The sequence below is a fragment of the Nocardia pseudovaccinii NBRC 100343 genome (assembly GCF_001613225.1).
Classification (GTDB): Bacteria; Actinomycetota; Actinomycetes; order Mycobacteriales; family Mycobacteriaceae; genus Nocardia; species Nocardia pseudovaccinii.
Genome location: NZ_BDBY01000378.1, coordinates 1 through 40997, shown reverse-complemented (window position 1 = coordinate 40997; position 40997 = coordinate 1). Strand labels below are relative to the sequence as shown.

At 64.3% G+C, this 40997-nt stretch carries 1 protein-coding gene; it reads right to left on the bottom strand.

Annotated elements, in window-relative coordinates:
- Positions 1-40997 (bottom strand): MFS transporter (locus tag NP3_RS41110; RefSeq protein ID WP_157124891.1); only part of this gene is annotated, 40997 nt, incomplete at both ends.

The following is a 40997-nucleotide window of genomic DNA, read 5'->3' as shown; positions in this document are numbered from 1 at the left end:
GTGGCGTCGTCGTAGCCGATGGCCCAGGCGGCGCGCACGGTTTGGGCGAGGCATTTGCGGAGGTATTCGGGGACGGAACTCCCTGCTGCCGAATCGGCTTCAAGATCATGGATAGCGGCCGACACCAGCTCGGCCGCGGTGTCGCGCCGCTGTCCGCCCAGGATGCCGTTTTCCTCCGACACGTATGCCGCCAGCTTCCGGCAGTTCTCGCAGTCGTCGAGGTGGGCCGAGACCTTGGCGTCCGCCCGTTTCCGCAGACCGTTGCGCGCCCAGGCGCCAAGGTTTTCCACGGTCGTGCGGCACGTCTCGGTGGTGGTCTGCTTCAGATGCGCCTGCAGATACAGCTGGCGCAAGCGCTCACGCGCCCGGAAGGCAGCCACCGCCGTCGCATTCGCATTCGATTCCAGCAGGTCGGCTGTCTCGGTTGTGGGCAGACCCTGAACCTCGATGTGCCACAACACGGTTTGCATCGTTTCCGGTAAAGCGTTGAATGCCCGTGCCGCCATGGACTTCTCGAGGCCAGTCAAAGCGGCGTCGGTGTTTGGCTCGGCTACGTCGTGCTCGCGCATGTCGCCGCTGAGCACCAGACGGGTGTTGGGGCGGAACTGTCCCCTGTTCACGGAATGGTAGATCGTGGTGAGCAGGTACTGACGGAAGTCCCACACGGGTCCGCGGCCGCCGCGCAGCGCCTCCCACACCTTCAGGAATGCCTCGGACACAATATCGTCCACGCTGTCGGCTGGGGCTTGCAGACGTTCGGCTGCCCTGCGCGCGGTTTCGGCGTGCCGTTCGTACAGTTCGCCATAAGCCTGCGCGTCCCCGACCCGTGCGGAAGCTACCAGTTCCTTGGTGCTTCGACGCTCGGACGGGCCGGATCGGGCTGATTCTTCGGTCCCGGTGGGTTCGGCCGGTTGTGCGGTCTCGATGGGGTCGGGTGTGGCACGGACCTCCTCGACCGCGAGTAGCTCGTGCCGCAGCACGATTGCTGTGGCAACGATGTTTTCGTCGACGTTGAAGCGTCCGGAGAACGCGAGCGGAGCGGGTTCGGATGGCGCTGTGTCATCCAGGAGCCTTGCCTCGAACGTGCCGGTATCGGCATCGGTAGCACCGGGGTGGATCGTGACCACCAACTGGTTGTGCCTCAGCTGGTGTCCGGTGAGTCGCGCGTACAGGTCCAGGATGTTGGCTTTGGCGGAGGCGAGCACTTGATCCCAATGCGTCCCGGGGTGGGCCGCACTGAGTTCCCGTAGGTGGGTGCGTTCCTCGCGTTGCGTCATACCGATGATCACGTTGGTCCGAAGTCCGACATGGTCCTTGGCGTCGACGTTGAAGGCCAGGAATTCCCCGGCGTCGGCGAGGGCTACGGCCGTGAGACGCTCCGTTCGGACGACTACCCCGATCAGCCCATGGGGCCACTGCGGCTCGCCGTCGGGCCGCATCGGTATCGGCGCACCGCCCAGACCGAGCTCTTCGAGCGCTCGCTCGGCGCACAACCGCACGTTCAGCGCGGAACTGCGCTCATTCCCGACGATCTCGGCAACGTGCATCGCGGCTGGCAATACGCGCCCGATCACGCCAGTGTTGTGATGTGTTTCGGGAGTGGTCGCGTGGTTCGGTGCTGCGCTGTGCGTGGGATCGGCCGCTGGCCGAGGGCCGATCATCCGTGGCTCGTCGGGCTGATCGGAGAAGTTGGGGCCATGGTCGTAGAACTCGTTGACCGTTATTGCCTCATCTGGACAATGCTCCAGCAGTGCGTCGTCGATCATGCGACGGATGTTGTCGAATTCCGGGTTGTCGATCGCGGGTTCGTGGTAAGCGATGTAGGCGATGAGTCCGTTGTCCGCCCGGCGATACAGCATGATCGCGCACCGTACGGTGAGATCGTTGCTCTGGATTTCGAGATCGGGCGGGGCGGGTAATTCCAGCGCTTCCCGTATCTGCGGGTGTGTGACTCCTTGCGCCTGAACCAAATACAGGGTCAGAGATCGGGCGTTCGTGTCCGTTCCGGACTCGTTTGTTGTGGTCCGACTATCGGTTCGGGCGGCGGTGACCAGACCCGACGTCACCTCGCTACGCGTGTCGCTGATCTGCTGGAGTGCGGGAGGTGCGTCGAGCACGACAATTGTGCCGGACACATCGGGTGCGGTTTCGAAGACCGCATCGCGAGAGAAGACCGGAATTGTTTTGCCGGAGTAGTTGATCGCGACGACTTCGACCAGACCGGGGATTACCGGTTGCTGTCGTAATCTCGCGCCGAGGTCGGCGGGCGTAAAGGAATTGTAGAACAGATCGACCACGACACGGCCGGACGCCTGCTCACGCACCATGTTCGCGAGGCCGGTGACGAACTCCTCGATGTCATCGGTGTCCAGTGCAAAACGGGCAGCCGATTCGCCTCGGCCGTCTCCGACCCCCGACTGCGCCACCGGTTCCGTACCTGCCCGTGCTGCGTCCGAGCCGGGGCGCGGTGTCTGGGGCGCTTCGGCGGGCGGCAGATTTGTCGAGTTGTCCCTCGGCTGGCCAGGTGTGCCGAGGATTTTGTGTTGGCGTTGTTGCTGGGTCGGGCCGTCGGTATCGGGTTTGTGGATGGGTTCGAGTTGGCCGGTGGGGTTCTCGGTGAATTCGAGGATGAAGACGTCTTTGATTTCGCCGAAGGCGTTGTGGATTTCCGGGAGGGCTTGTTCCCATTCGGTGCGGGTGCGGACTCGTGGTGTGTAGTGGTCGGGTTGTTCTTCGTTGGGTGCTGTGGTGGGTTGCGGGATGAGGGTGTCGAATATCAGGGCCGTGCCGTTGACGTTGGATACGGTGTAGCTGTGGGCGTTGGTGCCGTTGTCTATGACGACGATGATGGTGTCGATGTTGTTGCCGGGGTTTTCGACGGTGTCGATGGCATGGGTGATGGCGTCGGTGACGGGGGTGGTGGCTGCTCTGGGGATTTTGGTGAGTTCGGCGTGGAGGTTGTTTTCGAGTTCGTCCCAGGTGTCGGCGTTGTTATTGGGGCTGGTGGCTCGGTCGTAGCCGAGGGCCCAGGTGGCGCGGATGGTTTGGACGAGGCATTTTCGGACGTGCTCGGGTACATCCGTGTCGGAATCTGTTGTGGCAGTGGCTGATTCGGGTGACTGGCGCGCTTCATCGTCTGATCGGCGGGCGGTATGGTTGCCTGCGGCGATCGACGTACCGTCAGCGCGTGTGCTGCGCGACGCGCGGTGTATGCCGGTCGCGCGCTTCTGCGCAATGTCGGTCCCCGCGACGCCGTTGGGCTCAGGAGTCTTCGCCGACGCGGAAGTGCTCTCCGGGGATTCGATCAAGTGCATGAGTCGGTGGTAGACTTGGCTGTTTTCGACAGGTGCGGCGGGGTGGCCGGAAACCTGGATGGGATCGCCAGAATCTGTTGCGGTGTGCGCTGATTCGGTGTGCTCGGTATTGGAGTCGGTGTCTTCGGCTCGGCTGCTGCCCCCGGCCTCCGAGCGAGGCTGTTCCCAGGGCGTTGGCACGGGAGTTCGGGCTCGATCGGTCGGGCGACCGGAACTCTCGGTTGTGAGCGGGCTCGCCGGCCACAGGTCCGGGCTCGCTACCGACGTGCCTACCCCGTGACTACTGACCAGGTACCCCTCGCTGCCTGCCTGTCGATAAGCGCGTCGCACCGAGCTTTCCGAAATGCGAAGCTGATTCGCGAGTTCGCGGGCCGGGGGGAGCAACCGTCCTTCGGTCAACCGGCCCGAGGTGATCGCCTCGCGCAGGGCCGACACGATCGGCTGCCACAGCCCGCCGGCGCATGCACGCACCAGGTCATCGGCCGGGGAAACTTCCGTGAAGATCGTGAGCAGTTGTCCCGCGGTTGCCGGCCGATCGGGTGCGGGTGTGCTCGGCCAGTGCTCCTGGCCGGTCACCCGCGTGCCAGCTCCGTGATTGCTCGCCACGTAGCCTTCCTCGGAAAGCTGCTGGTAGGCACGCGCGATGTGGATTTCCGGTATCGCCAGATGCTCGGCGAATTCGTGGGCCGATGGAAGCACAGTGTCCGGGGGGACGGCGCCGGTCCGGATCGCTCTGCGGACCGTGTCCGACACGGCCCGTCGCCAACCGATCTGCGCGGCATCGGCCGCAAGCTCGTGCCGCGTTTGCTTGCCGATGAGGGCGTTTCTCGCGTCGAGAATCGTGTGCAGTGCGTGCGCGGCGCGGTGATGCAGCTTCTTGGCCGCGTTGGCCGTGCGTTCTCCGACCATGTCGACGGCAATCTCGGCATATGTCCGGCCGCGCTCATGCCGAAGTTCCAGGCACAGTGCCCATTCGGGGTTGTCGAGCCGCCGGGCGGCGCTGCGCAGCGTGTCGAGCAGTGCGGTGTCTCCTAGATCGGCCGCGCGCAGGGCCGTCCGGAAGGCCTCGGTAATTTCATCGACAGCGCCGCCTTCCAAGGTCGGCCTCGGCGGGCTGGCCGATTGCTCATCCGGTTCCTCATCGAACTCGATGTTGTCCTCGGGGGGTATCCCGGCAACGGCGTGCGCGGCGTAGTACTCCATGGCTCGGATCGTCGTGACCCCGTACCTCATCACCTCCGAGGTCCGCTCCCGCGACAATCCCTCGACATGTCGGAGTATGAGGCAGCGATACTGCGTCGGGTTGTTCCTTTGAAGGGCGTCGAGGCGGTTCTGTAGATCCTGGCGGGTGGCCAGGGCGAGAGCGCGGCCGAGTCGTCCGGCGCGCGCGTATTGCGGCAGGACCGACCAGATGCTGTGCCGATATCGTGCCGATTCGAGGTGGTCGCGGGCGACGTTTCCAAAGATTGTGCCCAGCGTTCGACCGGCATCCGAGGCGCCGGGGGTGATCTGGTCGCGCGCGAGTAGGAATGTCTCGTCGGTGATGTCACGCGCCAGCTGTTTCTGCTGTACCGCGTCGAGTTCGAGAGAACCTCGCTGAACCCGGCTCGCCACGGCGGCCAGCGCCCGCTGGAAAACCCGGGGTTCGAACTCGTCGCGCAGCCGATCGGAAGGTACGTCCGAGGGGTGCTGCGTGGGCGAGGCGGCCCGGTCGTCGCTGGTTGGCCACTGGTCACGAGCCGCAACCGTGGTGCGCACCCCGCGGCCGCCACTGACGACATATCCTTCGTTTCCCAACTGGCGATATGCCTTGCCGATCGACGTGTCCGATGACAGCCCTAGTTGCTTTGCAAGGTCACGCGCTTTGGGGAGCACGCCTCCCTCCGGTATGCGACCTGACCTGATCGCCTCTCGCAGTTCGGACGCCACCGTTTCCCGCCAACCTCGGCGCGCGCCGGCCTCCGCCAACTCCGTGCTCGAGGTTGATTCCGCGAAGATCTCCAGGAGTCGTTCCGCGGTGATCGGATGATTCGAGTCCGGGTCGCTCGGCCAGCGGTCTGGGCTGTTCACCCGAGTCCCGGCAGCACCGTTGCTCGCGACGTAGCCTTCGGCGGACAGTTGCTGGTATGCGCGCGCCACCGGGGTCGGCTCCGCTATTCCCAGCTGCTCGGCGAGTGCGCGGGCCGAGGGAAGCACCGCTCCCGGAGCTATCGCGCCAGATCGAATCATGGTGCGGACCGCTTCGGTGACGGTCGTCCGCCAACCGGTCTGCGCGGCCGTTGCCGCCAGATCCTGAGTTGACAGGTCGAAGGTGGGAGTGGCCTGCGGCGATGCTTGCGTCGGCTGGGCGGCAGTGTGGGGCTGCGGGTTCGACTCGGCCTGCCGACCTTTCCCTCCGGACCACGGTGTACGCGAACCGGGCTTTGTCCGTGACTCTCGTTCCTGCCAGTCTGCCTGCTGAGATACGAAGGGCCGGTCGTCGTCCACGGGCCGCGCGGAGTCCAGCCGGTTGACCTCGTCGGCGTTGTCTACCAGGGTTTCGAGCCGCCGTGCACCTTTGTCGGGCTGTGCGGGGTCCACTTCCAACGTTGCGGTATCGATGTCGTCTCGCATGTCGGCTGCGGCGTCGGGCATTTCGCGCGCCTGCTCGCGCTGGCGAACCAACCGCGCCCGCGAATCCTCGACCTCGCCGGTGCGTACTTCCGACTGGGGGTTGGCGGGCTCGTCGTCAACCGATGCCTCGGGTGAGTGCACCACACCACCGGACCGAGGTGTGTTCCATGGTGTCTTCGGTGCCGAATCCGCTGACTCCGTTCCGCCGGAACGGTTTCCATCCCAAAGCGTCGCGCCCTTGTCCGACGGACTCTGCATCGGCCCCAGGACTTTGCCGTCCTTGCGCGGGGCTTTTAACGCCGGGTCGTGAGGGTAGCGGTTGGTGAGGTTGTCTTCCTCGTCGGTGGTAAGGAAGGCGACGAAGGCTTCTTTGATGTCAGGGTAGGACGCCGTCCATTCGTCAAGGGTGCGGACGCGGCGGATACGGGGGATGCGCTCGGGGTCATTGGGGTCGGTGTGGGGGTCGTCCGGGTTGGTGATGTTGGTGTCGAAGATGACGACGTTGCCGCCGGGTTTGTTGTCGGTATTGGTGATGGTCAAGGAGTGCATCTTCTTGCCGTCATCGAGGAGGATGACGGCTGTGTCGGCTCCGTCCTCGAGGTTTCGGACGGCATCGATGGTCTTGGCGACCGGGTGCTCGGTGGCGGGGGCGGACTCGATTTTGACGAGTTGGGTTGCGATGGCCCTCCGGAGGTGTTCCGGGCTCTTTTGCCATCTCTTCGGTTTGATTCCCGTGTTGAGGCCGAGGGCCCAGGTCGCTTGGGATGTTTGGTTGATGCAGTCCAGCAGCCTCCGGCCTTTGAACAGCCGCTGATAAAGGGACCAGCCCGCGATAGTGCCGAATGTTGCGGCGATGGACACGCCGGTAGTTTGGTGCCCGAATAGTGCTATTGCGCCGCCGGCGACCGCTGGACCCAGCGCGAACGTTCCTCGGCTCGTCACCGTGTATACGGCTCCAACTCGTCCGCGCATTTCGGACGGGGTTGTCTTGTTCAAGTAGGTGTAGACAGGTATCCCAGCCGAACCGAGGACTGTCCATGTGGCGGCGATTCCTGCCGAGGCTATCCAGGGGTTGGTGGTGGTTGCCTGGAGTATCGCGGGCCCGGCCAGGCTGGCCAATCTGGCCGTGAGCAGCGTGTCGATGCTGGTTTTCTCCAACCAGCTCTTGGGTATCAGGTTCCCGATCACGCCCCCGAGCGGGGTGATCAATAGTGCTGCTCCCTGTTGCCACGCCGGAAGACCGGAGTCGGCGATCAGCGACGTGAACTGGAGTGTCTGCATTCCCAAGTAGAAATTGGTGAAACCTAGGTTGATGTTGGTACGCCGCCTCGCGGGGAGATCCTGGACGGCATGCCAGCCCTCGGCGATCGACTTGCGCACATCGCCCCAAGTGCTCGCTGATGTATCCGTTTTCGGCGCGGTCGGGAATGTCGGCATCCGCGACAATGTCGCCAGATTCACAAGGCTCGTACCGAGGTCGATGACGGGAGCCGTCCATGCGCCGGCTTTCAGCGCTATGGGCCCGAGTGCGTTTCCCAGCACACGGGTGACATTCATATTGAGGTTGTTGAAGCGGGTCAGTCCGTCCTGCGCGTTCCCGGCCATTTCGACAAGCACCTTGCCAGCGGCGCTGTTGTAGAGGACGGAGGCACCCGCTCCGACGAGTGTTGTTCCGACGAGTATGGGGACGGAGTACGAAGTTCCGGATGCAAGGGCGGCGGTCGCTGCCACTCCTGTTGCCGCTGCCACGGCTTGACTGCCCATCAGCAATTTCTTGGGTGGGGTGTGGTCGGTCAGATGTCCCGCGATCAGTGCGCCGCCGATGTACGGCAACTGGACGGCCCATCCGACGGCGCCCGCCACTCCTGGTCCACCGTGTTCCATAAAATACAGCGACGTCACCGTTTGCATGATCGCGAAGCCGGCATCGTTGACGAACTCGGCCCCGAGGCGTACGCCGAGATAGGGGTCGCTGCGAACCAGGTGCATCAGTGATTCGCTACCGATAGGTTGCTTTTGCGCGGCGGGCTGGCTTTCAGGGGAAGCGGGGTCGGAACTGACCGTGCCCGTGGAGTTTTCGTTGTCTGCGCCAGCTGCGGGGTTGGGCGGGTTGTCGGGTGCCGATGCTTTGTCGGGGTTTTCAGGCGTGTTGTTGCCGGGCTTGCCCAGGATTTTGTGTTCGCGTTGTTCTTGGTTGGGTCCGTCGGTGTCTGGTTGGGTGCGGGGTGTGATGGTGCCGTCGGGTTTGCCGGTGGTTTCGTCGGTTTTTGGGGTGAGTTCGAGGCTGAAGGCGTCGCGTATTTCGCCGAAGGTCGCGAGCATTTCGGGGAGGGCTCGTTCCCATTCGGCGCGGGTGCGGACCCGTGGTATTCGGCGGGGTTCGGCGGTGGAGGTTGAAGGGATGAGGGTGTCGAAGATGTAGGTTGTGCCTTCGACTTTGGTGACCGTATAGCCGTGGGCGTCGGTGCCGTTGTCGATGACGACGACGAGGGTGTCGATGTTGTCATCGTTTTCGATGGTGTCGAGGGTGTGGGCAAGCGGGTCCGGGGTGGTGGCTGATATCGGAATTCTGGTGAGGCGGGCGTGGAGGCTGTCTTCGAGTTCCTTCCAGGTGTCGGCGTTTTCGTCGGGGATGGTCGCCTCGTCGTAGCCGACGGCCCAGGTGGTGCGCACGGTTTGGACGAGGCATTTGCGGACGTGTTCGGGCACCTCGTTGGCGTCGGAATCGGTTGTGGTGGGCGCTGATTCGAGGTGGGTGGCGTTGCCGGTCGAAGTACTGGCTTGCGCTTCGGAATTCTGTGTGGCCGACGGAGCAGACAACGTGACGTCCGACGCGGCCAGCCACGGGGCGGTGAGATGGGTGTGCAGGATGTCGAATGCGGTCGTGAGTTCTGCTGCGTGTGGTCCCTGTGCCAGATCCGAATCCGAAACCTGGGCTGTGGTTTCGGTGATGTTCAGCGTGAACGTTCCGGTTCCGCCGTCCAAGAGGTTGATTGTCAACGGGATTGATAGCCCGGTCGAAGTCGACTCCACGGTGCCGACGGTCACCCAGAATCCATTGCCGCTGCTGGCGAATACTGTCGAGGCATCTAACCCACCTCGATCGAGCAATTCGCGGACAGACGGTACGGCCCCGACACCCACGGGCCGCCACAGCTCGCCTTCCAGGGTTCCATTTTCGATCTTGATCGACGACGGATCGATCTGGTGCGTAACCAGCCATTTCCGATACTGCGTGGTGAATTTGAGCAGAACACCAAGATCCTGCTCACCTCTCAGGAAGGTCCCGCTGAAAGCTAGACTCGACTCCTCCAGCACGCCGTTATTGATCAGCCAGTAGCCGAACATGATCGGCCCATCATCAGGATTCGAATATGTGCTATGCAGCACCGCGTGCGCCGGAACCAGCTCCGGCATGGTATTGCGGATCTCGGAGTAGCTAACCGTACGGATATCTTCCGGATCGATGCCGATCAGGAAATATTCCATTCCTTTGGTGGTGTACTTCGCGCCGTCCTGGCCGTAGAACAGCCCTCCCCTGACGGACGGTCGTCGGATCGCGCGCCTCATATCATCCCCGACCGCCTGCGGCTGATAGAGCGTCGGGTCATTCGGCGGCCGAACTTCGTATTCGACATGGGGAGGCGGCGTCCAGTCCGGCATATTCGTTCTCGCCGGAGGCAGGGTGAGGCCGCGCTGTCCGGCTGCGGCGGCGGCAAGTGCGGCGAGGTGGTCGCGTATCACCGTCTCGCCCTCGGTCGGCGTCAGGGTGGCGACTTCGGCGGCCACCATCGACTCCGGTTCGATCGCCTCCGCATCGAGATTCCGGCCACCGTCGTAGAAGGCGAATTGCCGCGCCATCCATGCCCTGAGGCGCCCGATGTCGTCCGAGCCGTAGGTCGTTTCAAAATGGCTTTGCAGCACGGAGAACGCATCTGTCATGGTGGTCGAAACCAGTCGGCGCAGCCGATGCGTCAATTCGTGGACGGCGAGGCAAAAGTACGCGAGATCGGGGTCCCAGTGCAGCCGTCCGGCCGCCATTTGCTTTATTATTTGGGCGCGCATTTGTGTCGGCGCGGTAAGCCACAATTCGTTGAATTCGATACCGTTACGGGACTCGTGGGCGTATTTGCCCGTGTCGCCGGGAGCGCTATTGAACTCCCACAATTCGGTGAGCACCAGGAACTCGGTGCGCATGTGCTGTAAGGCATCGGCAACCTGACCGGCGGTATCCAAGCTGATGCCCGGATTGTCGAAATCGATCATGCGGAAATCATTATTGGCCCGCATTTCCGCGATCTTGGCCAGCTTGGCTTGCTGTTCCGCCGGTGACACCGGATGGTATTCCGCCGCCAGTTCCCGCAGTGCGCGATACTGGGCGGCATTCTTCATGGCGGCGCTGGTCAACAGGTCGTGCAGGACCTGCTCTCCGACCGAGCCGCTGGCTGGGTCGTGCTCCATGGCCGCGAACGCTCCGCCCAACGCCGCGGTCGCGCTGAATCGCCCGTCACGATCTTTTCCGTAGGCGCGGAACTCGCCTTTCCGCCAGGTATACATCGCGTCCGGAGACCAGCGCCTTGGCCCCTCATGACTGCTCTTGTGATGATTGGCGAGCCCTGTGGCGTAATGCGCCGCATCCGCACCGCCCGTGTTGCTCAGTGAGTAGCCGAACTCGGCCAGAACCAAGCCATAGATCGCCTGATCGACAGGTCCCACGGCGGTTCCGGCATGGACCGTCTCGGTCCACGTCTGCGCGAAGGACTCCGGGTCGGCGGCGACGGCGTCGGATAGCGTGAGCGTCCGTGTGAACGGGTAGGCCGTATCGGTTCCTTCGGCATAGTCGCTCGCGATGAATCGGTCGCCGGAGACGGGCCCGATCCCTATCTGGTGCAGTTGGACGTACGGGTACTTCGTCAACAGCACGTGAATCGTCCGGGCGAACTCACGAACGACTTCCACCGCGACGCCGTCGATTCCGAACATGCGGACCGCATGTCTGCGCTGCATCTGCGCGGCGACCTCCGCGCCCGTCGCACACGATGCGAACGGATCCGGTGCGGAACGGTCGATGGCACTGGCCGACATGACGGAATCGCGGACGGCGCGCGCGAAATGCCGATGCTGTTCGCGCAGCACCTCGGAGTAGCCGGGATCGTCATACGGCAGCCGCTGCTCCGGGGTGGCGGCACGCCAATGTTTTTGGAGCCGCCCGTCGTGGATCCTGCTGCTGAGGTGCTCGATAAATTCGTCACTCGAGATATCGGTACCCGAACTCAACGCGTCGAGGACGACCGGCAATGCGACCTCGGCCAGGCGCAGGTACTCCGAAAGCACGTCGTCCGGAAGTGCGTGGAAGTCCGTGGTGGCCAAGGGGACTCGATCGCTACCGGCATGGGCGGCCTGCCATGCCGGATCGGTGGTGGTATCGAGGACGGTGTCGTATCCAGCGGTTGCACTGGGCTGCTCGGCAGCTCGAACGCTGTACAGCTGAGCCGCCAGCCCGACGACAAGTGAACGCGGGCGTCGCGCGAGAGTGTCGTTCTCTGACTCGGCGGGATCGACCGCTCGGACTTCGGAATCGTTGCCGCCCTCAGAACGATGCGCTCCGCTGCTCTCCTGCGCGCTGTCCGGATCGCCGACGGCGCCTTCGGACGCGCGCACCTCGCCCAGCACCTCGGCGATCTTGTCGACCATGTCGATCGGGCCACTCGTTCCGGGCCCACTCGTTCCGGGCCCACTCGAGCCGGATCCACCCCCATTGCCTCCGCCTCCGCCGGCCACATCGCCCGCGGCCAACGGCATTGCGGCCCAAGTGATTGTGGATTGCCCCAGTGGCATCGTCCCTGCTCGGCTCACGCGTCCCGACCGCACAAGATGCTGCGCTTGCCATCCGCCCGGTTCGTCCGCGGCGCTCGTCCGGTTCCGAACGGCCACCGCGACACGGAATTCCAGGCCTTGCGCTCCCATGACGATGGCCCCGGTCAGCAATGTCGGTGCGTCCGCACCAAGCACGAGACCGTGCACCAGTTCGATGGTCTGGGTCAGAGCTTGCTGCCGGGTCTCGGGTGTGACGGACTCGGCGGGGACCTTCGCGAATACCCTCGTGACCAGCTGGGCAGCCTGCTCGACCGCCTCCGTCCCAGTTACTCCGGCGGCGAACAGATATCCCGCGCGCTCGAACATATCGGTCGCGCTGAAATGCAGGTCGGCGGTGTTCGCGGTGGCCTCGTTACCTGCCGTCCAATGCAGATCGACCAACCACTGGTTGCCGTAGAAGTCCATGGCCGTCGCGTCATCCGGGTTCGACGACGCCGCGCGCTCGAGGAGTTCGACCAGTGGGAATGCGGAGCTGTCGTCGAGGTCGTGTGGGTGATGTGCCGTGACGGCCAAGACCCTGCTGCCCGGTGTGCCGGATACCTGCACATCTACCCGCCAGCTGCGGTTGTCACGCAGCCCGGCCGCGAACTCGGACATCAGTCGCCGCACCACGACCTCGGCGGCGGCGAGGTGATCGGCATCGGTCCAACCGTTGCGGACCATCTGCCCGCGAACCGCGCGCCAGGTGTTCGTCGCGACCGTTTCCGGGTCATCTTGCTCGCTGACGCGCAGGTGGATTTCCTGCGGTTCCGACGGCCGGTAGACGCCGCCCCACTGGGCTCCGGTGGCGGCGTGGACGAACTCCAGGGTCAGCAGCCCCGACGGCGATATCTCGGCGGTGAGCACGGTCTGCTCAAACCGATACATCACCATCCGTAGCGCCAGGAGGCGCGTCATGGCTCTTGCTCGTTGCACGTCGGCAGCTGCCACATGATCGGTCAGCAGTAGGTCACTGACAAGTTGGCAGGCGTCGGTCACATAGGCCTCGTACGGCATAAGTTCGATTTGGGAACTCAGCACCGCGTCGTCGACCGCTTCCCCGGCCGTGTCGCGGCCGACCACTCGTATCGCGCCGTCGACGAGCTGGAAGAGGCACACGATGCGCTGCTCGCCCGGCCACAACTCGGCTCGCCATCCGGTGGCGTTGTGATCCAGGGTCCGCATCAGCTCCGGCGGCAATTCGGGGCTACCGGATCGGTCGATCGTCACCTGCAGACGCTCCTGCTGTGCTTCGATCAGCACACTGGCGTCCGCTCCGCTGGAACCCGGTGTGATGGCGGCAATCACCGCGGCGGCGGTGTCGGCCGCCGCAGCCCGCGCCGCGACCGACCAGGTGGACACCACTTCGTCGATCGCGGCGCGGATCTGGGCGTCCGCATCGGGATCTCCCGCGAACAGCATCAGGCTCAGCTGCGCTGGCTGGACGCTCGCGCGCGTGGCCGCGAGCTGTTCGACGACGGCTTCGTCTGCGATGTTTTCCGGTTGGCCGTCGACCGCCGCATCGGAACGCGGCACCGCCCGCGGGATGTTGGGGGCGGCTGTGGGTATTCCGGCTGTGTGGTCGTGCTGGGCGTCGGTTACCGATGCTTCGTCGGCGACAGTGGTACGCGGTGCCGCGGTAGTCGTTTCGGAGAGTTCCTCGCCGACGGTGTTTCCCGGTCGTGCTGCGTCGGTGATGACAATCAGCCGGACGTGGCCGGATGTGACCTCAGTCGCGGTCAGCCCCAGCTGATCGGACGACCGGCCGAGCGCGATCGCGGCCAGCTGGTTCGCGCCGCGTCGCGTCGCCGAATGCAGGTCCCCGGACAGCTCCTCGGGTATCGGTTCGGCGGCGATTCGCTCATTGGGCTCGGGCACCTGATCAGCGCGATCGGCAAGTGCGGCAGCAATTTCCTCCGCGGCATCGGTTCGGTCGCCGAGCACCGCCCACACGGTATAGCCACCCGAGACGTATTCGATCCCGGAGTGTTCGGCATAGACCTCAGCGAGATTCAACGCCACGGCGTCCGCGTTGCCGCGAACGCGCAACTCGAGACAGAGCGCCGAACCCTCGTCCGTCGCCATCTTGGTGAGGACCAAGGAGGCATCGACCTCTGCATCGTCCGGAACGGCGCCTACCAGCTCGTCGGCCAAAAGCGTTGCCGTGCCGGACTGCTCGGCGGGCCAGGCGTCCCGGCTCGTAAGCATTTTTCGGACCAGGTCGGCCGCTTCGGCCCGGGCCTGGTTCCGGTTCGCCGCACCACCTGTGATCATCATCGATCGCAGCTCCGCACCGGCCACGGGGGTGGGCGCATCCTCGGTTGTCCCCGACGCCAGCTCCTCGCGGATCTCGTTCGACGAGAGCACTGTCTGGCCGTCGACCACCTGGAATGTGAAGAGCCGATCGCCCGGTTCGCCCGAGATGTCGATCTGGAACCGGCCCGTGAGATCCGAATCGTCGGCAGGGCGGGCGTCCAGGAGCAATCCCGAGGCCCTGCCCACTGCCAGCATTCTTTGCACCCGCCGCCAACCGGTCGTCAAATGACGAAGCACCGATCGCACTCTGGTGTCATTCCCTTGCCCCGGACCGATCGTAAATGCGATCCGCACCGACCCACCCGACGACACCGGCGCAGCGCCGAGGTCGGGCAGGACCCCGGTCTCGTGTTGATCGCGATTACGTCCCTGCACGACTGTCAACGTGCCGAGGGCGTCTTCGGTTTGGACGAATTCGACGACGCACCAATCATCCTCGCCCGCAGCCAGAGTCAGCTCATCGAGTACACCCCAGACAGCCCTGGCCAGCTCGTCGTCGTGCCAGCGCCACAGCATGTTTTCGACCAGCGTCGGCAGCTCACCGTCAGTGCGCTCTACCTCGAGGCTTCGCACCAACCGGATATCCGCACCCGTGAGCTGCTCGACCAATGCCACATACCCGGCCACCCGCCGACCCTGGTTGTCCACCATCGCGACCTCGAGCTCACGGCCACCGGGGCGATCGACCAGCCGCGCCGTGAGCCGGGCGTTCTCGACCACACCATCGTCGTAGATGGCATCGACCATCCGGCCGGCCATCCGCCGCCCCTCCGCGACCGCCTCGGCAGGCTGGCCCACCATCACCCGGTCGACCAACGCCTCCAGCTGTCGCTGCGCATCGTCGGCATTGTCGCCTGCGCGGTATTCGACTCCGGGCACCGGATCGTGTGTTGGGCCAACGGAATCCGGCTGCTCGGCGGTGGCTGGCTCGGTCGGGGTGAGGCCACGTCGTTCGGCCTCGGCGTCGGCCAGCGCCACGAAGTTGCGGTGGACGACCGACTCGCCCTCGGTCGGCGTGAGGGTGTCGACCTCGGCGGCCACCACCGATTCTGCCTCGGCCTCGTCCGGCTCGAGAGCCCCGTCTTTCTGGCGGATGCCGTACGAGCTGAATTGCTCGGCCATCCATGTCCGCAGCGCTCGGATGTCTTTGGAGCCGTACGTTTCCTCGAAGTGCGAACTGACCGCGCCATAGGCACTCGGCGCGTCGACGGGCAGGAGCCTGCGCAGCTGATGGGCCAATTCGTGGATGGCCAGGCAGAAGTACACGCGATCGAGATCGAGGCGCAGCCGTGTGGCAGCCAATTGCGTTACCGCATCGGCGTGCATTTGTACCGGTGCGGTCAACCACAATTCGTTGAATTCGATCTCGGTTTGGGACTGGTGGCCGAACTCCCCAGCGTCACCGGGGACGATCCTGATCTCCGACAAGTCCTGGAGTATCGGGAACCGGGCGAACATGTGCCGTATGGCCGCAATGAGCTGACCGGCGGTGTCCGCGGTGATGCCGGGGTTGTCGATACCGACGAGATCGATACCGAGGTCGGCTCGCAGCGCCGCGACCATCGCCATCTTGGCCTGTTGTTCCGCCGGTGTCACTGGACGGTATTCGGCCGCGAGTTTCCTTCGCGCGCGGTGCTTTTCGGACTGCCGCTGTGGCGCGATCTTGGTCAACAGGTCGTGCAGGACCTGTTCCCCTTCCGAGGCGTCGGTCGGGTTGTGCTCAACGGCTGCGAAGGCCCCGGCCAGCGCGCGGGCCGGGGCGAATTGTCCGTCGCTGTCGCGGTGATAGTCGCGGAACTCGCCGTCCCGCCATGCGTACGCCTGATCCGGAGCCCACTGAGTCGGTCCCCGATGGTTGTCGCTATGGTGGGAGACAAGCATCGACTTGGCGTCTCGCTGCGCATCCAGCCAACTCGCGTTATTGAGTGCGTAGCCGAATTCACGTCGGACCAACCCGAGTATCGGCCGGTCGACTGCGCCTACGGCGAGGCCGTTCTGCACCATCGAGGCCCAACTCGGAGCGAAGAACTCCGGAGACCTGGCGTAGACATCGGCCAAAGTGATCGACCGCGTGAACGGGTAGCTCGTACCGGTTCCCTCGACATGGTCGCTCATGGCGAACGGTCGCCCACCCGAGACAGGCCCGATCCCGATCTGAAGCAGTTGGACGTGCGGGTATTTTGTCAACAGTTGGTGTATCGCTCGAGCGAACTCACGAACGAATTCCACCGCCACACCAGGCAAATCGAATCCGAACATGCGGACCGCGTGCCTGCGCCACATCTCGGCGGCGACCTCGGCGCCCGTCGCGCAGGATTCGAACGGATCGGCCACCGACCGATCGACAGCATTGGCCGACACCACCGAATCACGCGCCGCACGAGCGAGCCGCCGATGCTGTTCACGCAGTTCCTCGGGGTAGCCGGGATCGTCGAACGGCAGTCGCTGTTCCGGAGTGGCGGTGCGCCAATGGTGTTGGAGTCGCCCGTTGTGGATTCGGCTGCTGAGGTATTCGAGGAAGTCGTCAGTCGAGATATCTGTCCCCGAATCCAATGCCCCCAGGACGATCGGCAGTGCGATCTCGGCCATGCGCAGATGCTCGGACAGCACGTCGTTCGGAAGATCGTGGAATTCGGTGGTGGCCAGCGGAACTCGGTTGCTACCGCCATGGGCCTTGATCCAGGCCCGATCGGTCGTGGTATCCAGTGCGGCGTCATATCCAGCGGTTTCGCCTGACTGTCCGGCGGCTAGCACCCCATGCAGTTGGGTTGCCAACCCGACGACCAGTGAACGCGGCGGGTCCGCGGGAGTGTCACTCCTTGTCTCCGCCACCTGGGTTTCGGAATCGGTTGCGCTCGAATCGCTCTCGTTTACCTCGACGATCTCCTCCGATGCTGTCGCATCGTGTGCCGGTCCCGCGTTTGTAGGGGTGGCGTTACTCGTCGCGTTCGCCGGTGTCTCGGTGGAATCGGCGGCTGTGGGGTCGGGTCGGCCGTTGCTCCGCCTTCCGACGCCCGGTACATCACCGGGCGGTGTGTGGAATGTGAGGAAGCCTTCGGAGCTCATCCCCTTGCTCCGGGCATCCGGAGAGTCCCGCCAAGCCGACCGACCGAGGATATCGTCGCTGTTGCCGCTGTACTCCTTCGGTGCCACCGACGATTGCTGTGTTGCCGACGCGGGCGTGGGGTGTGCGGATTCGCGTGCGGGAACCTTTATCAACGCAATGGTCATGTTGTCATCTGCTCCGGCGGCGAGGGCGCGTTGCCGGAGTGCGTGCGACGCGGCGAGCAGGTTCCCATTGGATTGGGCCAGGGCCTGTTTGATGATTTCGGTGAGTTTCTCGGGCGATGATTCGCCGGTAATCGCCTCCAGCGCACCGTCGGAAAACAGGCCGACAATACCGTCACCGGCAAGGTCGTCGATGACCGTGGCATGTGATTCGCCGGGCTTCGAGCCCGCTCCGAGGTAACGCTCCAGTCCGCTGTACATCGACGATCTCTTGGCCTGCTCTTCGGTCCAGTCGTCGAACATGCTCCGAATCTGCGCGATATTCGTATCGTCCGCGGTCAGCCACTTGGACGGGCCGTCGTCCAGGGCGAGCCAGGCCGCTCGGCTGTCACCCTTCCAGTCCAGGATTAGTCGCCGTCCCACCACCATTGCGCCGACGATCGTGCAAGCCGGAGGTTTTCCGACACCGGCGTACGCGGGCAGGTTCGCCAGATCGCGAACTGCCTTATCGGCGGCCGCCGTCGCCTGCTGCACGATCGACAATGGATCCCAAGGGCGGCCGGGTTCGAGTTCGGCCAACGCTGCGATCGCGTGATCATGAAAAGCGTCTGCCGCGACCCGCGCGGCATGATCGCCACGCGGCCGCTTCGAAATGCCGTCATCCACCACCGCGAGGTAGATGGGTTGCCCGTCGGGACCGGTCGCCACCGCAATTCTGAAAGCATCCTCATTGGTGTCATGCCCGCCGTTTTCCGGCCCAACGCCGATGTCGCTCACCGCGGCAACAGGACCCAGATTCAGTTCGACCCGAGGTTGCGGCAGCGGCCACGGGCCTGCCTCATGTTCGGATCGCGCCGCAGCACTGCCATCGTGCTGCGATGCCTGTTCCGCTCCGCGCAGCTCGTGTACTGCTTGCTGCAGCAACTCGCGGAACGGCGTACCGGCCGCGAGATGCTTGAACGCGAGTGTTCGCATCGCGAGTGGGTGACCGTAACCCGGCAACTTCGCCGTGCGTTCAGCGATGGCAACGAGTAGATCGCGCACTATTCGCGCCGCAGCATGCAACGGCTGCAGATCACGCGCGTGGGCTGCGACCGCGGCAAACGCCCGTTCCATTCTTTGGGCGATGTCCAATGCGAGGTCGGGCTGCAGGGTTCGGGCCAGGAAGTATTCGGCAGCCGTTGCAATAACGGGCAGGACGGATGCCGCGGTTGCGGCGACGGTTTGGCTCGAACCGGTTTGCGCGCGGTCGAATTCCGCCAATGCCGTCTGCAATGACTGGAAAGCTTGGTCTACATCGGCATCGAATCCGTCGACCGATCTGGCCAGAAGATACCTGTCGATGAAGTCGGCCCAATCGGTACCGTCGGCCCTTTGTGCGTCGAGGTGTCTGCCGAGTCCGATTGCTTTCTCGGTCGAGTCCTCGGTGTCTTTGCGGTGGCCTGATGCCGGTCGGACATTGTCTGGAAGGGAAGATTCTTCGGCCCAGGGTACGGACTCTACAGTCTTCTCCATAAGCTCGACCATGTGCCCGATATGCGATGGAACACTGTCCAGAAAATTCAGCTCGTTATCTGGAGCCGGAAAGAGATCGGGTATCAGCGGCGCGCCGAGGGGAAACACACCAGCGAGGTTGAACAGTGCGTTCGCCGCGGCATATAACGCCCGGGCTTCCGGCAGCCGAGCCGCGAGGTCGCGGGCGACGGCGAACAGGGTCGGGTAGTCGGGGATGTCGCCGGAATGAGTCTTCGTCTTGAATCGGCGAAGTTGCTCCCACAACACGACATTGAGCAACCGCCCGGCGCCGACCGCGGTTCGGACCGATGGTGACTCGCCGCGGCGGAAGGCATCGAGAATCGCTGCGATTTCGGCTGTTGTATCGGCGAGCAGTCGCTGTGCGTCATCGTCGGAAAGCGTTGCGGCCCAGTTGTGCAACTCCTGGTCGGTGGAATCGAGCGGATCCGGGGCACGGGTTGCTTCGATGCTTGCCCTTTGCGTCGTTGCCTCGCCCCCTACCTCCGGTCCCGCGGTTGACTGGGCGGCCGCCGCACCGTCGCGCCTGCTCGAGTTCAGCGCATTCGCCAGCGTGCGGACTCGGTCGACGGCGGCGCGATAGCGCTCGGCCGCTGCCAGTGCCCGCGTCGCCGTCTGCCGTTCGGTTTCGGCGTGGAAGTAGTGCACCAGCAGACGAAGCCGTTGCGGGGGAAATGCTTCCGGATGGTCGACGGCATCGCGCAATTCGTTGAGCAGCTCGACATGTCGGCGCAGCTTTCGCAAAAGCTCGAGTTCTTCGGGCGGTGCGGTGCGCGGATCCACAACCACGGCTCGACGCTGGGCTTCGGCATTCCTGCATGCCGACTCCAACTCGCCGGAATCCACTGTTGCCAGCAAACTCCGGACGTCGATGTTTGCCGGGGCGCCCGTTTGTGCCGTCGCCAACGCGGCCGCGACCTGGTCGACACGCTCGGCGGCGGCCGCCAAGCGATCGATCGCCTCCTGCCTGCGTCGCGGATCGCGGATATCGTGTGCGCTGCGGTGGTTTCTGCTGTCGGCCAACGCCGCTTGCCGCTCGGCTTCCGCATGGAATAAATGCACCAGCGTCCTGAGCCGTTCCGGGACAACCGCCTCCGGATGCTCCATCGCATCGGTCAACTCTCCGAGCAGATCAATTGTCCGGCTCAGCTGCTGGAAGCGCTCCAGATCTTCACCCGTCGCCGCGCGCGAATCCACCACTGCGGCATGACGTTCCGCTACGGCGGCTTCGCGTACCGCCGCCAGCTGTCCGATATTGACAGCTGCCAACAGTTCCGCGACCGCGGGGAGATTCGATTCGGAACCTCGACCCACGCCCGGGTCATCGGTTGGGCCGGTGATCGGGTTCTGGGGATGTGTTCGGGGAACATCCTCCGGGCCGGGGCCGTGCAGGGCGGAGAGGACGCCGTTTTCGGACTTGAAGTAGGCGACGAATGCCCTGTCGACGCGTGGGTAGGGCGGGCTCCATTCGTTGTAGTGGCGTATTTGTGGAGTGGCGAGTGAATCGGATATCACGACTTCGCCGTTGACATTGGTGATGACGTAGCCGTGAGACTTGTTGCCGCGTTCGACTACGACGGTGGCGGTGTCGACGCCGCCGCGTTTGTTGCGGACGATGTCGACGACCGATGCCAGGGGATCGGCGATCTCTGACTGCTCGGTGTTCGGCTCGGTGGCGGGTAGCTCCACTTCGACGAGCTGTGCGGCGATGGCGGCTTCCAGGTCGGGCCAAAGGTTTTCGCCTTCACCGGGCACCCATGCATTGTCGTGGCCCAGATACCACAGTGCTCTGACCAGCTGGATTATGCAGTCCTGCCGAACCTGGGCCGTCGCCGCGGCCCGCGCCTTCGTCGCTGTCGCCGGAGCGGATACCGCCTCGCCCGATGCCTCGGGAACCCTGGACGGACGGCGGAATACCACCTGGACGTCGTCGTACTCCCCGGCGGGACCAGCCATCTCGACGATCGCCTCGGTGAAACCTTGGTGCGCGGCCATCTTTCCAGTCCACGTACCCAATGCGGCCTCGTTCGGCGATAGCCGTTGCCGAATGCGGCGATTGAACGAATCGAGGTTGCCGGTCAGCTCGGTGCCGGCCCGCCACACAGCACGGATCTGGGTCACGTTGTCGCCGACGGCGTTCCACAGTTCCTCGAACATCGTCTGCCCGTTCGGAGTGCGCTGGGACGCGTGGACAACGAATGTGAGCGTGCCGTCGGCGGCCACTTTGCCGTTGATGCCCTCGTCGGGGTGCATCGCGTCACCATCGGCGTTTCTCGGTGTTTCCAGGCCGTACCTGTTGGCGTACCGAGCCAATGGTGCGACCGAAACAACCGTACGGATCCGGTCCAGCGTGTGGGTGTACCAGTCCTGCGCGCCGATTGCCTCGAGCAGTGGGCGCAACGCGATGAACTGCTGCTCGAAGACCTCCATCTGCGATCGCACCATGCCGCCGCCGAGGAACCTGACGCGGCCACGCCTGCTGAACCGGAAGTGACGAGCCAGCGGACCGAGCACCGCACGCACACCCGCCGGGGCGGTCAGTGGGCGCGCAGAGGAATCGGATGGATCATGCGATCGCTCATCGCGATTGCTATCGGATGCCGTTTCGGTGTCCGTCGTGGAGCGAGTGTCCGCTGGTGTCGACTGCGTATCCGTCGGTTCGCCAGGATCAGCGGAAGTCGTTGCGGCCGATTTACTTTCGGCTGCCGCACGGTGCGGCGTAGCACCGACGACGCCGAGGTCGATGCCTCGGTTACGCGCCGCCAGTATGGCGTCGGCGAGGGTGGCGGCATCGAGTTTGCCGCGGATACGGCGCATGTGGGTGCGGACCGTCGGCTCCGCGATGTGCAGTGCCTGCGCTACTTCCCGGTAGGTCAGACCAGCTGCGACGAGGCGTAGTACATTGGCCTCACGCTCGGTCAGCGCACGGTGTCCCGCAGGGCGCTCGGCTGGCATCGCCGAACCCGCATCGGGGCGGGACGGGATTGCGGGATTGATCGGAAACCGTCTGTTCAACCAGTCGAGGACGGTACGAAGTAGCTCGTGTGCCGTATTTTCCGTCGGGTCGGCCGAATCGGGCAGCGTTGCCTGCGCACTCACGTACTGGAAGGCTTGCCCATACGGCGCCGACTCGGAAATACCCAGCCGTGCCGACAGCGGTTGCGCGAGCTTCGCCCGCGCTTTCGCCCGCACCTGCGCGACCCTTCGCTCGGTCATCCCGGTCGCGGCGGCGGCTTCGGGCACACTCGCCCCCGCCGCGAACAGCAACCGGGCGACCGGAAGTTCCTCGTGATCGAGAATGCCCTCGCGATGGGCCCATTCGATGCACCATTGCAGAACTTCGGGTTCGTCGGCGCGGGCGGATTCGATGAGCGCTTCCATCTCCGCAGCGGTGAGTTCTGGTTGGTCGGTCCGCTGCGCAGCAACCGGAAAGGTCACAGCCGTCAGCGCGGGTGGGCGATATTGTCCGCGCCGGAAGCCGATGCGTTTCGCCATCCGGCGAATCGCCCCCTGCGCCAAATGCGTGACGGTGGACTCGTTGTCGTAGCCCAAGGCCGAAGCCATGGCGGCAGGCGACAGTCCGCGCGCGTAGAGACCGACGACGATCCGTTGCTGCAGAGGTGTGAGCCGACCGAGTGCCTCCCGCAACTCCTCAGGGCTCGCCTGCGCCAAAGCCCTGTTCAATATCGCCTCGCGCTGCTCGTACGCGGTGGAAATCGTTGCGACCAGTTGGGCGGCGGATTGGATTGCCGTGTTCCGGATCATCGGACCAGTTGGTGCCCCCTGCCGGAGCAGGCGCAGCGCCTTGCGCTGGTGGGCGCTGAGTCCGAGGATCGCGTCATCGAGCTGTTCCGTGGATGCCTCGGCGAGAATCTGTTCCGGATCGGGCTGTTGCGCGCCCGCCCTCAGCGCGGCACACAGCGCGGTTCGGAGATTGTCTACGGTTCCGGTAACCGCCGACGGTTCCGACGGGGACAGCAGGCCCGCGTCCATAGCCACCGCCACCATCAACTCTCGGCGGCCCCCGGTACCGAGCCTGCGGCCGATATTGGCCATGTGCTGGTCCACCGTCGTGTAGGACAATCCGAGGATCAGCGCGATCCGCGCGTTCGTTTCGCCGAGCGCGACCAACTTCAGGATCTCGATCTGGCGAGGAGTCAATGTCCTCGGGCGTGCGTTGTCCGCTGTATCCGAATGCGTCCGGTCCGATGCCATGCTCGGATCCGGCGCATTGTTCGGACGAGCCGCGGTCTGCGCGGGAGAGCCATTCGGCGCGTCTTGCTGAACAGATCCTGTCGCAGTTGGCGCGCCGCCTTGATGCGGCGCGGTGTTGTCGGTTTCGGTGGTGGAACCGTCGATCACCTCGATGCGGTAGTCGATGACCCGCCCGGATTCGTCCTCGATCCGAATGGCCTCGAGGGCGGTCCGGATCGCCGGATGCACGCCGCTCATGAAATGCCACTTGATCTGTGGTGGAACGCCGTCCACCCAATACTCGCGATTCATATACGCGATGCGGAGTTGCTTGCGCGCCTGCGCCTCCAGCCTGGTCCGCCTTTGAAGCTGTCTGTCGAGGTCGTAGTCCTTCGCCTCATGCCACGTTCGGCCTTCGTCGGTCGAGATATCGATCTCGCTCTCGAGCAGAACGCCATCCGGCATTTCGAGGTGGACGGGAGTGCCCAGCGCATGGATCACTTCGAATTGTTCGGCTAGCCCGATCTCCCCCTTGAATCCGCCGAGCTGGGCAGGGTCGCTTTTCGCGATCTCTTTCACCATGCGGAAAGTGATCGGTACCCCGGTGGCGATCCAAGCCGCGACGGCGATGGAAAGCTGTTCGGCCTCTGCGCGCCCGGTGCGGAAACCAGCGGGCCAGTTGGCCGCGTCCGCTGTCGACATATTCGGTGTCCGTGCCAGGATCGCGTTCCGCCGCGGCACTAGTTCGTCGAATGCGGCTCGCACGGCACGCGTCCGATCCTGGAGTTCGTCTCGCTGCGCCTCGGACAGGGGCTGGTGATTCCGCCGGTAGGTATCGGCCAGCAGGTCTGCGAGATTGATGCCGGTTCGCCCGGCCCTTCTTCGAGTCTTGTCGACCCACTGGTTCGTCATGCGTACAGCGATATCCACGGCCAGTTCGTGGGCCTTTTGCGTCTGGATGAAGGCATCGGCTGACATCTTGGCCAAGCCTGCCGCGACGTTTTCCGGGAAGTCGGCCGCTGATGAGATGGCGTGTTTGCTCAGTTGGTGATCGCCGTATACGGACTGGGTGGCTGTATGCAGGTACTCGCTGTAGATATTGAGAACGGCAAGTTTTGCCTGATCGGTGACCGTCGCATCGTGGCTGGCGCTGTCGATCTGGGAAAGCGTCGCGGTCAGACCGGTCGGCAGCTGACTGGTGTCATGAGCGAGTTCCTGCGCCGTGATGTGGTGCGCGGTAGGCGCCGCAGCCTGTGTGGTCACGTGACCAGGCGAGGATGCGAGATCACGCAGAGCTCGCAAGAGCATGATGCCGTCGGCCCACCGGGCGGTCTGTTCCGCGGCGATGCCGTCCTGTGTCGGGCCGCTCCCGGGGATCTTCCGGCGCTGCCCCTCATAGCGGGCGAGGATGACTTGCTTGACCTGTTCCGCCGTCGCCGGATCGATGGCGATCTCACCGATGCTGGTCAAGATCTCCTGAATGGCTGTGGGAACCGATTTCGATTCGGAATTCGCATCGGAGGTGCCCGACGGGCGGCTGCGGTCGGGTGCTCGGTTCGGTAGGTCGTCGGCCGGGCGGCCGGTGATCTTGCGCTGCGGGTGATCGCGGGCATCGTGATCGTCGTGTGGGGCCTCGACCGCACGGAGGGTGCCGTTTTCCGTTTTCAGGTAAGCGACGAAGGCTTCTTCGATGTGCGAGTAGGACTGTTGCCATTTCTCGAATGTTTGCACCCGGGGGATGCGGATCTCCGGACCTTCTTCGGCATCCGAGTGCTCGATATTGGTGTCGAAAACAATGATTTCGCCATTGACGTTGGTGACCAGGTATGCGTGGGCTTTGACGCCGTCATCAACGACGATGACGGCGGTATCGACGCCGTCTCGGTTGTTCGCGATAGTGTCGACGACCGCCGAGAGTGCCTCATTGCCGGATTCCGGTGTGACCGGTTGTGCTGTGGTTTGTGGCCACACCTTCTCGAGCTGAGCCAGGACACCGGCTTCCAGCGCACGCCAGTTGTCGTCGTCTGCCCACTTGATGTCCGCTTCGTCTGGTTCTGCTGTGTCATCGGCCAAGCGCAACGCTCGTATCGTGCGGACCACCTGGATGACGCAGGCCTCGATGGTCTCGTGGGCGATGGTCGACGGTTCGGATCGATTCACCGTCGAGCCGCGCCCGCCCGACGCCAGCATGTGCGCTCGTTGCGGATGCCAGTAGTAGCCGAGTTCCCGGGCCCTGGCGAGTATTCGGCGTCCTCGTGGGGTATCGACTCGGGCTGCTCCCCGGAGAATGGCGCTCACCGTCGGCTTGGCCACCCCGGCGAGCTCGGCGATCTGGGCTTGAGTCGGTTGTGGTCGGAACCGTGCTGGAACGAAGGCGCCGTTTCTGAACCGGCCGGGGACGAATCGGTTCTTGGTGAACTCGGGATCGATGGCCTGTTCGAGCTCCGGCGAAATCGGACTCTCGGGATTCGAATAGCCCAGCCATTGGGCTGCGGCCAGAACCCGCTGTTCCTCCTCCGAGTAGGTGGGTTCGGTTCTGGCGAGGGTGACGTTGACTGTGTCGCGGTGGACACCGGCCAGCTTCGCGATATCAGCCTGGGTGACTGGTTGGGACAGCTCGCGATTACTGAGCTTGCCGAAAATCTCGGCGATCTCCGCAATTCGACCGGATCCCGGCCCGCTGGCCGCGTCTCCCAATTGGCCCAGGTAGGTCGTCACTCGCTCTCGGGTGACTTCTTCCGGACGAATTCCCATCGTGTAGGCCAACTCCACACAGAGGGACCGCACTTGCTCGACGTCGACATCGCGGCGGGGGTGTCGCCAATAACCGATGCGATCGGCCGCTGCGTGGATTCGTTGTGTGACCGCGGAGTCTGGTGCGTGCTCGCCTCTGAACACCTCACTGACCGTTGCGGGCGGAAGCCCAGCCTCGCGCGCCACCTCCTTCTGGCTGGGTTGCGGTTTGAACTCGCCCCGCCTGAAAACGCCGTTGACGAATTCCCCAGCGGTGAACTTCTTTTCGACAAATGCCGGGTCGATCGCCGCTTCGAGCGCGGCCGGGATGGGGATGCCCAGCCACTGGGCCGCGACGAGAACACGCTGTTCCTCCTCGCCGTAGGAAGGATCTTCCTGGTTGAGGACCGAGTCGACAGTCCGTCGGTTGACCCCGGCCAGGTTGGTGATATCCACTCGGTTAGGCGTTTTGCGCAACTCCGCTTCGCTCAGACCGAGGAACAGTTCCGCCAACTCGACCAGACGAACGATCACCGGTGCTTCCGTCACGGCGGCGGCCGTTCGAAGTTCGGTCAACGGATCACCCGCTCTGGGGACTGAAATCCGTCCGGGTCGGTCGAGCATCAGCAGTCTCGCCAACTGACGATTCAGTTGTTCGCTGAAGCGAGCCGACTCATCGGTGGCTTCGATCTCCGGATCCCGCTCGATGCGTTGTCGGATCCAACGCACCACTTCGGATAGCCGCCCGGTCTCGAATACCCGCTGCCAACCCGCTTCGTTCAGGTATTCGAGTGCGGACTGCACTGCTTCAAAGGCCCGCCGCACCGAATCGAGGTGCAGGAGAGCGGGATTGATTCCCAACAGCTCAGCCAGCGCGACGCGCAAGGTTTGCACCTGCACGGCATCCAGTGGCCGATTGGGATGTCGATAATCGGACTCGGCTTCGGTCGATGGGGGCTCCGAAGACACGTCAGTTGCGATGGCATTGGCTTCGCGGAGTTCACGCGCCATCGCCGGTATCCCGAAGACATCGCGATCGGCGCGGTTATCGTTCTCCACGTACTCGAGCAGCACGTGAGCGTCGTACGTCCCCAGATAGCTCTCGATTGCTGTGACCAGCTGGCCGAGCGCGGGAGCGTTCGCCGCACCGGCGAACCGCCGCAGCTCGACCGCTGCGGTATCACTGGATTCATCGACTGTCGGACGCAATTCCGAAACCCCGAGCAGACCAGCCAGTTCGTGTTCCAATTCATCGGCTTGTTCGTCTAACCGTTGTCGTTGGACCGCATCCGCAGCCTCCTGCCTATTCCCGATGGTCGCGACGGCCGTGGCCTGGATGGCCTGATCGAACTGGAGCCACCGGGCAATCCAGTCGGCCAGATCCGACAGCGCATTCGCCCGGGCGGCTGTCCGCTCATCCGGGTTCATGCCAAGTATCTGCAGTCGCAGATTGTCGATCGCTTGCCGAACCGACCCGTAGTTCAGGAGGTCGGGGTTGATCCCCAGCAGTTCGGCCAACTGCGTCCGCGCCGTGTCACGGCTGGCGCGCAGCAGCTCCACGGCATCCGAATCCGGCGCCAAATTGTGAGGATCTAGCCCGAGCCGGGTTGCGACTGCATGGCGTAGCGATGTGATCGGCGCGGCATCTTCGGCTCCGCCACGCCGCAGTTCGGCCACCACACGACGTGCTGCGGAACTCCTGAGCCAGTCGGTTTCTCGTTCACTGAGATGTCCCATTGCGTGGGCTACTTCGCGCCGACGTAGCGCGCCGAAATACACCAATTCGCAGTAGACACGCTCGTCGTGGGGAAGCCGTGCGACGGCACGTAACAGCGCCTCCAGCCCGCCGTCCATGGCAGTCGAGACCTGCGCGGGCACTCTCGCCTGCACAGCTGCTTCGAGTTCGCGATATCGCGTCGAACCTGGCAGTGGCAGCTCCTCCAGACCGACTTGGAATACCGGTCCCCGAGACAGCCAATTCGCCAAACCGAATGACGAATCAAGGCGCATGGAGTCGACGGCCGCGCGGCTGACATCCAGCTCCGTACAAACCTCGGCGGGCGACATGCCCTGCAGGTAGCTCAGTTCCGCGTACCGTCGTTGATTCTCGGACCTGATGGCAGCTATAGCCTGCAACAGTTTTGCCAAGTCGCCATTCATCGCCTCGCGTAGCACGTCGGGTACCCGATCCGCCACGGCTTGCTGCAGTGCGAGGTATCCGGGCGAACCCGGCAGTGGGAGTTCGTCCACACCGACGCGGAACACCGGGCCCCGAGTCAACCTCTCGACAAGGACGCGCGGTACGTAATTCACCTGCATCGCCCGTTTGACACCGGTCGTCTGCCAAATTTCAGTCGACGTCAGTCCCCGCAAGTATGCCAGCTCGGCATACTCCCGATGGATTTCGGGAAGGGCGGCGATAGCCTCGAGGAGTTTCGGGAGGTCGCCGTTCATCGCTTCGCGCAATTCGGCGGGCAAGCGTGCTGCTACCGCTTCCGTCAGCTCGATACGCTGCGGCGAGCCGGACGGTGGAAGATCATCAATTGAGGGGCGGAATTGCGGGCCCCGCGCCGACGCCCGTAACAGCACGCGAAGAACTCGGTTATTGATGTCGTAGAAGGTGCTAGGGCCTATGCCCAGCCTCTGCTGGACCTCAGTCGGACCCAACCCGGACAGGTAATGCAGCTCGACGAGATTCCGTTGACGTTCATCGCGAAGATCCGCGATATGTCGTACCAACTTCTCCAGGTCGCCACCCACCGCGATCCACAGCTCCTCGGGGACCCGCGCCGCAACAGCTGTACGCAGTTCGGCGAACTCCGGTGATCCCGGCGGTGGGAGGGTATATGTGGCAGGTGACTCGTGCGCAGTCTCGTCGTTTTCGGCGGCCTCTTGGTGGGAAAGCCGATCGATGGTATTTCGCTCCAGAGTGAGCAGCAACGCCGCTGTCATATTCGTGAAGGGGCGGACCGATCCGGCTGCGTCATGATCGAATCCCAGGAAGAACCGGCGCTCGAGCCAAAGGCCTTGTGCTGGATTCAAATCCGCGACGCGCTGCTCGAACTGTGCCGCGGACATCGCGGTGATCGTCCGGTAACCCGGGTCGGAATCGTGTTTTCCGGTGCGCCGCAACGCTTCCAGGACGCCTTCGCGGATCCGCTGTAACCGCTTGCGGTCTACCGAATCCTGTGCGAGATCACGCAACCACGTACGGAGATCTCCGTCTTCGGGTGCGGTCCTGTTTTCTACGTCGCGGAAAATGTCGCGGATGATCTCTTGAGCCAACCGCGCCAATGGCGGCGCCGGTGGTTGCCCAGGCACCGGAAGGGCACCCAGCAACTCGAATACGAGTCGAACGACTTCCTGACCGTGCTGATCCCACAGTTGCTGGGCGAATGGAATATCGGGCTGCGTTTGCTCCGATGTTGTGCTCGAATCCGCGACTTCGCTCGGACGTGACGCAGCAACCGAATTCGATGATCCGGTCTCGGCCGTACTCTCGGTAGCGGAGCGTGTCGGTGCTCCCTGGTCCGGATCGTCCGCCGCGTCGCGGTTGCTGTCGGGAGAATTCGGCATCCGGACCTCGAACCACACGGTCTTGCCACCGGCGCGTTCCAGGTCGACGCCCCATGCCGAGGCAAGCTCTTCGAGCAATCCGATTCCGCGGCCGTGAGTTCCGGCAGTCAGCGCGCCCGCTTCCCACGCGTCCAACTCGTCGCCCGCGAAGTCCAGATCGGTGACCGCATCGAAGTCGCTTTCCTGCTGGCGCTCGGGCAGACCTCGGCTGGTGTCGCCGATCTCGAACCGGAACACATCACCGAACCGGAAGGCGCGTACCCGGGCACCGCCCTCGGGCGCGTACCGATCGACGTTGCCCACCAACTCCGACAACAGCATGATCAGGTCGTAGCGTTCTTGATCGTCCGGCCAACCGGCCTGTGCCAGCAATTCCTCCGCCGCGTGCCGGGTTGCTCGGACACCAGGCGCGACGGAACCTTGCGCGAAGGTCAGATCCATATCGGGTTCGGGCAGCACCTGTGAGGGATCCGCACGCCCGGCAGCCTCGAAGAGCTTGAACCACACCTTCTTTCCGCCGTCTCGCGGCAAGCTCCAGCCCCAAGACCCGGACTTGGCGTCCAGCAACTCGAGGGAACGCCAGCCAGGCCGGTTGTCGTTTCCTCGATCGGGCAGGGTTCTGCTGCTGTCGCTGACCTCGATCTGCACCCATCGATTGCGTGGCTGCCCGAGTACGGTGCCGGAAATGCGCGGGACGCCACCGCCGTCGGTCCGCGCCTGGACTGCCAACTCCCATGCGATGCCGACCGCCGCGTCGAGGTGGTCCGCGACCGGCCAGCCGGTCATCAAGTCGAATATGGGCTCGAGGGCGGCGGCTATGTCCGCCAGTCCCAGCGAATGGGTTGCGGCCTCGACCAGATGTTTGAGCGCGGGTGGTGTGTCGTCGCGCCGGCTCAGCTTCCGGAGTTCATGAAGTGGATCGCTGCTGGACGGGGCTGTCCACCCGGTACCTGGCTGGCGCAGTCCGAGAATTCCGGCGAGTTCATCGGTCAGGTCGCGTGCTCTGCTGTGCCACTCCTCGGGTGTCATCGTGGATGGCCGCCCGGCCGCCAGGTTCTGTGCCTCGGCTTCGTGATCGAGCCGGCGCACGAACCAGTTCGGAAGGGCGGCGAGGCCGGGAAGTGTTGGGAGACGACGGCGTTGCGCGGCGTTCATGGAACGCAACTCGGCATCGATGGAATCGAGAACCTGTACGACCGCAGCCCTGGGCGCGCGCTGGAGTGCTGCACTCACCTCCGACGGGGGACCGGTGATCTTGTTCGGGTGCGGTTCGTTCTCGTGGTCCGCGCGGGCCTGTTCCAGGGCGGTGAGTACGCCGCCGTCGTTCTTCAGTTCGGCGACGTAGACGGTGCCTATGCGTTGATAGGTGGGCTCCCACTGGTTTTCGCCGTTCTCGTCGCCGTCGTAGCTTCGTACGCGCGGGGCGTCACCCTCGATGAGGGTGTCGAAGACGATGAGTTCGTCCCCGACTCTGGTGATGACGAAGCCGTGGGCGTTCTCGCCGTCGTCCACGACGATGACGGCGGTATCCGGGCCCTCCCCGCTGCGGATGCGTTCGGCGATGGCGGCGATCGGGTCGGTCCCGTCGGCGGGTTTCGGCTCGACTCGGAGCTGGGCGAGGATGCCCGCTTCGAGGGTGCGCCAGTTGTCATCCGCGAACCAGGCTGGATCGTTTTCGTCCGGCTCGGGTGCCTCGTCGTGACCGACTGCCCGCACTGTGCGGGCGACTCGGATGGCGCAGTCCAGGACGTATCGACGGGCGGTGCGGATTCCCGAACCCGGCGCGGCTGCATCTGTTTCGCGGCCCTGCTCGAGCGTGGGCGGTCGCCATTGGTCGGAAACCGTGGTTCCGTATCCGCGTGCCGTCTTGACATACCGTCGGCGCGATAGTTCCCGATAAGCCCTTTCTACCGAGGATCTCCCGACGCCGAGCCGCCGGGCGAGTTCAGCCGCCCGCGGCAACAACGTTCCCTCCGCAAGCGCACCGGATCGAATGGCATTCTGGATTCCGAGCACGATGGTGTCGCGGCGACTGAATTTCCCGCTGTCTTCCGCCACGTCTTGCATAGCGACTGCCTCGACAAGCACTTCGAGTGCGCGCTGCCGAGCATCGGAACCGCTCGGGTCCGCCGTTCGATCTCGACCGCCGGTTTTTTCGGTAGTACCGATCGGATCTCGCGGCCGCGTCGCGGATTCGTTGTCGGAATCCTGACCGCTTTCCGGATCGGAATCGGCGAAAAGGATTCCAGCCAAGGCATATACGGCTCGGCTGAGCTGTTTCTTGATCGCGGTCGCGTTGCGATTTCCACCTATCGCTTCGACGATGTCGGGTATCGACATCTGTTCTACGAATCGGAACACGAGGCACCGCGCCTGATCGGCGTTGTCTATCCGTCGTATGGCGGCGCGCAGCTTGTCGAGCTCGCTCTCATCGCCTCGCGCCGCGGCGTCATGCGCGGACTCGAATGCCGCCTTTACTTTCGCCACCGTCTCCGAGTCCGAGGCTCGCGCGACGGGGCCTTGCGGATTCATTTCCGCCGTGGCGGGGATGTGTGCCTCGTTGGCGAACGTGACGCCGAGCGGAGTCCGAGCGGAGTTGTGCAAGGCCGCAGGTGATTCCGGAGCCGCGGTGAACAGCGGGTCGATGCCGGATCGGCCGGTCGATTCGAGGTGCTGGTCTAGAGCCCGGCGAGTCGCTTCCCGTATTCGCGACGATTGCGCTTGTCTGGCCTGATGCTGTGCCTTGGCGTCGGATCCGAGCAGCTGTTGGGTCGATCTGGCCGCTTCGCCTGTCGGCAGTTCATCGGTGGCCCGGTAGATGAGCAGCGTGAGGCGCGCGATTTCAGCATCGGCGCGGTGGAACACTTGCTCGAATCGGGCGGCATTCCGTTCGCTGGCGGCGTATGCCGCGAAGGTCCGGGCCACCGATTCCGGCATGCTGCCGTCCGGGTCTATGGTCGCCCGCTGCCGATCGCGTTCGGCGCGCCACCGGTCGCGTGACAGCCGTGCGCGCTCCCGATCGGTGACCAGGGCGTCTCGCTGAGCATGCAACTGCGGCACGGACATTCGGTCGGTCGCCGGATCCGCGACGCCGTGCCGTAGCAGAAGTTCGTCGAGGTGCGCGGCCACCTGCGCGATCAGTCCGTGCGCGGTGGGTTCGGCCGCTTCTCCGATCCGCAGCCGCTGTTGCCCGGCGTACCGGCCGTCCTGCTCGATGGCGGCGGGGGCAAGTGGTGTGGTTCGGACGTGTCCCTCGTCGTCTACCTGAACCTGCCGGTAGTCGACCCGAATCCCGGCCTGCGCCAGCGCATTCAGGGTATCCGCGGGCAGAAGCTGTTCAGCATCGGCAAACGGCGACAGCACGGTGAGCACATCGTCGTCGAGGCGTGCCCAGCGGCCGATACGCTGTCCGGGTAGTTGTTCCAGCTGTCGCTGTGCGGCCTCGGCGGCGGCCTGAATCCGGATCGTACGCAGGGTTTCCGCGAGCATTTCCAGACGTGCCAGCAGTGCCGACTGGCGCCGTTCGGCTTCCGCGGGCATGCTGCCCGGATCGGATTCGGTGGGCAGCAGGCGCTGCAGGGCAGCCCTGGTGCGGGCCACCCTGTTGGTCGCGGCGGCAATTCGCGCGCCCCACTCAGGCTGTTGTTCCCTGACCTCGGTCGCCAAAGTGACCGGGTGCCACGACTGCTCGGGTGCGCCCGCCGATTGCCGGTCGAGCTCGTCGGCCGCTCGCAGCGACGCCGAGCTCTCCTGGGGTGGATTACCCAACCGCGATAACCGATTCCGGTCTTGCTCGATCGAGTTTCGAACCGGCGTCGGCAGCTGTGTGACCAGCACCCGGCCGTACTGATCCACTCGCACTTGCCGGGTGATCACCGGAACTCCGTGCTGTCGCAACGTATTCCGAAGTGTTCTACCGAGTGCGGCGCGGCTGCCGGGGCGTTCGAATACTTCGACCCGGGTGCCGTCCACGAGTTGCCCGTGCGGCCCCACGGGAATCCCGCCACGGGCCGCCGCGACATCCCGCAGCGCCAACTCCTCCGCCGTGGCACGCCAGCGGGTGAGGTCAGCGTCGAAGGTGGCGCACTGGGCCGCGACCGCGACCAGGTCATCGAGCAGTGCCAGCAGTCGATTACGCATTTGCTCGCCGAGATCGGCTCGCGACAGCGCTACCGCAGCCCTGGTACGTAGCTGCGCCGGGGCCAGCTTCGCTGTGGCCGCACCCGCGTCTGCCCATTCGGTGAGGTCGAGCAGTGCGGCAAGACCATCGGTATGCACCAGCGCATCGCGAATACCGCGCAGCAGTTCGGCCCGCTGCCAGGCGGTATCGCTCACTTGCTGAACCGCTTTCGCCAATTCACCGGCGGGCGCGTGTTCCCACTCGGACATCGGGTGTGCCGACTCGTCGACAGCCGCCGACGCGCTGTCCGCACCCTGCATTTCGGCTCGTTGCTGAGCTACCAGATGAGCCAGCGCATCCAGGACGAAAGTCGGCCAGCCCCAGGAATCGGTCTGTAGGTACGCCGGTACCTCACCCATGTACGTCGTTTGGCCGGTGGGATCCTGCGCGCGCCATGCCCGAGCCAGGTCCACCATCATGCCGTCCGGGGCGATGGTCGCGCGGAAACCGGATGCTTGCGGGACCGGCCTGCGGTCGGCTGCTCTGGCGGCCGCCAGAGCATTCCGGTTCTGAGCTTCCCGCCACACCTGAGCCACGGGGACGCCCCTGAGCACAGCCTGCAATGCATAGGCGGGATGGGTGAAATCGGGGAGTCCGCTTACGGTTTCACCAGTTACCGGTACAGCGGCGCCGAACCTGTTGTTGGCCTCGGCGAGCGCCTCCTGGGGATTGAACACCTTGCGATCGCCGAGACCGGCCGCGCCGGGATCCCCACCATCGTGGAGTTCTTCCGCGCCTGAGAGTATCCGGTGTCGAGTGTCATCATCGAGTTGGTGTTGCCACGTGTCGAAGAGCGTCTTCAACTCGACCGTGCCGTTCGGGCGCGGAACATCGAAACCATCCAGCCAGGCGTCGAATTCCCCTTGGCTGTCGAATTGATTCAGCCATGCGTTGAATGCGGCGTAAAGGCGGTCCTCGTCGCGCCTTTCCTTCTTGTGGAAGCTGTAGCCGTCGAGCTGATCCAGCCATTCGTCGAATGAATAGTCTTCCGGTAGTGCCCTCGCCTTCTTGAGGCCATCGAAATGTTCGACAAGGAATGGGAATGCCGCCGCTTCCAATATTTTGGCGTAGTTTCTCCGCCTATCGAACCTGGCGTCGGATGGCAGGATGCCGAACGTACGCAGTTCCACCAGATCCCGGTACCCGCGTTTAGGGTCGGCATATCTTCCCGACCGCGCGAATTTGTCGCGAAGATGCGTCATTTCGTGGTTGACGACATCGTAAACGGCATCTCCGGTCGGCGCCATCAGTCGGCCGCTTGCTACTGCGGCAGCGATACTCGTGCGCAACTCTTCCGGATCGGTGAAGAAATTCTCGTTGAGAATCATCAATCGCGGCGAATTCACCCAGGGGCCTCCGGCTTGCCATACGCAGGCCGCCGGACCATCCAAAGGAGCCACCAGAACAGCCGCAAGCGATATGAGCGGATCCTCATCGAAATTGTCGATGATCGCATTCCTGATCGACAAAGCCATCTCGACGGTAATTCCCGCCTTATCCAGGCCGAGCACCTCTATGCCGTAGGCGTCGAACAACTCCCTGGCGATCGCCTGTTTGATATGCCGTTCGGAATCCGTTGCCGACTCGGCACGCTTGTCCGCGGATATGGTCGGCACGCGGTTCGTGGCCGGGTCCGGTGCTGGCTTATCGGTGGAATCGTGCTCGCGGGACTGCGTCCGTACCTCATCGGCGAGGCGTTCGATGGCACCGACCTGCGGTTCGGTGAGATCCGCGTGGCGGCGCAACGCATCGGCCGCATCGGTGACAAGCCCGCGATGGGAGGTATTCAGGCGATTGAGGTTGTCGAGCAGCGTGTTCTGAGCAGTGGTGAACAACCAGTCGCCGACGTCTTGTCCAACGGGCACGGACCACTGATCGTGTTCGGCCGACCCGATCGTGGCGAAGTGGATCGCGTATGCCAGCCGCGACACCGGCTCGGGCGGAGTACCTCGGGTGGGATCCCATCCCAGCATGGCGAGCACTCGCCGGACGTTGTCGCGGCCATACCGTCGCTTCAGTGCCTCCGATGCCGATGAGTTACCCTGCTGCGCCAACGGCAGAGTCGTGTCGTCGGTCGGCCATTCGGCGAACGGGTCCGAGAACAGCTGCGGCCCCGGCAGGTTCGGCTCCCGGTTTGTCGGCGCGGGAGCCGCGACCAATTCGGCGGCGCCTTCGTGGTCCTGCCGTGGTCCCGTCGATTCGGCAGCGCCGCCGTTACGCGCGGGCTGTTGTTCAACCGCGGTCCCTGGCGATCCCTGTTGCGAAACGATGTCGTGCAGGTCGAGGTGACCTCGGCGCAGTGCCTCGACGACGGCGGCAGTTCGGTCGTTGACGACGAGCTTTTCGAAGATTATGCGTATCTCGGTTCTTATGGTCGCCGGAGAGACAGCGCGAGCGCTGGCGATCTCAGCGTTCGAGCGGCCTGCGGCGACGAGGCCGAGGATTTCCTTGTCCTGCGGTGACAGTGCACGCGGAGCGATCACCGCTGGCGCCGGTATGTCGTTCACGTCGAGATATCCCAGGCGCAGGGCTTGCATAACGGCCCCGGCTCGGCTGTGTGCACCGAGTCTTTTGAAGATTTCCCTTAATATCTGTCCAACGGAATCGAGCGCCAAGCCGAGAGTTCTGGAGTTTCCGATCTGCTCGTTCGTCCAGCCTGCGGCGGCCAACCGGATTATTTCCAGCTGCTGACCGGACAGCTTTTCGTGTGCGGGAATTGCCGGGCCCGGCACGTTGTTCAGATCGATATATCCAAGTCGCAGCGCCTCAACGATCGCACCGACACGAGTGTTGGTGTCGAACTTCCGGAAAATGCGGTCGATATTTGCTTGTACCGCATCCTTCGATAATCCGGTCGCCGCCGCGATCTCGACCGTCGTCTTATCCGCGCAGATCAGTCCGAGTATCTCTGCTTCGCGGCCGGTCAACGGCTGTGGCGGCAGACTTTCCGGCTCGGGGAGGTCGTCCAGCGCAAAGATTTCCATTCGCAATGCCACGACCACGGCGTGGGTTCGGTCGCTGGCGCCGAGTTTCGTAAATATACTCGCGGCGTCGTTCTGTACATCGCGGTACCGTCTGCTCAAATTCTTTGCTATTTCGGCGTACGTCTTGCCGGTCGCTATTTCGGTGAGCACCGCGAGCTCGGTATCGGTCAGTCCGCCGTCGCGCAACTGCCGCCGATCGGCCATTCGCTGCGTGATTCCCTCGACCGCGGCGAATTGTTCCTTGGTGAGGTCACGGCCGAAGCGCATCATGCTGATTGCGGAGGAGAGGACGATGCGGTCGGCGGAGGTCAACCGGTTGAGGATGTCGTCGACCACGGGTGCGTTGCGTTCCGCATCCCAGCCGAGGGCGGTCAGTGCCCGGCGAAGAGTGTCGTGTCCGTATGGCCGACGCAACTCTGCGATCAGATCGCGGTCGGGAACTGCCGCCGTACCGGGACTACCGCCGGGATGGATCGCCGTTACTTTTCCGCCGACGCTCCTGGCATCCGAATGATTCTCGCGGGCGACACCAGGCAACTCGATGCCTTTGTCGAACGCCGCCGCTACCGGGTCGCCGGTCCCGGAGACGCCCAGTTTCTCGCGAATGCGCTTGAAGTACGTTCTCACGGTGTTCTCGGACAGGACGAGAACAGCCGCGATGCCCGCAATACTCTCGCCTGCGGCATGAAGGGCGAGAACTTCCAGCTCGCGCCCGGATAGTGTGCGCTCGTCGGTGTGCACCTCGGCCCACTTCGTCCAAGCGGAACCGTTGACGTCGAGCAGGCCCTCACGCAATCCGACCGCGACCATACCGGCGCGGTCACGGACCCCGAATGTGGTGCCGATATCGTCGAGGCAGTTCCGCACCTGGGCTACCGAGAGCGGCAGGTGCTCCGAAATGGCCTCGTCCGTTAGGCCTTTCGCGACCAAGACCAGGACGCTGCGCTCGGTGGCCGACAATTCGACGGGTCCGTACTGCTCGGCCACCGGGAAGTCGGTGATATCGAGATCTCCTCGCCGGACTGCGGCGACCACCGACGCCGCCCGGTTGGCGGTGCCGAGCTTGTTGGAGACGCGGTTGACGGCGGCAACGGCTTTCCTGCGTGACCAACGAAGCTGTTCCAACGCCGCGACCTCGAACGGCAGCAAACCCTGGGCCGTCCCGTACAGAACGGTGATCTCATCCGCGGTGAGGTTCAGACCGATTCCGGGGACCCGTTGTTCTGCGGCAACCGATCTGGCCAGACAGCGCAGGGCGCCCGCGGTGATGGTCCGCACTGTGGCGGCCCGGAGGGGCCGAGCCAAGGTCATGCTCTTGTTCAGGGCCGTTGCCGTATGGCCGTCCGATTGTTCCTGCCGGAACCGGAGAGTCAGTGCGGTCTGCTGAATCGGCGACAACTCGCTGAAGTAATGCTGAAACCCAGGAATTGTCATGTTGGCCAGCGCCACGACCATCGGGTCGGATGCCGTGACCCCCTCTAGCGCCACATAGGCGGCGACGAGTCTTTGCATGAACACGGCCATGGCCTGTGGTCCGGTAGCGGCGGGCTCGGCTGGGAGTGAGGGGTCCATGGCGCGTCCCGCGTCCGCATACGCAGGCGTCGAGCCGGTCTCGCCAGCCGTTTTGTCGCTCGCCGCCGCGGCAACGATGGGCGGTGCCGCTTGTGGGTCGCTCGTCGGTTGTGCATCGGCCTGCTGGTGCGGCGGCGCCGGATCACCGTCGCGATGCTGTGCGTGCACCGCTTGCCCGGGGTCGGTGTGTGCACCCACCGCGACCGTCGGGAACTGCGTCTGTACCGCCTTGGTCATCGCATGGATCGCGCCGACCTGGAGTGGGCTGAGCTCGCGGCCGTTTCGGAGCGCGTCGTGTACGTCGGCGATCGAGGCGATTTGCCCGTCGGTCATGTGAATTACGCTGTCCAGCAACGCATTTCGTAAATGTTCGCCCAGGTAGTCGCCGAGTTCACGGCCTGCGGGGAGCTGCCATCCGTCGAGTTGCGCGGTGTGGTACCCGGCCGCGTTGATCGCGTGCGCCAGCTGCTGCACCGGCTCGGGCGCCATGCCGTGCGCCGGATCCCAGCCGAGCACGGTCAGCACATGCTCGAAGGTCGCGTCCCCGAAGCGCTGCTGCAAAACCTGTGTCGCGGCAGGGTCGCCAGCCTGTGCCTGCCGCAGCACCGTGGCTGTGTCGTCGACCAGCGCCTTGCCGGACTTGCCGATCTTGTCGTCGAGGATCTGCTGTTGCCCGGCGGTGGCCGCGTCGAGGGCGCCACCGGACAGTGTCGGTGGCATTTGATTTATGAAGGACGAGTGTCTTCGGCTCGGATCGTCCGACTGGGTTGTCGGAGGGGCATGCGCGCTCGGACCGGAGGTGCCACCGCCCCGAGCCAGCTGATGCTGCGCGTCCGCCACCTCTTGCAGCGGCGTGACCAAGTCGCGCAGATTCTTCTCGGCCTTGGTGAGCCGTGCTCGCGTCTCGGCCGTCGGCGCCGCCTGATGTTCGGCGGCGGCTTGGTTGTACTCGTTGACGTATTTGACGACGACCTGCTTGACCATCGGGTTGTTGGTCGGGGCGTAGAGGCCGTCGGTGGGTGAGATGTAGTACTGGACACTGCCCGGTTCGCCGTTGCGGGCGGCGCGATTCTCGGCCTGGATATCGATATCGCGTGACAGCGCGGACCGGCCGGTGACCGCGACATGCAGGCCGCCGAGGTCGCGGGCCGCCGCGCTGATCGGGATGTCGACACCGCGGGCGCCCTGCATATTGATGATCAGGACTTTGCCCTCTTGGCCCGCCGCGTCGAAGAGCACTTGCAGGTCGTCCTCGGCCCTGGTGCCGTGCTCGAGGAACCATTTCGCGTCCACCGCGACGAATTCCACGTCGGGGTGCTCGGTTTTCATGACGTTCGACAGTGCGGCGACGAGGTCGTTGCGGTCGCACAGGATCAGCTGTGGGCGGCCGGTTTTCTGCATCGTCTGCGTGTCGGCGGCGATCTGCTTCAGTTTCGCGGCCTCGTCCGACGAGATCGCGTCCTGTCTGACCTCGAGCTTCGATTCGGTGAAGCGGTCGATCTTGACGACATCGCCCATGCCGAACCGGCTCTTGAGTGTGCCCGCGGAGCCTTCGGCGGTGCCCGACGCACCCGTGATGTGGTCGTAGTTCTCACTGCTGAAGAGTTTTTGCGCGGTAATGGATTTCGAGCTGTTCGGGTCATTGCGGATGGGCAGGTCGTGTTTGGCCTCGACCGCCTGGGCCAGGCCGCCGTTCCAGCGACTCTCGGTGGAGGTTTCCGGATCGAACATCACCTTGTGGGTGGTCTGATCGATGATGAAGATCCGTTCCTGCCCATCGATTTCGTGCCGGACATAGTGCACGTTCTCGACGTATTCCCATTTGGCGGAGGCCGCCATGTTCAGTCGGGTCAGCTCTTCGTCGGTCAGCGCGCGGCCGAGTTGGCGTTCCAGGCTCTGGCGTCCGGTCTCGGTCAGATTCGCCGGGCCGCCGCGCTGGTCCGCTGTGCGGCCGAAATCGGATTCGGTCAGGACGCCCCGGTCCAGACATTCGGTCAGGAAGTCGCGGGCATCGCTGACCTGCGCGGCGACCTCGGGATCGGCGAGCTGGCCCGCGCCGTCGGACAGGATGTACTGGGTATCGGCGTGCACGAGCGCCTCGTCGATCTCGTCGATCGAGGCGCGCCGGCCCGGCACCCAGTTATCGCGCAGCGCGGCGAAACCCACATCCTGCTGGGTGCCGATGTAGATCGTCGGTTTACCCGGCTCCGGTGGTGGCGGTGCGGTGTCCGGGTTCATCCGCACCACATCGATACCGAGCGGGCCCAGAACCTCTTGGTATCGGGCGAATTCGCGGTTGGCGAGATTGTCGCGGGTGGTGATCACCTGCACCGCACCGTGTTCCATGGCATCACGGGCCGCGTGTGCCAGGAAGACCAGCGACTTGCCCTCTCCGGCATCCATATTCACCGGGCCGTCGCGCATCGCCAGCATGGCTGCGACCTGTGTCCAGCGCAGCACCTTGTTCTCGCCACGGCGGATGGTCTCGATCAATGCGGCCGTTACCTCGGCTTGGTCGCCGCTGCGCAACATCTCCACCAAGGTTTCCGCGGGGGCGTTCACCAAGCGCTGTTCTTCCGGAAGATCCGGTGAGCAGCGATCCGCGTAGTCCTGTAGGGCGTCCTCGGCGGTCTGTCGGCCCGCAGCTGGTTCGGCCGCATCGACTTCGGTCTTATCGGTCGCGCCCGCTCTAGTCGTCTCGCTATCGGCGGCCGAGGGGTGTGGCCGCGCGCTGTCGGTTGCTTCGGGTGTGGCGGGTTGTTGGTCGGTGGTGTGAGCCTCGTCGGGCGTCGGATTGTGCTGGGGCGCTGGTTCTTCGGTGTGTGTGTTGACCGGTTCGTTGTCGGCCGGATGCGGAAGTTTGCCGTTGGTGGGTTCGGTTGCGGCGGGGTGTTTGCC